The 54,408-nt window shown below is 68.6% G+C and carries 54 protein-coding genes (1 of these 54 cut by a window edge); 30 read left to right on the forward strand and 24 right to left on the reverse strand.

Annotated features, from left to right (window positions below):
- Positions 1 to 18 precede the first annotated feature (18 nt).
- Positions 19 to 1,179, reverse strand: coding sequence for a porin (locus AC07YS_RS08350; RefSeq protein ID WP_095949392.1), 1,161 nt, complete (start codon positions 1,177 to 1,179; stop codon positions 19 to 21).
- 158 nt (positions 1,180 to 1,337) lie between these two features.
- A complete protein-coding gene (locus tag AC07YS_RS08355; RefSeq protein WP_159278203.1) occupies positions 1,338 to 2,345 on the reverse strand; it encodes a bile acid:sodium symporter family protein in 1,008 nt (335 codons plus the stop codon).
- A 70-nt stretch (positions 2,346 to 2,415) separates the two neighbouring features.
- Between AC07YS_RS08355 and AC07YS_RS08360 the strand changes: the two genes are divergently transcribed.
- Positions 2,416 to 3,342 carry a LysR family transcriptional regulator gene (locus tag AC07YS_RS08360; protein WP_495268754.1) on the forward strand — a complete coding sequence of 309 codons (927 nt, stop codon included), beginning with the start codon at positions 2,416 to 2,418 and terminating at the stop codon, positions 3,340 to 3,342.
- Here AC07YS_RS08360 and AC07YS_RS08365 read toward each other — a convergent pair.
- Entirely contained in the window at positions 3,302 to 3,724 is a 423-nt protein-coding gene (locus AC07YS_RS08365) for a response regulator (RefSeq protein ID WP_095743895.1), read from the reverse strand. The two genes, AC07YS_RS08360 and AC07YS_RS08365, sit on opposite strands and share 41 nt — an antisense overlap.
- A 110-nt stretch (positions 3,725 to 3,834) precedes the next feature.
- Positions 3,835 to 4,821 carry a quinone oxidoreductase family protein gene (locus AC07YS_RS08370; RefSeq protein ID WP_492734135.1) on the reverse strand — a complete coding sequence of 329 codons (987 nt, stop codon included), beginning with the start codon at positions 4,819 to 4,821 and terminating at the stop codon, positions 3,835 to 3,837.
- Between the two features lie 109 nt (positions 4,822 to 4,930).
- On the opposite strand from AC07YS_RS08370, the gene AC07YS_RS08375 reads away from it, so the two are divergent.
- Positions 4,931 to 5,842, forward strand: coding sequence for a DMT family transporter (locus AC07YS_RS08375; protein ID WP_495268753.1), 912 nt, complete (start codon positions 4,931 to 4,933; stop codon positions 5,840 to 5,842).
- A 19-nt stretch (positions 5,843 to 5,861) separates the two neighbouring features.
- Here the strand turns inward: AC07YS_RS08375 and AC07YS_RS08380 are convergent, their stop codons facing one another.
- Genes AC07YS_RS08380 through AC07YS_RS08395 form a run of 4 tightly spaced genes read right to left on the reverse strand, consistent with a single transcriptional unit; the run spans position 5,862 to position 10,269 of the window.
- Positions 5,862 to 6,653 carry an SDR family oxidoreductase gene (locus tag AC07YS_RS08380; protein WP_159274987.1) on the reverse strand — a complete coding sequence of 264 codons (792 nt, stop codon included), beginning with the start codon at positions 6,651 to 6,653 and terminating at the stop codon, positions 5,862 to 5,864.
- Between the two features lie 40 nt (positions 6,654 to 6,693).
- On the reverse strand, positions 6,694 to 7,647 hold the full coding sequence (locus tag AC07YS_RS08385; RefSeq protein ID WP_495268752.1) for a DMT family transporter: 954 nt from the start codon (positions 7,645 to 7,647) through the stop codon (positions 6,694 to 6,696).
- Between the two features lie 21 nt (positions 7,648 to 7,668).
- Positions 7,669 to 9,282 (reverse strand): gamma-glutamyltransferase family protein, encoded by a 1,614-nt coding sequence (locus tag AC07YS_RS08390; RefSeq protein ID WP_159274989.1) that lies wholly within the window; start codon positions 9,280 to 9,282, stop codon positions 7,669 to 7,671.
- Positions 9,283 to 9,297: 15 nt separating this feature from the next.
- Positions 9,298 to 10,269, reverse strand: a complete 972-nt coding sequence (locus AC07YS_RS08395; RefSeq protein WP_495268751.1) for a tripartite tricarboxylate transporter substrate binding protein — start codon at positions 10,267 to 10,269, stop codon at positions 9,298 to 9,300.
- Positions 10,270 to 10,632: 363 nt separating this feature from the next.
- Between AC07YS_RS08395 and AC07YS_RS08400 the strand changes: the two genes are divergently transcribed.
- Positions 10,633 to 11,910, forward strand: coding sequence for a porin (locus tag AC07YS_RS08400; protein WP_495268764.1), 1,278 nt, complete (start codon positions 10,633 to 10,635; stop codon positions 11,908 to 11,910).
- 32 nt (positions 11,911 to 11,942) lie between these two features.
- Positions 11,943 to 13,280 (forward strand): amidohydrolase, encoded by a 1,338-nt coding sequence (locus AC07YS_RS08405; protein ID WP_495268750.1) that lies wholly within the window; start codon positions 11,943 to 11,945, stop codon positions 13,278 to 13,280.
- A gap of 71 nt (positions 13,281 to 13,351) precedes the next feature.
- On the opposite strand, the gene AC07YS_RS08410 is transcribed toward AC07YS_RS08405, so the two are convergent.
- The 7 genes from AC07YS_RS08410 to AC07YS_RS08440 all read right to left on the reverse strand — a co-directional run bounded on the left by AC07YS_RS08410 (position 13,352) and on the right by AC07YS_RS08440 (position 20,287).
- A complete protein-coding gene (locus tag AC07YS_RS08410) occupies positions 13,352 to 14,863 on the reverse strand; it encodes a tripartite tricarboxylate transporter permease (RefSeq protein WP_062479412.1) in 1,512 nt (503 codons plus the stop codon).
- An 18-nt stretch (positions 14,864 to 14,881) separates the two neighbouring features.
- Positions 14,882 to 15,367 (reverse strand): tripartite tricarboxylate transporter TctB family protein, encoded by a 486-nt coding sequence (locus AC07YS_RS08415; protein WP_062479410.1) that lies wholly within the window; start codon positions 15,365 to 15,367, stop codon positions 14,882 to 14,884.
- Positions 15,368 to 15,582: 215 nt separating this feature from the next.
- Positions 15,583 to 17,370, reverse strand: a complete 1,788-nt coding sequence (gene tfpB / locus AC07YS_RS08420; RefSeq protein ID WP_495268749.1) for a type IV pilus assembly ATPase TfpB — start codon at positions 17,368 to 17,370, stop codon at positions 15,583 to 15,585.
- Positions 17,371 to 17,380: 10 nt separating this feature from the next.
- Entirely contained in the window at positions 17,381 to 18,163 is a 783-nt protein-coding gene (locus tag AC07YS_RS08425) for a class I SAM-dependent methyltransferase (RefSeq protein ID WP_062479405.1), read from the reverse strand.
- A complete protein-coding gene (locus AC07YS_RS08430; protein ID WP_495268748.1) occupies positions 18,163 to 18,705 on the reverse strand; it encodes a DNA-deoxyinosine glycosylase in 543 nt (180 codons plus the stop codon). Before AC07YS_RS08430 ends, AC07YS_RS08425 begins: the two co-directional genes overlap by 1 nt.
- Positions 18,706 to 18,810: 105 nt before the next feature.
- Positions 18,811 to 19,296, reverse strand: a complete 486-nt coding sequence (locus AC07YS_RS08435) for a hypothetical protein (RefSeq protein ID WP_062479399.1) — start codon at positions 19,294 to 19,296, stop codon at positions 18,811 to 18,813.
- Positions 19,297 to 19,426: 130 nt separating this feature from the next.
- Complete coding sequence (locus AC07YS_RS08440) at positions 19,427 to 20,287, reverse strand: TatD family hydrolase (RefSeq protein WP_495268747.1); 861 nt, start codon at positions 20,285 to 20,287, stop codon at positions 19,427 to 19,429.
- An 89-nt stretch (positions 20,288 to 20,376) separates the two neighbouring features.
- On the opposite strand from AC07YS_RS08440, the gene AC07YS_RS08445 reads away from it, so the two are divergent.
- Genes AC07YS_RS08445 through AC07YS_RS08460 form a run of 4 tightly spaced genes read left to right on the forward strand, consistent with a single transcriptional unit; the run spans position 20,377 to position 24,431 of the window.
- Positions 20,377 to 21,375, forward strand: a complete 999-nt coding sequence (locus tag AC07YS_RS08445) for a S1C family serine protease (protein WP_491513710.1) — start codon at positions 20,377 to 20,379, stop codon at positions 21,373 to 21,375.
- A gap of 20 nt (positions 21,376 to 21,395) precedes the next feature.
- Positions 21,396 to 22,421, forward strand: coding sequence for an AAA family ATPase (locus AC07YS_RS08450; protein ID WP_062478613.1), 1,026 nt, complete (start codon positions 21,396 to 21,398; stop codon positions 22,419 to 22,421).
- Positions 22,402 to 23,397, forward strand: a complete 996-nt coding sequence (locus AC07YS_RS08455) for a DUF58 domain-containing protein (RefSeq protein ID WP_159278217.1) — start codon at positions 22,402 to 22,404, stop codon at positions 23,395 to 23,397. Before AC07YS_RS08450 ends, AC07YS_RS08455 begins: the two co-directional genes overlap by 20 nt.
- On the forward strand, positions 23,394 to 24,431 hold the full coding sequence (locus AC07YS_RS08460) for a VWA domain-containing protein (RefSeq protein ID WP_062478619.1): 1,038 nt from the start codon (positions 23,394 to 23,396) through the stop codon (positions 24,429 to 24,431). The genes AC07YS_RS08455 and AC07YS_RS08460 overlap by 4 nt, the downstream gene beginning before the upstream one ends.
- Here AC07YS_RS08460 and AC07YS_RS08465 read toward each other — a convergent pair.
- Together AC07YS_RS08465 and AC07YS_RS08470 are read right to left on the reverse strand one after the other, a co-directional pair.
- Positions 24,415 to 25,050 (reverse strand): TetR/AcrR family transcriptional regulator, encoded by a 636-nt coding sequence (locus AC07YS_RS08465; protein WP_495268746.1) that lies wholly within the window; start codon positions 25,048 to 25,050, stop codon positions 24,415 to 24,417. The genes AC07YS_RS08460 and AC07YS_RS08465 overlap by 17 nt on opposite strands.
- Before the next feature lie 71 nt (positions 25,051 to 25,121).
- The gene (locus tag AC07YS_RS08470; protein ID WP_095743881.1) at positions 25,122 to 25,724 is read right to left on the reverse strand and encodes a phenylacetic acid degradation protein PaaY; all 603 of its coding nucleotides are present in this window, start codon (positions 25,722 to 25,724) and stop codon (positions 25,122 to 25,124) included.
- A gap of 181 nt (positions 25,725 to 25,905) precedes the next feature.
- Here AC07YS_RS08470 and AC07YS_RS08475 point away from each other — a divergent pair, with 181 nt between their 5' ends.
- From AC07YS_RS08475 to AC07YS_RS08545, 15 genes are all read left to right on the forward strand, one after another.
- Complete coding sequence (locus AC07YS_RS08475; protein ID WP_495265682.1) at positions 25,906 to 26,709, forward strand: enoyl-CoA hydratase-related protein; 804 nt, start codon at positions 25,906 to 25,908, stop codon at positions 26,707 to 26,709.
- 1 nt (position 26,710) lies between these two features.
- Entirely contained in the window at positions 26,711 to 27,157 is a 447-nt protein-coding gene (paaI, locus tag AC07YS_RS08480; RefSeq protein WP_056578139.1) for a hydroxyphenylacetyl-CoA thioesterase PaaI, read from the forward strand.
- A 14-nt stretch (positions 27,158 to 27,171) separates the two neighbouring features.
- Positions 27,172 to 28,482: a phenylacetate--CoA ligase PaaK gene (gene paaK / locus AC07YS_RS08485; RefSeq protein WP_495268745.1), complete on the forward strand. Its 1,311-nt coding sequence runs from the start codon at positions 27,172 to 27,174 to the stop codon at positions 28,480 to 28,482.
- Positions 28,483 to 28,524: 42 nt separating this feature from the next.
- Positions 28,525 to 29,535, forward strand: a complete 1,011-nt coding sequence (gene paaA / locus AC07YS_RS08490; RefSeq protein ID WP_070063651.1) for a 1,2-phenylacetyl-CoA epoxidase subunit PaaA — start codon at positions 28,525 to 28,527, stop codon at positions 29,533 to 29,535.
- Positions 29,532 to 29,828, forward strand: a complete 297-nt coding sequence (gene paaB, locus AC07YS_RS08495; protein WP_062478634.1) for a 1,2-phenylacetyl-CoA epoxidase subunit PaaB — start codon at positions 29,532 to 29,534, stop codon at positions 29,826 to 29,828. The genes paaA and paaB overlap by 4 nt, the downstream gene beginning before the upstream one ends.
- A 14-nt stretch (positions 29,829 to 29,842) precedes the next feature.
- Complete coding sequence (paaC, locus tag AC07YS_RS08500; protein ID WP_095949436.1) at positions 29,843 to 30,622, forward strand: 1,2-phenylacetyl-CoA epoxidase subunit PaaC; 780 nt, start codon at positions 29,843 to 29,845, stop codon at positions 30,620 to 30,622.
- Positions 30,622 to 31,146 (forward strand): 1,2-phenylacetyl-CoA epoxidase subunit PaaD, encoded by a 525-nt coding sequence (gene paaD / locus AC07YS_RS08505; RefSeq protein ID WP_495268744.1) that lies wholly within the window; start codon positions 30,622 to 30,624, stop codon positions 31,144 to 31,146. The genes paaC and paaD overlap by 1 nt, the downstream gene beginning before the upstream one ends.
- 12 nt (positions 31,147 to 31,158) lie before the next feature.
- Positions 31,159 to 32,244 (forward strand): 1,2-phenylacetyl-CoA epoxidase subunit PaaE, encoded by a 1,086-nt coding sequence (gene paaE, locus AC07YS_RS08510; RefSeq protein ID WP_062478643.1) that lies wholly within the window; start codon positions 31,159 to 31,161, stop codon positions 32,242 to 32,244.
- 53 nt (positions 32,245 to 32,297) lie between these two features.
- Positions 32,298 to 33,443: an ABC transporter substrate-binding protein gene (locus tag AC07YS_RS08515; protein ID WP_070063655.1), complete on the forward strand. Its 1,146-nt coding sequence runs from the start codon at positions 32,298 to 32,300 to the stop codon at positions 33,441 to 33,443.
- A gap of 139 nt (positions 33,444 to 33,582) precedes the next feature.
- Positions 33,583 to 34,611 (forward strand): branched-chain amino acid ABC transporter permease, encoded by a 1,029-nt coding sequence (locus AC07YS_RS08520; RefSeq protein ID WP_062478648.1) that lies wholly within the window; start codon positions 33,583 to 33,585, stop codon positions 34,609 to 34,611.
- The gene (locus AC07YS_RS08525) at positions 34,608 to 36,506 is read left to right on the forward strand and encodes a branched-chain amino acid ABC transporter ATP-binding protein/permease (protein ID WP_495268743.1); all 1,899 of its coding nucleotides are present in this window, start codon (positions 34,608 to 34,610) and stop codon (positions 36,504 to 36,506) included. Before AC07YS_RS08520 ends, AC07YS_RS08525 begins: the two co-directional genes overlap by 4 nt.
- Positions 36,503 to 37,234, forward strand: coding sequence for an ABC transporter ATP-binding protein (locus AC07YS_RS08530; RefSeq protein WP_307584167.1), 732 nt, complete (start codon positions 36,503 to 36,505; stop codon positions 37,232 to 37,234). The genes AC07YS_RS08525 and AC07YS_RS08530 overlap by 4 nt, the downstream gene beginning before the upstream one ends.
- Positions 37,235 to 37,292: 58 nt before the next feature.
- Positions 37,293 to 39,353 (forward strand): phenylacetic acid degradation bifunctional protein PaaZ, encoded by a 2,061-nt coding sequence (paaZ, locus tag AC07YS_RS08535; RefSeq protein ID WP_495268742.1) that lies wholly within the window; start codon positions 37,293 to 37,295, stop codon positions 39,351 to 39,353.
- Positions 39,353 to 40,111, forward strand: a complete 759-nt coding sequence (locus AC07YS_RS08540) for an SDR family NAD(P)-dependent oxidoreductase (protein ID WP_369631625.1) — start codon at positions 39,353 to 39,355, stop codon at positions 40,109 to 40,111. The genes paaZ and AC07YS_RS08540 overlap by 1 nt, the downstream gene beginning before the upstream one ends.
- 29 nt (positions 40,112 to 40,140) lie before the next feature.
- Positions 40,141 to 40,701, forward strand: a complete 561-nt coding sequence (locus tag AC07YS_RS08545; protein ID WP_495268741.1) for a methyltransferase family protein — start codon at positions 40,141 to 40,143, stop codon at positions 40,699 to 40,701.
- On the opposite strand, the gene AC07YS_RS08550 is transcribed toward AC07YS_RS08545, so the two are convergent.
- From AC07YS_RS08550 to AC07YS_RS08570, 5 genes are all read right to left on the reverse strand, one after another.
- Positions 40,682 to 41,101, reverse strand: coding sequence for a hypothetical protein (locus AC07YS_RS08550; protein ID WP_495268740.1), 420 nt, complete (start codon positions 41,099 to 41,101; stop codon positions 40,682 to 40,684). The two genes, AC07YS_RS08545 and AC07YS_RS08550, sit on opposite strands and share 20 nt — an antisense overlap.
- Before the next feature lie 5 nt (positions 41,102 to 41,106).
- Positions 41,107 to 41,715, reverse strand: coding sequence for a flavin reductase family protein (locus AC07YS_RS08555; protein ID WP_495268739.1), 609 nt, complete (start codon positions 41,713 to 41,715; stop codon positions 41,107 to 41,109).
- Positions 41,716 to 41,808: 93 nt separating this feature from the next.
- The gene (locus AC07YS_RS08560) at positions 41,809 to 42,285 is read right to left on the reverse strand and encodes a hypothetical protein (RefSeq protein ID WP_062478668.1); all 477 of its coding nucleotides are present in this window, start codon (positions 42,283 to 42,285) and stop codon (positions 41,809 to 41,811) included.
- Positions 42,286 to 42,337: 52 nt separating this feature from the next.
- The gene (locus tag AC07YS_RS08565; RefSeq protein ID WP_095949419.1) at positions 42,338 to 43,063 is read right to left on the reverse strand and encodes a hypothetical protein; all 726 of its coding nucleotides are present in this window, start codon (positions 43,061 to 43,063) and stop codon (positions 42,338 to 42,340) included.
- 207 nt (positions 43,064 to 43,270) lie between these two features.
- Positions 43,271 to 44,257, reverse strand: coding sequence for a LysR family transcriptional regulator (locus AC07YS_RS08570; protein WP_495268738.1), 987 nt, complete (start codon positions 44,255 to 44,257; stop codon positions 43,271 to 43,273).
- A 90-nt stretch (positions 44,258 to 44,347) separates the two neighbouring features.
- Here AC07YS_RS08570 and AC07YS_RS08575 point away from each other — a divergent pair, with 90 nt between their 5' ends.
- Positions 44,348 to 45,277, forward strand: a complete 930-nt coding sequence (locus tag AC07YS_RS08575; RefSeq protein WP_495268737.1) for a class I SAM-dependent methyltransferase — start codon at positions 44,348 to 44,350, stop codon at positions 45,275 to 45,277.
- Here AC07YS_RS08575 and AC07YS_RS08580 read toward each other — a convergent pair.
- Positions 45,249 to 46,208, reverse strand: a complete 960-nt coding sequence (locus AC07YS_RS08580; protein ID WP_495268736.1) for an AraC-like ligand-binding domain-containing protein — start codon at positions 46,206 to 46,208, stop codon at positions 45,249 to 45,251. The genes AC07YS_RS08575 and AC07YS_RS08580 overlap by 29 nt on opposite strands.
- A 212-nt stretch (positions 46,209 to 46,420) precedes the next feature.
- On the opposite strand from AC07YS_RS08580, the gene AC07YS_RS08585 reads away from it, so the two are divergent.
- From AC07YS_RS08585 to AC07YS_RS08610, 6 genes are read left to right on the forward strand one after another with little or no spacing between them, the layout of a single operon-like run.
- Complete coding sequence (locus AC07YS_RS08585; protein ID WP_495268735.1) at positions 46,421 to 47,611, forward strand: amino acid ABC transporter substrate-binding protein; 1,191 nt, start codon at positions 46,421 to 46,423, stop codon at positions 47,609 to 47,611.
- Between the two features lie 4 nt (positions 47,612 to 47,615).
- Entirely contained in the window at positions 47,616 to 48,494 is an 879-nt protein-coding gene (locus AC07YS_RS08590; protein WP_495268734.1) for a branched-chain amino acid ABC transporter permease, read from the forward strand.
- Positions 48,491 to 49,423 carry a branched-chain amino acid ABC transporter permease gene (locus AC07YS_RS08595; RefSeq protein ID WP_495268733.1) on the forward strand — a complete coding sequence of 311 codons (933 nt, stop codon included), beginning with the start codon at positions 48,491 to 48,493 and terminating at the stop codon, positions 49,421 to 49,423. The genes AC07YS_RS08590 and AC07YS_RS08595 overlap by 4 nt, the downstream gene beginning before the upstream one ends.
- Entirely contained in the window at positions 49,420 to 50,169 is a 750-nt protein-coding gene (locus AC07YS_RS08600; RefSeq protein WP_495268732.1) for an ABC transporter ATP-binding protein, read from the forward strand. The genes AC07YS_RS08595 and AC07YS_RS08600 overlap by 4 nt, the downstream gene beginning before the upstream one ends.
- Positions 50,166 to 50,876, forward strand: coding sequence for an ABC transporter ATP-binding protein (locus tag AC07YS_RS08605; RefSeq protein WP_495268731.1), 711 nt, complete (start codon positions 50,166 to 50,168; stop codon positions 50,874 to 50,876). The genes AC07YS_RS08600 and AC07YS_RS08605 overlap by 4 nt, the downstream gene beginning before the upstream one ends.
- Positions 50,877 to 50,914: 38 nt before the next feature.
- A complete protein-coding gene (locus AC07YS_RS08610) occupies positions 50,915 to 52,366 on the forward strand; it encodes an aldehyde dehydrogenase (RefSeq protein ID WP_495268730.1) in 1,452 nt (483 codons plus the stop codon).
- A 36-nt stretch (positions 52,367 to 52,402) separates the two neighbouring features.
- Here the strand turns inward: AC07YS_RS08610 and AC07YS_RS08615 are convergent, their stop codons facing one another.
- Positions 52,403 to 54,408, reverse strand: the 3' portion of a protein-coding gene (locus AC07YS_RS08615; RefSeq protein ID WP_495268729.1) for a T6SS phospholipase effector Tle1-like catalytic domain-containing protein. It continues 46 nt past the right edge of the window; the window shows 2,006 of its 2,052 coding nt (coding positions 47-2,052); the start codon falls outside the window, past its right edge — the gene reads right to left on this strand; the stop codon is at positions 52,403 to 52,405.

The following is a 54,408-nucleotide window of genomic DNA, read 5'->3' on the forward strand; positions in this document are numbered from 1 at the left end:
CACGCGAACGGAAGCCGATCAGAACGCGTGGCGGATGCCGAAGTCGTAGCCCGTCGACGAACGCGGCAGGCCCGTGTAGCCCACGCCCGTGCTGCCGTAGCCCGTGGTGCTGGCGGCCGTGAGGCTGCCCGTGTAGTTCGCGTCGTTGCGGTTGCTCACGCGCGCCACGGTGGCGTACAGCGCGGTGCGCTTGGACAGGTTGTGCACATAGCCGATCGCGAGCTTGTTCGCGCGCGGGTCGTCGCCCGTGACGCCGACCGCGCCTTCGTTGTAGCGCACCGTCGAGTACGACGCGCGGATCAGGCCCGCGCCCACCGGCATGCTCGCGCCGATCAGGTAGCCGTTGTAACTGTCATGGCTGTTGCCCAGCGCCGCGAGGTCGAACTTGTTCTTCACGTTCGACAGCTCGCCGAACAGCTTGACCGGTCCGAAGTCGTACGACGCGCCGAGGTTGATGGTCTGCACCTTGCGCGTGAGCGTGGTGGTGTCGACCGCCACGTTCTGGCCCACCGCCAGCGCGATGTCCAGCGGCCCGTTCGCATAGCCGAAACGCCCGCCGACATAACGCCCGGCACTGCTGCTGGTGGCGGCCGTGGTGTCGGTCGCACTGGTCTTCGTGTTCTCGTTCAGGCTGTACTGCAGCTGGCCGTAGAAGCCGCCGAGGTTGGGCGGCAGGAAGTAGCCGACCATGTTGCTGGCGCGCACGTAGTTCGTGTTGCCCAGCGCGGTGCTGCCGCTCACCGTGTTAATCACGCTCGAGCCCGAGCCGTTGGTGCCGAACGGGTCGAACACCGTGTCGTTCCAGAACGTGGCCGTGTAGTCGCGGCCCAGCCGCACTTCGCCGAAGCCGCCCGACAGGCTGACGGTGGAACGGCGGTTGAAATTGGCGATGCCGGTGGCGCCGTCGTCGTTGCTGATCGGCGCCTCGAGCCAGAAGCTGGCCGCGAGCCCGCCACCCAGGTCTTCCGTGCCGCGAAAGCCGATGCGGCTGGAGTTGTAGCCCGAGTTGGCCAGGCTCCATTGGCTCTGCTTGCTGGTGGTGCCCGTGACGGGGTTGCGCGAGGTGGCGCTCTGGTAGCTCACGCCGGCATCGACGACGCCGAACAGGGTGACCGACGATTGGGCAGAGGCCAGGCCGGTGACGGCCAGCGCGGCGAGTGCCGTGAGGGATTTCTTCATTCAGGTTTCTCCGGGGTTTTCAGCTGCTCTTCATCGAGCCGCTGACCGGATGGTCCTGTTCAAAATTGGAGGAATCTGGTGGACGCCAGCCCTCCCCTCGCGGGTGTTGTTTTGCGTTCACGCGCCGGCCGGTGCGTGAACGCCCTGCGCCGGGCAGGCTACTCGGCCGTGCGAAGCGCAGGCGCCGGGGCTGGCGCCGCGCGCCGCGCATAGCGCTGCGCCAGCACCGCACACACCATCAGCTGCATCTGGTGGAACAGCATCAGCGGCAGCACGATCGCGCCGACGGCGTGCGAGGCGAACAGCACCTTCGCCATCGGAATCCCGCTCGCCAGGCTCTTCTTCGAGCCGCAGAAGACGATGGTGATCTCGTCCTCGACGCTGAAGCCGAAGCGCCGCGCCATGAACGTCGTGAGACCCAGCGCCAGCGCCAGCAGCACGCCGCACACCAGCAGCAGCCCCAGCAGCGCGCTCACGGGAATCTGCTTCCAGAGCCCTTCGATCACCGCCGCGCTGAAGGCCGTGTAGACCACCAGCAGGATCGAGCCCTGGTCCACGAACTTCAGCACCGCGGCGCGCTTCTGGATCCACTTGCCGATCAACGGACGCGACAGGTGACCGATGACGAACGGCACCAGCAGCTGCAGCAGGATGCGCCCGATCGCGTCGAGCGACGACGACGACGCCACCGCGCCGCCTTCAGGCAGCACCACCAGGCTCACCAGCACCGGCGTGATGAACACGCCCAACAGGGTCGAGGCCGAGGCGCTGCAGATGGCGGCCGGCATGTTGCCGCGCGCCATGGCCGTGAAGGCGATGGCCGACTGCACCGTGGCCGGCAGCACGCACAGGAACAGCACGCCCGTGTACAGCTGCGGCGTCACCAGCGGCCCCAGCACAGGCCGCAGCGCGAGCCCCAGCACCGGGAACAGGATGAAGGTGCAGGCGAACACCAGCAGGTGCAGCCGCCAATGCGTGATGCCCGCAAGGATCGCCTCGCGCGACAGCTTGGCGCCGTGCAGGAAGAACAGCAGCCCGATCGCGACCGTGGTCAGGCCCTCGAAGAAATGCGCCACGCGGCCGCTGGCGGGCAGCAGGCTGGCCAGGGTGACGACCGCGACGAGCGTGAGCGTGAAGTTGTCAGGAAGAAAGCGTGAACGTGCCATGGCCTGCATTGGACCTTTCGCCCATTCAAAAGAGAAATGGATTTATCGGATGGATATATGATTTGAGCGCATGAACGTCACGCTGCGCCAACTCCGCGTCTTTCGCTCGGTGGCCGAGGGCCGCAACTTCAGCCGCGCCGGCGACCAGGTCGGCCTGAGCCAGCCGGCAGTGAGCCGGTCGATCTCGGAACTCGAGGCCCAGCTCGGCCTCAAGCTGCTGGACCGCACCACGCGCGAGGTGGTGCTGACCGAAGCCGGCCACTCGTTCGCGGCCCGGCTCGACCGCGTGCTCGACGAACTCGACCAGACCCTGCAGGACGTGGCCGGCCTGGCCAGCGCGCGCGGCGGCAAGGTGCGCGTGGCCAGCAGCCCCACGCTCTCGGCCAACCTCATGCCCGACTGCATCGCGGCCTGCGCGGTGCAGGCGCCGGGCATCCAGTTTTTGCTGCTCGACCGCATCCAGCAGGACGTGCTGGACAGCGTGCGCAGCGGCGAGGTCGACTTCGGCGTGGTGATCGAGCCTTCCGAGGCCGACGACCTGCACTGCGAGTCGATCCTCAACGACCCCTTCATGGTGGTCACGCTGCCCGGCCACCGGCTGACGGAAAAGAAGGCCTCGGTGAACTGGTCGGCGCTCGACGGCCAGCCGCTGGTACTGCTCGACCACGCCTCGGGCAGCCGGCGCCTCATCGACCAGGCGCTGGAGCGGCACGGCGCGCGCTGCGACGTGAAGCAGCAGCTGGGCCATGCGACCACCGTGTTCCGCATGGTCGAGGCGGGCATCGGCATCAGCGTGATGCCGGGCCTGTCGTTGCCGCCCGAAGGGCTGGCGCGGCTGGTGGTGCGCCCGCTGGTGCCGAACGTGCAGCGCGCGATCATGCTGATCCGGCGCCGCAACCGCGAGCTGTCGCCGCTGGCGCAGCGGGTCTGGCGCATGGTGCGCGAGACGGCGGCGCTCAGTGAGGCGCCCGCGGCCCCGCAGACGAAGGCGCGCTGAAGAAGCGCTCCTGTCGCTGGCGCACACAGAAGTCGATCAGCTCCTCGACCTCGGTGGCCTTGTCGAACACCGCGTCGGCGCCGAGCTGCGCGCACTTGCGGCGCGTCTCGGGCGTGGCGTGGTTGCTGAGCACCACCATCTTCTGCCTCGGGTCGCGGTTGCGGCAGGCCTCGAGCACGCTGAAGCCGGTGCCGTCGCCCAGAAACAGGTCGACGATGGCCAGGTCCCACAGCGCCGGGTTGCGCGTGAGCCAACGCGTGCCCTCCGCCTCCGACTCGGCCTGGCCGACCGGATCGATGCGCGCCATCTCGCGCAACGTGCCCGCCAGGCTGGCACGCTGGGCGGGGTTGTCTTCGACGATGAAGGCGCGGACGGTGGTCATGGCGGACTCTGCAAAGGGACAAGTGCAGGCTACAAATTGCGCCCGCCACAAGTCGAAGGTGTGACACCCCACCGCGCGTAGGACATCACCCGCCGGCCACCCGCCCGGACTCAGAGCGTGAGGATCGTGCAGCCCGTGGTCTTGCGCGCCTCGAGGTCGCGGTGCGCCTGCTGCACGTCGGCCAGGGCGTAGCGCTGGTCGATCGGGATCTTCACCGCGCCGCTTTGCACCACGGCGAACAGGTCGTCGGCCATGGCCTGCGTGCGCTCGCGCGTGGCGATGTGCGTGAACAGCGTCGGGCGCGTCACGTAGAGCGAGCCCTTCGAGGCCAGCAGGCCGAGGTTGACCGGCGGCACCGGGCCCGAGCCGTTGCCGAAGATCGCCAGCAGGCCGAAGGGGCGCAGGCTGTCGACGGAGCCTTCGAAGGTGTCCTTGCCCACCGAGTCGTACACCACCTTCACGCCCTGGCCACCGGTGATCTCCTTCACGCGTGCCGCGAAGTTCTCGGTGCTGTAGTTGATGGCGTGCGCCGCGCCGTGCGCCAGCGCGAGCTGGCACTTGGCGTCGCTGCCGGCCGTGCCGATGAGCTGCAGGCCGAGCGCCTTGGCCCACTGGCAGGCGATGAGGCCGACACCGCCGGCCGCGGCATGGAACAGCACGAAGTCGCCGGGCTGCAGGCCTTCAGCGGGCAGCGTCTTCTTCAGCAGGTACTGGGCCGTGAGGCCCTTGAGCATCATGGCCGCGCCGGTCTCGAAGGAGATGTCGTCGGGCAGTTTGCACACGCATTTGGCGGGCATCACGCGCAGCTCGCAGTAGGCGCCGGGCGGCTGGCTCGCGTAGGCGGCGCGGTCGCCCGCCTTCAGGTGCGTCACGCCCTCGCCCACCGCCTCGACGATGCCCGAGGCTTCCATGCCCAGCTGCAGCGGCATCTGGAACGGGTACAGGCCGGTGCGCTGGTAGGTATCGATGAAGTTCAGGCCCACGGCCTTGTGGCGGATGCGGATCTCGCCGGGGCCGGGCTCGCCCACCTCGACCTCGACGACCTTCAATTCCTCGGGACCGCCGTGGCGGTCGATACGGACGGCTTTGCTCAACATCGTTGCTGTCTCCACGCAGGGGAAAAAAGAATGGGACGGGCATCGTGCCACGTTTGACCATTTCTCGACGGGCCACGGACACTGCGCGGGCCCGGTAGAGTCGGCGGCCATGTCTTCCGCATCGCACCACCGCCTCACGCCCCTCACCGCCCTGCTCCTCACCGTGCCGCCGCTGCTGTGGGCCGGCAATGCGGTGGTCGGCCGGCTGGTGCGTGCGCTGGTGTCGCCGCTGACGCTGAACTTCGTGCGCTGGGTGATCGCGTTCGTGCTGCTGCTGCCGCTGGCGGCCTGGGTGCTGCGCCGCGACAGCCCGCTGTGGGCGCACTGGCAGCGTTATGCGCTGCTGGGCCTGCTGGGCATCGGCCTGTACAACGCTTTTCAATACCTGGCGCTGCAGACCTCCACGCCGATCAACGTCACGCTGGTGGGCTCCAGCCTGCCGCTGTGGATGCTGGCCGTGGGCACGCTGTGCTTCGGCGCGCGCGTCAGCCGGCGCGCGCTGGGCGGCGCGCTGCTGTCGATGCTCGGCGTGCTGCTGGTGCTGAGCCGCGGCGAATGGCAGCAGCTGCTGGCGCTGCGGCTGGTGCCGGGCGACCTGTACATGATCGCGGGCACCATCGCCTGGGCTTTCTACAGCTGGCTGCTGGCGCGCACGCACGAGCCTGCCAACGTGCGCAGCGACTGGGCCGCCTTCCTCATGGCGCAGCTGGTGTTCGGCGTCGCGTGGTCGGGCGCGCTGGCCGCCGGCGAATGGACGCTGACCGACGCCCACCTCGACCTGGGCTGGCCGCTCATTGCGGCGATGCTGTTCATCGGCATCGGCCCCGCCGTGCTGGCCTACCGCTGCTGGGGCACCGGCGTGCAGCGCGCGGGCCCGCAGGCGGCGAGCATCTTCATGAACCTCACGCCGCTGTTCGCGGCCGTGCTGTCGGCGGCCTTCCTCGGCGAGGCGCCGTACTGGTACCACGGCGCCGCCTTCGTGCTGATCGTGGGCGGGATCGTGGTGTCGTCGCGGCGCTGAACGCGCGCCGCGGCGTCGGTCAGTAAGTGCCCGGGTAAGCGCCGCCGTCCGCCAGCACGTTCTGGCCGGTCATGTAGCCAGCTTGCATGCTGCACAGGAACGCGCAGATCGCGCCGAACTCCGCCGGGTTGCCGAAGCGCTTGGCCGGAATGTTCTTCTTGCGTGCTTCCCACACGGTGTCGAAGTCCTGGCCCGACTTCTGCGCCGCGCCGGCCATCGTGCCCTTGAGACGGTCGGTCTCGAAGGAGCCCGGCAGCAGGTTGTTGATGGTCACGCCCTGCGCCGCCACCGACGTGCGCGCCACGCCGGCCACGAAGCCCGTGAGGCCGCTGCGCGCGCCGTTCGACAGGCCCAGGATGTCGATCGGCGACTTCACTGAGCTCGACGTGATGTTGACGATGCGACCGAAGCCGCGCTTGGCCATGCCGTCCACCGTGGCCTTGATGAGCTCGATGGGCGTGAGCATGTTGGCGTCCACCGCCTTGATCCACGCCTCGCGGTCCCAGTTGCGGAAGTCGCCGGGCGGCGGACCGCCGGCGTTGGTGACGACGATGTCGAAGTCGTGGCCCAGCGCGAACACGGCCGCGCGGCCGGCTTCGGTCGTGATGTCGGCCGCCACGTGCTTGACGAACGGACCCGACGGCCCGGCCGCAGCCACCAGCTGCTTGGCCGCAGCATCGAGCGCCTCGGCGCCACGCGCCACGATCACCACGTTGACGCCTTCGCGCACCAGCGCCTCGGCGCAGCCGTAGCCCAACCCCTTGCTCGCGCCGCACACCAGTGCGGTCCTGCCTGCAATGCCCAGATCCATGTGTTTGCTCCCGTCGATCGATTGATCGATGCTGCAGGGGCTAACGCCCCTTGCGTGTGAAAACGAAGATGCCCGCGATCACGAGCACCGTGCCGGCCGCGATCCACGCGGTGAACGGCTCACCCAGTATGACCACCCCCATGAGGATGGTCGACAGGGGCCCGATCATGCCGGTTTGTGCCGCAATGGCGGGGCCGATGCGTTCGATGGCCATCATCACCATGAGGACAGGCACAGCGGTGCAGAGCGTGGCGTTGAGCACCGACAGCCAGATCACCTCGGGCACCACCGCCATCGCCGCGCTCATCGGCCGCGTCAGCACGAACTGCAGGATGCACAGCACGCAGGCCACGGTGGTCGCCAGCCCCACCAGCCGCAGCGACCCGAGCCGCTTGACGAACTCGCCGCTGTACACGAGGTAGCCCGCATAGCTCACCGCGCTCAGGAACACGAGGAACGCGCCCCATGCGGCCGCGCCGCCGCCCTTGCCGTCGCCCCCGGTCCACAGCTCGTGGCCGAACACCAGCAGCACGCCGGCGTAGCTCACGACCATGCCGAACACCTGCGGGCGCGTCGGGCGGCGCCGGTACAGCAGCCAGCCGAAGAACAGCACCAGCGTGGGGTTGAGGTAAAGAATGAGCCGCTCGAAGCTGGCCGAGATGTAGGCCAGCCCGGCAAAGTCGAGAAAACTCGCGAGGTAGTAGCCCGAGAAGCCGAGCCCGAGGATGCCGAGCCAGTCGCGCGTCGTGAGCGCAGGCTTGCCGCGCCCGGCCCACCACGCCATCAGCGCGAACAGCGGCAGCGCGAAGAGCATGCGCAGCATGATGAGCGTGATGGCGTCGACGCCGTAGCGGTACGCCAGCTTGACGATGATGGCCTTGCCGCTGAACGCGATGGCGCCCAGCGTGGCAAGGACGAGGCCGGTGGCGTAGCCCTTGCGGGCGGCCTCGTGTCCGTGCGGGGGAATGCCGACCGATGCGGCTGTCTTGTTCATCCCCCGATCATCCCTTGATCCTCAGTAGCCTGCAGCGAGGCCGTCGCGGCGCGGGTCGCTCGCGGCCACGTAGCCTTCCACCGAAGGCTCGCCTGCGCGCCAGATGAACTGGCCGGCGCCGAAGTCCTGGTAGGAGTCGTTGATCACCTCGAGGTGGTGGCCCAGGTCGCGCAGCCCTTGCAAGGTGTTGGCATTCATCGCGGCCTCGACGTTGATCTCGAGCCCCGCGTTGAAGCGCCAGCGCGGCGCATCGCACGCGGCCTGCGGGTTCTGGCCGTAGTCGAGCATGCGCACCAGCGTCTGCATGTGGCCCTGCGGCTGCATGTTGCCGCCCATCACGCCGAAGCTCATCACCGGCTGGCCGTCCTTGGTGAGGAAGGCCGGGATGATGGTGTGGAACGGGCGCTTGCCCGGTGCCACCACGTTCGGGCTCTCGGCCTTGAGGCTGAAGCCGTGGCCGCGGTTCTGCAGGCTGATGCCGAACTCGGGCTCCACGCAGCCCGAGCCGAAGCCCATGTAGTTGCTCTGGATGAAGCTCACCATCATGCCGCTCTCGTCCGCGGCCGTGAGGTAGATGGTGCCGCCCTTGACGGGGTTGCCGGCCTTGAAGTCCTGCGCCTTGTTCACGTCGATGAGTCTCGCACGCGAAGCCAGGTAGGCGTCATCGAGCATCTGCGCGGGGGTCACCGTCATCGACGATGGCTCCGACACGTAGCGGTACACGTCGGCGAAGGCCAGCTTCATGGCTTCGATCTGCAGGTGCTGCGACTGCACCGAGTCGACCGGCAGCGAGGCGATGTCGAACTTCTCGAGGATGCCCAGCGCGATCAGCGCCGCGATGCCCTGGCCGTTCGGCGGAATCTCGTGCAGCGTGTGGCCGCGGTAGTCGCGCGAGATGGGCTTGACCCACTCGGGCTGGTAGGCCGCCATGTCGGCCACGGTGAGCGCGCCGCCCTGTTCTTGCGAGAACTTGGCGATGGCCTCGGCGATCTCGCCGTTGTAGTAGGCCTCGCCCTTGGTGCGGGCGATGGCCTTGAGCGCGCGGGCCGCCGCGGTGAAGCGGAACAGCTCGCCGACCTCGGGCGCGCGGCCCCAGGGCAGGAAGGCCTGCGCAAAGCCGGGCTGCGACTGCAGGATCGGCGTGGCCGCCGCCCACTTGCCCTGCACCACCGGCGGCACGAGGTAGCCGCGCTCGGCGATGTCGATGGCGGGCGCCATCAGGTCGGCGAACGGCAGCTTGCCGAAGCGCTCGCTCATCGCGACCCAGCCGCGCACCGCGCCCGGCACCGTGACCGAGTCGATGCCGCGCATCGGCGGCGTGGCGGCGTCGGCGCCGTACTTGGCCTTGAAGTACTCGGGCGTCCAGGCCTTCGGCGCAGGGCCCGAGGCGTTCAGGCCGTGCAGTTCCTTGCCGTCCCACAGGATGCAGAAGGCGTCGCTGCCCAGGCCGTTGCTCACGGGCTCGACCAGGGTCATCACGGCGGCCGTGGCAATGGCCGCATCGACCGCGTTGCCGCCCTGCTGCAGGATGCGCAGGCCCGCCTGCGCGGCCAGCGGGTGCGAGGTCGCGACCACGTTGCGCGCGAAGACCGGCAGGCGGGTCGAGAGGTAGGGGTTGTTGAAGTCGAAGTTCATGTCGGCGTGCTCTCGTTAGTCATTCGTGATCTTGCGATCGACGACGATCTTTTTCCACTTGGCGGCATCAACCGCCACCATCTTTGCGAACTGCTCGGGCGTGCCCGCATTCGCCGGCTCGATGCCCAGGCGGGCGAGCTTGTCCTTCAGCTCCGGATCGGCCAGCGCCTCGTTGGCGGCCTTGTTCACGCGCGCCACGATGTCGGCCGGCAGCCCCTTCGGGCCGTAGAAGCCGAACCAGGTGGTCGACTCGAAGCCGGGCAGCGTGTCGGCGATGGGCGGCAGCTCGGGGGCGAGCAGGCTGCGCTTGAGCGAGGTCACGCCCAGTGCGCGCAGGCGGCCGTCGCGCACGTGCGGCATGCCGGTGGGCAGCGAGTCGAACAGCACGTCGACCTTGCCGCTGATGAGGTCGGGCACCGCCAGCGCCGTGCCGCGGTAGGGGATGTGCGTGACGAACACGCCGGCCTGCGCCTTGAACAGCTCCGCCGTGAGCTGCACGATGGTGCCGTTGCCGCTCGATGCGTAATTGAGCTTGCCGGGGTTCTTCTTGGCGTTGTCGATCCATTCGCGCACCGTCTTGGCGGGCGTGTTGACCGGCACCAGCATGATGCTCGGCGCGTCGCCCACGTGGGCGATGGGCGTGAAGTCGCGCACCGTGTCGTAGGGCAGCTTCGGCGTGATGGCCGGGCCGATGGCGTGCGTGCTCGTGGTCGCGAGCAGCAGCGTGTAGCCGTCGGGCGGCGCCTTGGCGGCCTGGTCGGAACCGATCGCACCGCCGGCGCCAGGCTTGTTGTCGACCACCAGCGTGGCGCCGAGCTTCTCGCCCATCTTCTGGCCCAGCGTGCGGGCGAAGAGGTCGGTGGCGCCGGCCGCCGGGAACGGCACGATCAGACGGATGGGCCGGTTCGGGTAGTTCTGGGCCAGTGCGGGCACCGCGGCCAGCACCAGCGCAGCCGCGGCAAGCGCGGCGCGGGTGGTTCGTTTCATGGAATTCATTGTGTCCGAGGTGGTGTGTCGGGAGCGCGCCTTGTCCGACGTGGCCGCAGGATTGGACACGCGGGGCATTGAAAAGGGAAATGGATTTATCGGATAGATATATGAATCTGGCGCATCAATGTGGCCACGACCATTCCCTCGGCCATCACGCGGCGCGCGGCCTTGCGCCCGACCATCAGAAATAGCGATGGGGTCGCATCAGCAAACGGTATTTCCTCCCGGGCGCCCTGCCGTCCGATAGTCGCGCCAGTCCACTCGACACAGAAGTGGCGCACAGGAGACCTCCCCTTGAACTTTCCTTCCTTCGAGGGCGCCGATGCCGGCGCCCTCTGCTTCAGCTCGCGCGTTCTTCGCGTGAAGCGGCACCCGCTCGGCCTGGCCCTGCTGGCGCTGGCCGGCGCGGCCTCGGCGCAGTCCTCGGTGACGCTGTTCGGCGTCATGGATGCGGGCGTCAGCCATTTCGAGACCGTCAGCGAGTACCGCCCGGCGTTCGATCCGAGGCGCCCTGCCGCGGCCCTGCTGGCGGCGGGCGTGCCGCGGGTGACGCAAAGCCAGACCACGCTGTCGCGCGGCGGCTACCGCGGCAGCAGCCTGGGTTTTCGGGGCACGGAAGACCTGGGCGGCGGCCTGGCGGCGAGCTTCTGGCTGGAGTCGAACATCGCCAACGACGACGGCAAGACGGGCCTGGCCTCGTTCGCCAAGCGTTCGACGCTGAGCCTGTCGGGCGGCTTCGGCGAGCTGCGGCTGGGCCGCGACTACACGCCGATCTTCCGCAACGACTCGCTGGCCGACCCCTTCGCCGTGCAGGGCGCAGGCCTGTCGGTGATCGCGCGCGTCAACAGCGCCTCGTCCACGCTCCTGGGCGGCGCACCGGCCGGCGTGGCGGCCGGCGACAACTACGCGCGCGCCAGCAACAGCATCGGCTACTTCCTGCCGCCGGACCTCGGCGGCTTCCACGGGCAACTCCAGTACGCCTTGCCCGAGAACGTCCGCTACAGCCCGGACGTGACGCCGACGAACGCGCGCGGGCGCTACCTGGGCGGGCGCTTCGGCTATGCCAAGGGGCCGCTCAACGTGGCGCTGGCGTTCGGTGAAGACAACAAGGACCGCCTGCCCTCGGGCGCCGCGGCCCGGCCGCCCGTCGACGCCGGCGGCGAGGACCGGCTGAAGACCCTCAGCCTGAGCGCCACCTACGACTTCGGCCCCGTCAAGCTGCTGGGCGAACTGTCGCAGCTGCGGCACCGTCGCGCGCAGGCACAGCCCTGGATGCAGGATCGCACCGACACATACAACGGCTACCTGGTGGGCGCCACGGTGCCCGTGGGCCCCGGACTCGTCCGCGCGTCGTTCGGTCGCGTCAGCTACAAGCCCGGCGCCACCGGCCTGCCGGGAGACACCGCGCAAGGCGCCAGCGCCAGCCAATGGGCGCTGGGCTACGTGCACCACCTGTCCCGCCGCACGGCGCTGTACGCCACGTTCGCGCGCGTTCGCATCCGGGACGGCCAGAACGACAAGGCGATCGGCGCCGTGACGAGCGCCAGCGACGCGCCCTATCCGGGCTACCTGGCCGCCAGCGGCTGGCGCCCGCGCAGCGCCACGGGCTACGACTTCGGCATCCGCCACATCTTCTGATCTTCATCTTCATGCGCCCCTGCATTCATTCCATGTCGACCCACACCTCCACCTTTGCGCTTCGTTCCCTGGCCATGGCCGCGCTCCTCGCCTTCGGCGCGGGCGCGCAGGCCCAGCCCGCCCCATCACCACAGGCGTCGGCGATCCCGCCGCTCGTCGATGCGATGTACCCCCGGCTCGACGCCCTCTACAAGGACCTGCACGCCCACCCCGAGCTTGCTTTCAAGGAAACGCGCACCGCCGCCCTGCTCGCCGCCGAGATGCGCGCCATCGGCTTCGAGGTGACCGAGAAGGTCGGCGGCACCGGTGTCGTGGCGCTGTACCGCAACGGCCCCGGGCCGGTCGTGATGGTGCGCACTGACATGGACGGCCTGCCGATGGAAGAGAAGACCGGCCTGCCCTACGCCAGCCAGGCCCGCACCGACTGGGGCGGGCGCGACAGCTTCGTGGCCCACAGCTGCGGCCACGACATCCACATGGCCAGCTGGCTCGGCACCGCGCGCGCGCTGGTCGCGCTCAAGGACCAATGGAAAGGCACGCTGATGTTCATCGGCCAGCCCGCCGAAGAAATCGTCTCGGGCGCCAAGGCGATGCTCGCGGACGGCCTGTTCACGCGCTTTCCCAAGCCCGACGCCGCGTTCGCGCTGCACACGGCGCCCACGCCCCATGGCGCCATCGGCTATGGCGTCGGCATCAGCAGTTCCAACTCCGACGCGCTGGAAATCGTCTTCAAGGGACGCGGCGGCCACGGCTCGCGGCCGCACACCACCATCGACCCGATCATGATCGCCGCGCGCTTCGTGACCGACGTTCAGGCCGTGGTGAGCCGCGAGAAAGACCCGGCCGAATTCGGTGTCGTGACGATTGGCGCCATCCAGGGCGGCACCGCCGGCAACATCATTCCCGACACGGTCACGCTACGCGGCACCATCCGCTCCTACAAGCCGCAGGTGCGCGAGCAGCTGCTGGCCGGCGTGCGCCGCATGGCCATGGCCGCCGCCGCGACGAGCGGCGCGCCCGACCCCGTGGTCAAGCTGGTGCCGGGCGGAGAAGCGCTGGTCAACGACGAAGCGGTCGTGACCCGCGCGGCCGCCGCGCTCAAGCAGGCGCTGGGCGCGGCGCAGGTCGTTCAATCCACAGTGCCCTCGACGGGCAGCGAAGACTTCTCGGCCTTCATCAACGCCGGCGTGCCGTCGATGTACTTCACGATCGGCGTGCTCGATGCGCGGGACATCGCGGCCTCCGCCCAACCCGGCGGCAAGCCGCTGGCCCGCAACCATTCGCCCTTCTTCGCACCGGTGCCCGAGCCGTCGATCAAGACCGGCGTGCACGCGATGACCGTGGCGGTGCTCAGCGCGCTGGGCAGGTAGGGACGACGGCATCCCAAAAAGAAAAACGGCGCCCGAGGGCGCCGTTTGTGCGTTCAGAGAAAGCCCGTCGATCAGTCTTCGACGAAGGCCTCTTCGCGCTTCGATTTCACGGCCGGCAGCAGCACGATGATGAGCAACAAGGCCGCGGCCGCCAGCAGGCTGGCCGAGATCGGACGCGTGACGAACACGCTCCAGTCGCCACGCGACAGCAGCAGCGAACGGCGCAGGTTCTCTTCCATCATCGGGCCCAGGATGAAGCCCAGCAGCAGCGGCGCAGGCTCGCAACCCAGCTTGAAGAAGGTGTAGCCCACCAGACCGAAGATGCCCACCATCCAGATGTCGAAGGTGTTGTTGTTGGTCGAGTACACGCCGATCGCGCAGAACAGAACGATCGCCGGGAACAGGAACTTGTAGGGCACCGACAGCAGCTTGATCCACATGCCGATCAGCGGCAGGTTCAGCACGATCAGCATCGCGTTGCCCAGCCACATCGAGGCGATCAGGCCCCAGAACAGCTCGGGGTTGCTGGTCATCACCTGCGGGCCCGGCTGGATGTTGTGGATGGTCATCGCGCCCACCATCAGCGCCATCACGGCGTTGGGCGGAATGCCCAGCGTCAGGAGCGGAATGAAGGAGGTCTGCGCGCCGGCGTTGTTGGCCGACTCGGGAGCCGCCACGCCGCGGATGTTGCCCTTGCCGAAGGGCACTTCGCCCGGCTTCAGCTTGGTCTTCTTCTCGATCGTGTAGGCCGCGAAAGCCGCCAGCAGTGCACCGCCGCCGGGCAGGATGCCCAGGGCAGAACCCAGCGCCGTGCCGCGCAGCACGGCAGGCACCATGCGCTTGAAGTCTTCCTTGGTCGGGAACAGGCCCGAGACCTTGGCGGTGAACACTTCGCGCTCGTCGTCCGGACGCGAGAGGTTGGCAATGATTTCGCCGTAGCCGAACACGCCCATGGCGATGGCCACGAAGCCGATGCCGTCGGTGAGTTCAGGAATGTCGAAGCTGTAGCGTGCGACACCCGAGTTCACGTCGGTACCGACCAGGCCCATCAGCAGGCCCAGCACGATCATCGCGATCGCCTTGAGCAGCGAGCCCGAGGCCAGCACCACGGCGCCGATCAGGCCCAGGATCATCAGCGAGAAGTATTCGGCCGGGCCGAACTTGAAGGCCAGCTCGGTCAGCGGCGGTGCGAAGGCGGCAAGAATCAGCGTGCCGACGCAACCCGCGAAGAACGAGCCCAGACCGGCCGCAGCGAGCGCCGGACCTGCACGGCCCTTGCGCGCCATCTGGTAGCCGTCGATCACGGTCACCACCGACGACGATTCGCCCGGCAGGTTCACCAGAATCGCGGTGGTCGAGCCACCGTACTGTGCGCCGTAATAAATACCGGCCAGCATGATCAGCGCCGACACAGGCGGCAGCGCATACGTGGCGGGCAGCAGCATCGCAATCGTCGCGACCGGGCCGATGCCCGGGAGCACGCCGATCAGCGTGCCCAGAATGCAGCCGACCAGGCAGTACAGCAGGTTGGTGAAGGTAAAGGCAACGCCAAAACCCATTGAGAGGTGTTCAAACAGTTCCATGTGAGCAGCTTTCTTCTCTCAACCGATGAAGGTCGGCCAGACCTGGATCTGCAGCTTCAGCGCCCAGATGAATGCAACGTAGCTGCCGATGGCCAGAACGGTGGCCAGGATCAGCACGGTGGGCAGCTTGAACTCGTGGCCCGCGAGGCTGGCGATGATCACGAGCGCGTAGATCGCGATGATCATGCCCATGGCCGGCACGCCGATGCTCGGCAGGCCGCCGAGCAGCACGCCGAAGGCGAGGTTGGCGCCCAGGATGAACACCACTTGCTTCCAGGCCCACTTGCCGATTTTTTCGCCATCGGTCGTTTCAACGGTGAGCCCGCTGAACATGATGCCCAGGCCGATCAGCGCCATCAGGATGCCCAGCATGAGCGGGAAGTAACCCGGACCCATGCGGGCGCCGCTGCCCACGCTGTAGGTGGTGGCGCCCCATGCGAACGCCACGCCCACGACGGTGAACATCAGTCCCGAGAAAAAGTCTTTCTGACTTTTGATTTTCACGAACAGTCTCCTCGAACAATTTCGATGCGGGATTGTCGAGTCAGCCTCCGGTCAGGCCGATGTGGATTCCACTAACCGAGGGACTAGGGATAACCCGAAATGACTCATGGGATCCCTTCAAGAAACACCGCGGAACCGGCTTTGCCGGGCCGCTGGTGTTGCCCCGCGAGGGGGTTGGCGTAGCGACACGAAGTGCGCGAAGCCTGGGGGAGGACCTATTCCAGAGGAGGCGTGGCGCTGAGCACTTCCTCGATGGTCGTCACGCCCTCGGCCACGCGCAGCGCACCGGCCAGGCGCAGCGGCCGCATGCCGTCGATCACGGCCTGGCGCCGCAGGCCCGTGAGGTTGGGTTCCTTGGTGACCTGGTCCTTGAACGGCTCGGTCACGCTCAGCAGTTCGTACAGGCCCATGCGGCCCATGTAGCCGGTCATGCGGCAATCGACGCAGCCCACGGGCTTGTAGGCGCGCACGGGGCCGGTGATCTGCCACGGCTTGACGATGGCCTCGAGGCTCTCGCGCGTGACCGCGTCGTCGGGCTGCTTGCAATGCGGGCACAGCGTGCGCACGAGGCGCTGCGCGAGCACGCCCAGCATCACGGCGGTGATGAGGTACGAGGGCACGCCCAGTTCCATCATCCGCGTGATGGCGCTGGGCGCATCGTTGGTGTGCAGCGTGCTGAACACGAGGTGGCCGGTGAGCGCGGCCTGCACCGCCATCTCGGCGGTGGCGAGGTCGCGGATTTCGCCGACCATGATGATGTCCGGGTCCTGCCGCATCAGCGCGCGCAGGCCCTCGGTGAAACCGAAGTCGAGCTGCGGCTGCACCTGTGTCTGGTTGAACGAGGGCTCGATCATTTCGATCGGGTCTTCGACCGTGCTCACGTTGACCTCTTCGGTCGCCACGCGCTTGAGCGTGGAGTACAGCGTGGTGGTCTTGCCCGAGCCCGTGGGCCCGGTCACCAGGATGATGCCGTTGGGCCGCGTGACGAGCTGTTCCCAGCGCTGCGCGTCGTGCTGCGCGAAGCCCAGCGCGTCGAGGTCCTTCACCGCAGTGTCGGGGTCGAAGATCCGCATCACCATCTTCTCGCCGAAGGCGGTCGGCAAGGTGGACAGACGCATTTCGACTTCGTCGCCGCGCATGTTGCGGGTCTTGATGCGGCCGTCGAGCGGGCGGCGCTTCTCGACCACGTCCATGCGGCCCAGGAGCTTGATGCGCGCGACCATCGCGTTCATCACGCCCATGGGCATCTGGTAGGCCGGGTGCAGGATGCCGTCGATGCGAAAACGGATCACGCCCTGCTCGCGGCGCGGCTCCAGGTGGATGTCGCTGGCGCGCTGGTCGAAGGCGTACTGCCACAGCCAGTCGACCACCTGCACCACACTCTGGTCGTTGGCGTCGAGCTGCTTCGTGCTCTTGCCCAGCTCGACCAGCTGCTCGAAGCTCGCACCGCCGGTGTTGCCGCCGGCCTTCTGCGCGGCGCGCACCGACTTGGCGAGCGCGAAGAACTCGGCCGTGTAGCGCTGGATATCCGACGGGTTGGCCACCACGCGGCGCACGGTGCGCTTGGACTGGCGCTCGACCTCGGCGATCCAGTCGATGAGGAACGGTTCGGCCGTGGCCACCACCACCTCGTTCGGCAGCACCTGCACGGGCAGCACCTTGTGGCGCTCGGCGTAGCCGGCGCTCATGGTGTCGGCCACCTTGCCCACGTCGACCTTGAGCGGATCGATGCGCAGGTAGGCCAGGCCGGCGCGGCCGGCGAGCCACTGCGTGAGGGCTTCGAGGTCGAGCGGCTTGCCGTCGGCCTCGCGCGTCATGGCCACGTTGGCCAGGCGCACCAGCGGCGCCTGCCGGCTCTCGGCCTGGGCGCAGCGCGCGATGGTGCGCTTGGCCTCCATCGGCGAGATCACGCCGTCGGTGGCGAGCCATTCGATCAGGCGACGCAGGTCGAGCGGACCTTCGTGGCGGACAGCAGCGGAAGCGGCGGCGGGTACAGCGCTCATGAACCGGGAATCACGTGGTGAGGGAAAGCGTCATCGGCTTGAACACCCGCAGCCATTTCGGCGCGGGCAGGCCCCAGCGAGTCTGGATGGTTTGGGCGCGCTCGGCAAGCACCTCGCGCTTCGGGCGCGACGCCGTGCGCTGGGCCAGCACCACCGTGTTGCCTTCGCGCGTCGGCTTGAAGGCCCAGACCGCGTCGGCGCCGAAAGCGGCGGCGATTTTCTCGAGGCTGCGCTCGTAGCTCGACGAGCGGCCGAAGAGGTTGACCGTCATGCAGCCGTCGTCGGTGAGCAGCGCGCGGCAGTCGGCATAGAAGGCTTCGCTGTCGAGCACCGGCGCGGCGGCCTCGTGGTCGTACAGGTCGACCTGCAGCGCGTCGACCGTGCCCTGCCATTCGGGCTTGCGGATTTCCTCGGCCGCATCGGCGATCACCACGCGCAGCTTCAGGTCGTCGGCCGGCAGCTTGAACCAGCCGCGGCAGGCCGACACCACCTGCGGGTTCAGCTCGACCGCGGTGGTGCGCATGCGCAGCGTCTTGCGGCTGAACTTGGTGAGTGTGGCCGCGCCCAGGCCCAGCTGCATCGCGTGGCGGTTGCCCACGCCCTTGCTGTCGACGAACAGCAGCCAGGCCATCATGCGCTGCACGTACTCGAGCTCGATCTCGAAGGGGGCGTCGAGCTTCATCGAACCCTGGACCCATTCGGTGCCCAGGTGCAGGTAGCGGATGTCGCCCCAGTCGGAAAAATTGACTTCGGGCAGGACGAGGGTTTTCTTGGAAGAAGCGGAAGAAGCCATCAGAGAAGGTGGTGGGCAACGAAGACCTCGCGCCAGGCCGCGAGCTTGCGCTCGAAGGACCACGACGCGTTGGCGGGGCTGGTGGAGGGCAGCGAATACACCGGCACCCCGAGGGTGCGCGTGTGGCGTGCGTGCTTGAAGCTCTCGCCGCCGTTGTGGGCGATGGCGGCGAGCTTCGGCAGTTGCAGGCCGGCGATGTCGTTCACGACCGGCGAGCGGATCGCGGTGTCGAGGCTGCCCTCGCGCTCGCAGGCGCCGTACACGTCCCACACGCCGAGGCCGCGATCGAGCAGCCAGTCGCAGCGCGCGCGGTAGCTGTCTGCGCCCGTCGGAAGCGGGGGGTCGGGCCAGAGGGCTTGCAAGATCTTCCAGAACTGATTTTGGGGATGCGCATAGTACTGCTGCCGCTCGAGCGACTTAACGCCCGGGAAGCTGCCGAGGATGAGCACACGTGTGTGGGGCGAGACGATGGGCGCAAGGCCGGTCAGCACCATGCCGGCGCTATCGGCAACGGTCGGGGACGGGACGGCGGTCGGTTTCATGGGCGGTATCTTGGCATTGCCACGCGGCGTGCCTGAACGCCCATGAAAAAACCCGCCGAAGCGGGTTCTTTCGTCAAGCACGGGCCGAAGCCCGGTGCATGGAAGTTATGGCTTCTTGGCCGCTTCGTTCTCGGCCGTGCCCGGCACCTTCTCGCCGATCGCCTTGCCGGCGCTGCGCATGCCGTCGGCCGTCTTGTGGCCGGCCGTTTCCACCGCGTCGCCGGTCTTCACGGCTGCCTTCTTGGTGGCGGTGGTGGCCTTCTTGGTGGTGTTCTTGGTCGCGTTCCAGGCCTTCTTGGTGCCGCGCTCGGTGGCGTTGGCTGCCTTCTTGGTGCCGCTCTTGGTGGCATCCCAGGCCTTCTCGGCGCCGCTTTCGGTCGCATTCACGGCCTTCTTGGTCGTGCTCTTGGTGGCGTCCCAGGCCTTTTCGGTGCCGCGTGCGGTCGCATCGACGGCGTCCTTGCCGGCTTCCTTCACCTTCTCGGTGGTCGTGGGCTCGGCCGCGGTGGTCTGCGCGATGGCCGACACACCGATGGAGGCCAGCGCCAGTGCGAGCGCGACGGGCAGGGTACGAACAAAAGATGTGGTCATGAAAGACTCCTTTTTTGAGTGAAGTGCGGAGTGACGACAGTGCCACTGGACAACCAACGTCACTTCGAACTTCAAGGATGACAGCAAAAAGGGCCCGATGACCTGCGCTGGCGCAACTCGGGAACTTGGCCTACGCGCTGGGCGGACGCCCCTCCGACACGTTCAGCAGACTTTGGAGCTTCGGCAGGGCTGCCACCGCATTGCGCGTGGTGTTTTCGGCCAGCGACGCGATGTCGATGCCCCGCAGCTGCGCGACCACTTCGGCGATGCGCGGCAGCTCGCCGGGCTCGTTGCGGCCCTGCGCCTGGCCCGCGTCGCGCTGCGCCTGCGTGCGGTACAGCCAGTGCGGCTGGATGTCGGGCGCGTCGGTTTCCATCACCAGCGCGTCCATCGGCAAGGTGGCCGCGAGGCGGCGCAGCTGCAGCGCGCGCTCGAAGGTCACGGCGCCGCCGAAGCCCAGCTTCAGGCCGATCTCGATGCAGGCCTGCGCCTGCTGCTCGCTGCCGTTGAACGCGTGGGCGATGCCCTGCCACGGCCGCCCACCCGCGGTCTGGCGCAGGTGCTTGAGCACCTTGTCGACCGAGCGCCGCACATGGATGAGCACGGGCAGCCCGTGCTTGCGCGCCAGTTGCAACTGAGTGTGAAAGAAGCGTTCCTGTCTATCGGCGTCCAGGCCTTCCACGAAGTAGTCGAGCCCGATCTCGCCGACCGCCACCAGGCGCGGGTCGTCGCGCCGCGCGTGCAGCTCGTCGTCGAGCGTCTGCAGGTCGGCGTCGCTCGCCTGCCCCGTGCACAGCGGGTGGATGCCCAGCGCGTAGGCGTCGCCCTGCGCGTGGGCCAGCTCGCGCACGGTGGCGAAGTTGAAGGCCGCCACCGCCGGAATGACGCACAGCACCACGCCCTGCGCCGCCGCGCGGGCGCGGATGACGGGCATCTCGGCACCGAATTCGGGCGCATCAAGGTGACAGTGGGTATCGACAAACGCAGCCATCGCGCGATGATGCCCGAAGGGATGCACAGGCGCGGAAAGCGTGCTACTGTGAACTCCTTCACGCGTCCTTTTTTGCCGGAGGTGCTCCGATGCGCAGGCCCGCTTTCTACAGCCGCTCGCCCCGCACGCTGCCGCCGGCCGCAGCACCGGCGGCCGGGTCGCCGGCGGATGCCGCGGCTGTGGCCGAGGCCGACGCCGTGCAAGCCCCACCCCCTCGCGCACGCTGGCAGCCGGGCCGCCGCGCCTTCGCCCTGCTCACCGTCAGCTGCATCGCCATCGCCGCCGGCGGCGCCTTCTGGGCACCGCGCCCGGGCGCCAAGGCGCTCACGCAGAAAGACATCGACGCCGCCGTGCTGCGCACGCTGCAGACCGCCACCCTGCCCTCGCCCGCGGCCAAGGCCGCCGACATCGTGCGGCCCTCGGTCGTGCGCGTGGTCGGCTACGGCCCCGAGAAGGCCACGCCCGAAGCCAAGACCCAGAAGCGCGGCCGCAACATGGCCAAGGGCAAGCCGCCCGAGGCGCCCGCCGACGGCGGCACGCCGGGCGAGGTCGAGCGCGGCGTCGGTACCGGCGTGGTGATCGTCGACAAGGGCGTGATCCTCACCAACCTGCACGTGGTCGCCGGCGCCGAGAAGATCAAGGTCACCTTCGCCGACGGCCTGGAGGCCATCGCCGTCATCACCGGCGTGCAGCCCGAGAACGACCTGGCCGTGCTGCAGGCGCAGAAGATCCCCGACGACCTGATTCCCGCCGTGATGCGCTCCACCGCCGACCTGCGCTCCGGCGACCAGGTGGCGGCCGTTGGCTTTCCGTTCGGCATCGGGCCGTCGGTGTCGGCCGGCGTGGTGTCGGGCCTGAAGCGCTCCTTCCGTTCGCCCGAGGGCAAGCAGGAGCTGGGTAACCTGATCCAGTTCGACGCCGCCGCCAACCCCGGCAATTCGGGCGGCCCGCTCATCAACATGGACGGCGAGGTGCTGGGCATCGTCACCGCCATCCTCAACCCGACGCAGCAGCGCACCTTCATCGGCATCGGCTTCGCGGTGCCGATCGAGAACGCCGCTTCGGCGGCCGGCTCGCCGCCTTTCTGATTTCTTCGAAAGCCCTTCGCATGAGCACAGAAAACCCGACCTCGTCGACCTTTGCAACCGCCCCCGCCACCGCCGAGCTGATGGAGCAGATCCTCTACGAGGTCAAGCGCGTGGTCGTGGGGCAGGACCGCTTTCTCGAGCGCGTGATGGTCGCGATGCTCGCGGGCGGCCACCTGCTGGTCGAGGGCGTGCCGGGGCTGGCCAAGACGCTCACCATCAAGACGCTGGCCGACACCGTGCGCGGCCAGTTCAAGCGCATCCAGTTCACGCCCGACCTGGTGCCGGCCGACCTGGTGGGCACGCGCATCTACAACCAGAAGACGGGCGAGTTCAGCACCTCGCTGGGCCCGGTGTTCGCCAACCTGCTCCTGGCCGACGAAATCAACCGCGCGCCGGCCAAGGTGCAAAGCGCGCTGCTCGAAGTGATGCAGGAGCGCCAAGTCACCATCGCCGGCGAAACGCACAAGGTGCCACGCCCCTTTCTCGTGATGGCCACGCAGAACCCGATCGAGACCGAGGGCACCTACCCGCTGCCCGAGGCGCAGGTCGACCGCTTCATGATGAAGGTGATGGTCGACTACCCGAGCGACGAGGAAGAGTTCGTGATCGTGCAGCGCGTGATCGGCCCGGTGGTCTCGGCCACGCCGGTCGCCACCACCGAACAGCTAGCCGAGCTGCAGGCCGAGGCGCGGCGCGTGTACGTCGACCCTTCGCTGATCCAGTACGCCGTGAAGCTCGTGTCGGCCACGCGCACGCCCGAGAAGCACGGCCTGAAGGACCTGCGCCGCTTCATCACCTTCGGCGCCAGCCCGCGGGCCAGCATCAGCCTGACCGAAGGCGCGCGCGCCCTGGCGCTGCTGCGCGGGCGCAGCTACGCGCTGCCCGAAGACATGAGCGCGCTGGTGCCCGACGTGCTGCGCCACCGCGTGACGCTGTCCTACGAAGGCCTGTCCGAAGGGCTCACGCCCGACGGGCTGATCGAGAAGATCATGAAGGCCGTCCCCGCCCCTCCCAAGCCCCTCGAACATGAAAAGCTGGTGGCGTAAGGCCCCCGAGGCCGCGAACGACGACCGGCTCGCGATCGAAGCCGGCGGGGCCGAACGCGCGCTGCGCCGGCTCGAGTGGACCGTGATCCGCCGCCTCGACGGCCTGCTGCAGGGCGACTACCGCACGCTCATGCGCGGCACCGGCCTGGACCTGGCCGACCTGCGCGAGTACCAGCACCACGACGACGTGCGCCACATCGACTGGAACGTCACCGCGCGGCTGCAGACGCCGCACGTGCGCGTGTTCACCGAAGACCGCGAGATGGCCGCGTGGTTCGTGCTCGACCTGAGCCGCTCGGTCGATTTCGGCTCGGGCCTGAAGGCCAAGCGCGAGATCTCGGCCGGCTTCGTCGGCGTGCTCGCGCGGCTGCTCACGCGGCACGGCAACCGGGTCGGCGCGCTGGTCTACGGCCGCGACCTCGAGGCCGTGATCCCGCCGCGCACCGGCCGCCGCCATGTGCTGCACCTGCTGCACGCGATGGAAAAGCGCGCGAACCAGGCCGAGGCCGCGCCCGCGCAGAAGGGCATGACGCGCCTGGCCGACCTGCTGACCTCCGCCGCCGCGCTCATGCCGCGCCGCTCCACCGTGTTCGTGGTGTCCGACTTTCTCAGCGAGCCCGGCTGGGAGCGCCCGCTGGGCCAGCTGGTGCAGCGGCACGAAGTGATCGCTGTGCGCCTGTTCGATCCGCTCGAGCTCGAGCTGCCCGACCTCGGCCTGGTGCCGCTGCGCGACGCCGAGACCGGCGAGCAGCTGTGGGTCGACACCCATGACGCGGGGTTCCGCAAACGCTTCGCGCGGCTGGCCGCCGAGCGCGAGACCACCCTGCGCGAGTCGCTGGCCCGGGCCGGCGTCGACGCCCTCGAACTCTCGACCAACGACGATCTGGTCGAAGCCATCGTGCGATTCGCGGACCTGCGCAAGCGCCGGGTCCGCGGCGTCGCGGCGGGTGGCGGGAAGGCGGTGGTGGCGGCATGACATTCCTCTGGCCTCAATTCCTCTGGCTGCTGGCGGCCTTGCCGCTGCTGGTGCTCCTGTATGTCTGGCTGATCCGCCGCAAGAAGAAGATGGCGGTGCGCTACGCCAGCCTGTCGATCGTGCGCGAGGCCATGGGCCCGGGCCAGAGCCTGCGGCGCCACATCCCGCCGCTGCTGTTCCTGGTGGCCATCACCGCGATGCTCGTGGCGGCGGCGCGGCCGATGGCGGTGGTGGTGCTGCCGTCGAACCAGCAGACCATCATCCTGGCGATGGACGTGTCGGGAAGCATGCGCGCGGCCGACGTGCAGCCCAACCGGCTGGTGGCGGCGCAGGAGGCGGCCAAGAGCTTCATCAAGGACCTGCCGCGCCACGTGAAGGTGGGCATCGTCGCCTTCGCGGGCAGCGCGCAGGTGGCGCAGCTACCCACCACCAACCACGACGACCTCGTGACGGCCATCGACAGCTTCCAGCTGCAGCGCGCCACGGCCACGGGCAACGCCATCGTGGTGTCGCTGGCCACGCTGTTTCCCGACGCGGGCATCGACATCTCGCAGTTCAGCGCCCCCAGCCGCCAGCGCGGCATCCCGATCGACCAGAACGAGAAGCAGCTCAAGGAATTCACGCCCGTGGCGCCCGGCTCGTTCACCTCGGCCGCGATCATCATGCTGACCGACGGCCAGCGCACCACCGGCGTCGACCCGCTGGACGCCGCCAAGGCCGCGGCCGACCGCGGCGTGCGCATCTACACGGTGGGCGTGGGCACGGTCGACGGCGAAACCATCGGCTTCGAAGGCTGGTCGATGCGCGTGCGGCTGGACGAAGAAACCCTCAAGGCCATTGCCAACAAGACCAGCGCCGAATATTTCTACGCCGGCACCGCGAGCGATCTGAAGAAGGTCTACGAGACGCTGAGCTCCAAGCTCACCGTCGAGAAGAAGGAAACCGAGATCTCGGCGCTGTTCGCGCTGGGCGCGGCGGTGCTCACGCTGCTGTCGGCGGGGCTGTCGCTGCTCTGGTTCAACCGGATTCTTTAGCGGCGTTTTCTGCCACGGCGGGCGGCAGCTTCACCGCCCCCACCCCGCCCAGGAACAGGTCGGCCACGATCGGCGCGATGGCCGCGTGGTCGAGCCGGCCGCCGGGCTTCATCCAGGTGAACATCCAGTTGATCATGCCGAACAGCAGCATGGTCAGCGGCTTGGCGAGCTCGTCGCTCGGCGCGCCGGGGCGCAGCGCCGACACGGCGCGCGCAAAGCCGGCGACCACCGCGCGCTCCTGGTCGAGCACGCGCTCGCGGTCCTCGTCCTCGAGAAAGCGCACGTCGTCGGTCAGCACGCGGTGCGCGTCCTGCGCGCCGGCGTACTCCTCGACGATGCGGTAGATGAAGCGGCGCAGGCGCTCCTCGTCGGTAGAGGGCTGGGCCTCTTCCTCGGCCACCAGCGCCGCCAGCTTCGAGACGTGCGTCTCGGCGATGCTGATGAGCAGGCTGCTCTTGTCCTTGTAGTAGTGGTACAGCGTGGCCTTCGACAGGTTGCAGGCCTCGGCGACCTGGTTCATCGAGGTCGCGGGGTAGCCGCGGCGGGCGAACAGCTGGGCGGCCTGCGCGAGGATCAGTTCGCGCTGGTCGTCGTAGGTGGCGGATCTTCCACGCGGCATCGGGTCTTCTTCCTGGGTTGTCTGTCGGTTGCTGGCGTGCAGCAGGCTCGATCTTGCATGAAGCCGCAGGGCTATCCGCGGCGGGTGGCGATCAGGGATTTCACGTCGGTGGCGGGCAGGCGCGGCCGGTCTTTTTCCACCTCGGCGAGCGGCGCCACCTCGTGCAGGCTGGCCAGGCTGCGCACCGTCAGCGCCTGGTAGGTCTGCGTGCCTTCGAGCTTCCAGGCGATCTCTTCGTCGCTGAGCTCGCGCCGCACCTTGGCCGGGATGCCCGCCGCGAGCGAACGCGCGGGCACCTTCATGCCGGCGGGCACGAAGGCGCAGGCCGCGACGATAGCTTTCTCGCCCACCTCGGCCTCGTCCATCACCACCGCGTTCATGCCCACCAGCGCATCGCGCCGCACGATGCAGCTGTGCAGGATTGCGCCGTGGCCGATGTGGCCGTTGACCTCCACCACCGTGTCGTTGTCGGGAAAGCCGTGGATGCAGCAGTGGTCCTGCACGTTCGAGCCCTCCTGCAAGACGATGCGGCCGAAGTCGCCGCGCAGGCTGGCGCAGGGGCCGACGTAGCAGTTCGGGCCGACGATCACATCGCCGATCAGCACGGCCGTGGGATGCACGTAGGCGCTCGGGTCGACGACAGGAATCACGCCGTCGATGGAATAGCTGGGCATTCGGTCTCCTTGTTTTTTCGCGGGCTGCTCGGCCACGCCGGATTCATTCACACCTTCCTAGGGTTTGCCCTGAATGCACCCCGCTTGTGCCGGAATCGAGGTCGATCCTAAAATCAACCGAACGGTCGGTCAATAGTGTTTACGCACCGAGCCGTCCCCACAAAGGATGAAAGAGACACGCATGACTGAGCCTTTGGTACTCATCAGCAACGCCGGCGCCGTCCGCACGCTGAGCCTGAACCGCCCTGCGGCGCTCAACAGCTTCACGACCGGGTTGCACGCCGAGTTGCTGGCCGCACTCGAAGCCGCGGCCGCCGACAGCAGCGTGCGCTGCGTGGTGCTCACCGGTGCCGGCCGTGCCTTCTGCGCGGGGCAGGACCTGGCCGACCCGTCGGTCGCGCCCGACCCGACGCCCGGCGCCGCGCCCAAGGACCTGGGCCACGTCATCTCCACTTATTACGGTCCGCTGGTCGCACGCCTGCGCTCGATGCCGGTGCCGGTGGTTGCCGCCGTCAACGGCGTGGCGGCCGGCGCGGGCGCCAACCTCGCGCTGTGCTGCGACCTCGTCGTGGCCGGCCGCTCGGCCAGCTTCATCCAGGCCTTCACCAAGATCGGCCTCGTGCCCGACACCGGCGGCACCTGGCTGCTGCCGCGCCTCGTGGGCCCGGCGCGCGCGCTGGGCATCGCGATGCTGGGCGACAAGCTCCCCGCCGAAGAAGCCGCGCGCATCGGCCTGATCTGGCAGTGCGTGGACGACGCGGCACTGGCCGACACCGCCGCCGCGCTGGCGGCGCGCCTGGCCGGCATGCCCACGCGCGCACTCGTGGCCACCCGCGAAGCGATGGCCGCCGCGCAAAACCTCGACCTGGGCGCGGCACTTGCCGAAGAAGCGCGCATCCAACGCGAGATGGGCAATGCCGACGACTACCGCGAAGGTGTCGAGGCTTTTCGCGCCAAGCGCGCCCCGGTGTTCAAGGACCGCTGAGATGACCGACGCTTCCCGCACCCCGCAACAGACCGCCGAGTTCGTGCGCGACGGCATGTTCGCGAACGACAACGCCAGCAAGGGCCTGGGCATGCGCATCGTGGAGGTCGGCCCCGGCCAGGCCACGCTCGAGATGCGCGTGCGCCCCGACATGCTCAACGGCCACGCCATCTGCCACGGCGGCTTCATGGCCACGCTGGCCGACTCCACCTTCGCCTTCGCCTGCAACTCGTACAACGAGCTGACCGTGGCCTCGGGCTTCGCCATCGACTTCCTCGCGCCGGCGCGCGAAGGCGACGTGCTCACCGCGCGCTGCTTCGAAGTCTCCAAGGCCGGGCGCACCGGCGTGTACGACACCGAAATCACCAACCAGCGCGGCGAGCGCATCGCGATGTTCCGCGGTCGCTCCTACACCGCCAAGGGCCGGCCGGCCGTCCCGGCCGCTTGAGGAGACACCCCACCATGACCGTGAAACGCCCCACCCCCGGCGACCTCGACCCGATCGAAACCGCCAGCCGCGACGAGATCGCCGCACTGCAGCTCACGCGCCTGCGCGCCACGCTGCGCAACGCCTACGACCACGTGCCGCACTACCGCCAGGCCTTCGATGCCAAGGGCGTGCACCCCGACGACCTGAAGTCGCTGGCCGACCTGTCGAAATTCCCGTTCACGGTGAAGACTGACCTGCGCGACAACTACCCCTTCGGCATGTTCGCCGTGCCGCGCACGCAGGTGGCGCGCATCCACGCGTCGTCGGGCACCACCGGCAAGCCGACCGTGGTGGGCTACACCAAGAACGACATCGACACCTGGGCCGACCTGGTCGCGCGCTCGATCCGCGCCGCGGGCGGACGGCCCGGCGACATCATCCACGTCGCCTACGGCTACGGCCTCTTCACCGGCGGCCTGGGCGCGCACTACGGCGCCGAGCGCGCCGGCTGCACCGTCATCCCGATGTCGGGCGGCCAGACCGAGAAGCAGGTGCAGCTCATCCAGGACTTCAAGCCCGACATCATCATGGTCACGCCCAGCTACATGCAGGTGATCATCGAGCAGTTCGAGCGCCAGGGCCTCGATGCGAAAGACAGCTCGCTCAAGGTCGGCATCTTCGGTGCCGAGCCGTGGACCGAAGCCATGCGCCGCGACATCGAGACCCGCGCCGGCATCGACGCCGTCGACATCTACGGCCTCTCCGAAGTGATGGGCCCGGGCGTGGCCAGCGAATGCGTCGAGAGCAAGGACGGCCCGGTGATCTGGGAAGACCACTTCTACCCCGAGATCATCGACCCCGAAACGGGCGAGCTGAAGGCCGACGGCGAAGAAGGCGAACTCGTCTTCACCTCGCTGAGCAAGGAAGCGATGCCCATCGTGCGCTACCGCACGCGCGACCTCACGCGCCTGCTGCCGCCCACCTCGCGGTCGTTCCGCCGCATGGGCAAGATCGTCGGGCGCAGCGACGACATGATGATCATCCGCGGCGTGAACGTCTTCCCCACGCAGGTGGAAGAGATCGTGCTCGCGCACAGCGCCCTCACCGGCCTGTACCAGGTGCGCGTGAGCCGCGAAGGCCTGCTCGACCAGGTCGAGGTGCACTGCGAACTCACGCCGCACGAAGCCGCCGCGGCCGACCGCAACGCCATCTCCGAGTGGGTGCAGCACCGCGTGAAGACGCTCATCGGCATCTCCACCCGCGTGGTCGTGCACGGCCCCGACGAAATGGAACGCACGCAGACCGGCAAGGCCCGGCGCGTCGTCGACACGCGCCCGCGCTGAGCGCCCGCGCGCCCCCACACACCGCACCGAAAGGACACGCACATGTACACCCAGGCCATGGACACGATGGGCAAGGACGCAGGCGACGGCAAGCAGAAGGCCGTGCGCTCCGCCGACGAGCTGCGTCTCGAGGAACGCTTCGACGCGCGCATCGACGCCGGCGACTTCATCGAGGCGAAAGACTGGATGCCCGAGCACTACCGCAAGACGCTGGTGCGCCAGATCAGCCAGCACGCGCATTCGGAAATCGTCGGCATGCTGCCCGAGGGCAACTGGATCAGCCGCGCGCCCACGCTCAAGCGCAAGGCCATCCTCTTGGCCAAGGTGCAGGACGAAGGCGGCCACGGCCTGTACCTGTACGCCGCCGCCGAAACGCTGGGCACCTCGCGCGACCAGATGTTCGACGCGCTGCACACGGGCAAGGCCAAGTACAGCTCGATCTTCAACTACCCCACGCTCAGCTGGGCCGACATGGGCACCATCGGCTGGCTGGTCGACGGCGCGGCCATCATGAACCAGGTGCCGATCTGCCGCTGCTCGTACGCACCGTACGCGCGCGCCATGATCCGCATCTGCCGCGAAGAGAGCTTTCACCAGCGCCAGGGCTACGAAGCACTGCTGACGATGATGAAGCAGGGCACCGACGCGCAGAAGGCGATGGTGCAGGACGCGGTCAACCGCTGGTGGTGGCCCTCGATCATGATGTTCGGCCCGCCGGACGACCAGTCGCCCAACTCGGCGCAGTCGATGCGCTGGGGCATCAAGCGCTTCAGCAACGACGAGCTGCGCCAGAAGTTCATCGACGCCACCGTCGAGCAGGCCGCGATCCTCGGCGTGACGCTGCCCGACCCCGACCTCAAGTGGAACGAGGAACGCCAGGCGCACGACTTCGGCGTCATCGACTGGAGCGAGTTCTGGCGCGTGATCGCCGGCGACGGCCCCTGCAACCGCGAACGCCTGCAGGCCCGGGTCGATGCCTGGGACGACGGCGCCTGGGTGCGCGAAGCCGCAATGGCCCACGCCAACAAACAACCTTTGAAGGAAGCAGCATGAGCACCGAAGTGAAGCAAGAGTGGCCCCTGTGGGAAGTGTTCGTGCGCAGCAAGGCCGGCCTGGACCACAAGCACTGCGGCAGCCTGCACGCGGCCGATCCGAAGATGGCGATCCAGATGGCGCGCGACGTCTACACGCGCCGCCAGGAAGGCAGCAGCATCTGGGTGGTGCGCTCCGACCAGATCGTGGCCAGCGACCCGGGCGACAAGGACATGTTCTTCGACCCGGCCGAAGACAAGGTGTACCGCCACCCCACCTTCTACGCGCTGCCCAAGTCCGTGGACCACATGTGAGCGAGCGGCACGCCATGCAAGCCTCGATCGAACTGAACCGCACGCCCGCCGTGCACTACCTGCTGCGCATCGGCGACACCTGCCTGGTGCTCGCGCAGCGCCTGGGCGAATGGTGCGGCCACGCACCGGTGCTCGAAGAAGACATCGCGATGGCCAACATCGCGCTCGACCTCGTCGGCCAGGCCCGCGCCGTGCTCACGCACGCCGGCCAGCTCGAAGGCGCCGGCCGCGCGCACGACGAAGACCAGCTCGCCTACCTGCGCGACGAACGCGATTACTTCAACCTCACGCTGGTCGAGCTGCCGCGCGGCGACTTCGCCTTTGCCGTGCTGCGCAACACCATGGTCGCCACGCTGCTCAAGCTGCTGTGGCAGCGCCTGGCCGCGTCGAGCGACGCCGAGGTGGCCGCCATCGCCGGCAAGGCGCTGAAGGAAGCGCGCTACCACCAGCAGCACTCGGCCGACTGGGTTGTGCGCCTGGGCGACGGCACCGACGAATCGCGCCGCCGCACCGAGAAGGCGCTCAAGCAGCTGTGGCTCTACGTGCCCGAGCTGTTCGACAGCGACGACGTCGATGCGCAGGCCAGTGCCAGCGGCCTCGGCCCGGCCTGGAGCGAACTGCGCGAGCCGTGGCTGGCCGAGATGCAGCAGGTGCTCGACGCCGCCGGCCTCGCCATGCCGAAGGAAGCCGCCTTCCGCAGCACCGGCAAGCATGGCGTGCACAGCGAGCACATGGGCTACATCCTGGCCGAGATGCAGCACCTGCAGCGCAGCTTCCCCGGAGGCGTGTGGTGATGAACGCCGTGGCGTCGCGTGTCGATGCGGCGTGGGCCGTGCTCCATTCGGTGCCCGACCCCGAGGTGCCGGCCGTGTCGGTCTGCGACCTGGGCATCGTGCGCGAGGTGATCGAGCACGACGACGGCCTGGAGATCGTGCTCACGCCGACCTACTCCGGCTGCCCCGCCACCGAAGCCATCGAGCACGACGTGCTGGCCGCCATCGAGAACGCAGGCCTCGGCCGCGCGCGCGCCACGCTGCGCCGCGCACCCGCCTGGACCAGCGACTGGATCAGCGACGAAGGCCGCGACAAGCTCAAGGCCTACGGCATCGCGCCGCCCGCGCACCTCACGCCCGAGCAGGCCTCCAACACCGCCGTGCCGATCAAGCTCTTCGGTCGCATGGCCGGCGAGCGCATCGCCTGCCCGCGCTGCGCGAGCGAGCGCACCGAGCGCCTGTCGGCTTTCGGCTCCACCGCCTGCAAGGCCCTGTACCGCTGCATGGCCTGCCGCGAACCCTTCGAACATTTCAAGCCTATCTGAGGCACGCCCACGATGAGCACCCTCTTCCACCCCCTGCGCGTGAAGGCCATCGAGCCCGACACGCACGAGGCCGTCATCGTCTCGTTCGAGGTGCCGCCCGCGCTGCGCGAAGTCTTCGGCTTCACGCAGGGCCAGTACCTCACGCTGCGCCATGACATCGACGGCCAGGACCTGCGCCGTTCCTATTCGATCTGCGCCGGCCTCGACGACGGCGAGCTGCGCGTCGGCGTGCGCAAGGTGCGCGGCGGCGTGTTCTCCAACTGGATCAACGCCCACCTGCAACCCGGCGACAGCCTGCAGGTGATGGCGCCGCAAGGCCGCTTCTTCGTGCCCATCGAGCCCGAGGCCGCGCGCCACCACGTCGGCATCGCCGGCGGCAGCGGCATCACGCCGATCCTGTCGATCATGAAGACCGTGCTGGCGCGCGAGCCCAAGAGCCGCTTCACGCTGATCTACGGCAACCGCCAGCTGCAGTCCACGATGTTCAAGGAAGAGATCGAGGACCTGAAGAATCGCTACATGACGCGGCTCGTGCTGCAGCACGTGTTCTCCGACGAGCACACCGATTCGCCGCTGGGCTTCGGCGTGATGAACCGCGAGAAGATCGGCGAGTTCCTGGCCTCGGTGGTGCCCGCCGCACAGATCGACCACGTGTACGTGTGCGGCCCGTTCCAGATGAACGACGAGGCCGAGGCCGCGCTGCTCGCCGCGGGCGTGCCCGAGGACCGCATCCACATCGAGCGCTTCGGCGTCGCGCTGCCTTCGGCCAGCCAGGTCGGCGCGGTGGTGCACGAGGCGCAGCCGGGCGACGCCAAGCAGGCGCGCGTGACCATCGTGCGCGACGGCCTGCAGCGCGAGATCACCTACACCGAGGGCCAGCCCAGCATCCTCGATGCGGCGTCGGCGGCCGGGCTCGAGGTGCCGTTCTCGTGCACCTCGGGCGTGTGCGGCACCTGCCGCGCGAAGTGCGTGGACGGGGAAGTCCGCATGGAAAGAAACTTCGCACTCGACAAGAATGAGGTGGCCGCGGGATTCGTGCTGACCTGCCAGGCCCACCCCCTGACCGAACGCGTCACGCTGTCCTTCGACGAGCGTTGAACGCACGGCTTTTTCCTCGGCCTTTCCCCTTTCAACCCGGAGACAAACCAACCATGAAATTCTTCAAGCCCCTGCTGATCGCCGCCCTGTGCGCCACGGCCCTCTCGGCCTGGGCCGACGTCAATGTCGGCGTGACCATCTCGGCCACCGGGCCGGCGGCGTCGCTCGGCATTCCCGAGAAGAACACCATCGCGCTGATGCCCAAGACGATCGGCGGGCAGAAGATCAACTACATCGTGCTGGACGATGCCTCCGACACCACGGCCGCCGTGAACAACACGCGCAAGCTGATCGCCGAGAACAAGGTCGACGTGATCCTGGGCTCGACCACCACGCCGGCCTCGCTCGCGATGATCGACGTGGCCAGCGAGGCACAGACGCCGATGATCTCGGTGGCCGCCTCGGCCCGCATCATCGAGCCGATGGACGCCAAGAAGAAGTGGGTCTTCAAGACGCCGCAGAACGACATCATGATGTCGCTGGCCATCGCCGAGCACATGGCCGCCAACGGCGTGAAGACCGTCGGCTTCATCGGTTTCTCCGACGCGTACGGCGAAGGCTGGTCGCAGGAGTTCGCCAAAGCCGCCGACCTGAAGAAGATCAAGATCGTGGCCAACGAACGCTATGCGCGCTCCGACACCTCGGTCACCGGCCAGGCGCTGAAGCTCATGTCGGCCAAGCCCGACGCGGTGCTGGTGGCCGGCTCCGGCACGCCGGCCGCGCTGCCGCAGAAGACGCTCAAGGAGCGTGGCTACACCGGCAAGATGTACCAGACGCACGGCGTGGCCAACGCCGACTTCCTGCGCGTGGGCGGCAAGGACGTGGACGGCACCTTCCTGCCGGCCGGCCCGGTGCTCGTGGCCGACCAGCTGCCCGCCAGCAACCCGGTGAAGAAGTCTGCGCTCGCCTACGTCGCCGCCTATGAAGCCGCCTACGGCAAGGGCACGGTCTCGACCTTCGGCGCGCACGCCTGGGACGCGGGCCTGCTGATGAGCTCGGCCGTGCCGGTCGCGCTGAAGAAGGCCCAGCCGGGCACGCCCGAGTTCCGCGCCGCCCTGCGCGATGCGCTCGAGCAGACCAAGGACGTGTCGGGCGCGCACGGCGTGTTCAACATGACCGCGGCCGACCACCTGGGCCTGGACCAACGCGCGCGCGTGATGGTGAAGATCGAAAACGGCGCCTGGAAATTCCAGCCCTGAAGCACTGAACTCGCCCCCAGGCTTCGCGCACTTCGTGTCGCTTCTCCAACCCCCTACCGGGGGCAACACCTGAGGCCCGGCAAAGCCGGTTCCTCGGTGTTCCTGATCTGAATCACGGGCGACGCCCGAAGGTTGTTTTATGGACTTGCAGATTGCCCTGTTGCTGGGGCAGGACGGCATCGTGAACGGCGCGGTCTACGGACTGATGGCGCTCGCGCTGGTGCTGGTGTTTTCGGTCACGCGCGTGATCTTCATTCCGCAGGGCGAGTTCGTCGCCTTCGGTGCGCTCTCGATGGCGGCGCTGCAGGGCGGGCGCACGCCGGCCACGCTGTGGCTGCTGGTGGCGTTGGGCGTCATGGCGCTGGCCGTGGAGGTGTGGCGCTGGAAGCGCGGCGCGACCATCGACTGGCGCTCGGCCTTCACCTGGTGCGTCGCCTTCCCGGCGATCGCCGCGGTGCTGGTGCTGGGCCTCAAGCCCACGTCGATGACGATGCAGGCGGTGACCACGCTGGTGCTGATCGCGCCGCTGGGGCCGCTGCTCTATCGCCTGGCCTACCGCCCGCTGGCCGACGCCACGGTGCTGATGCTGCTGATCGTCTCGGTCGCGCTGCACGGCGTGCTGGTCGGCCTGGGCCTGTTCTTCTTCGGTGCCGAAGGTTCGCGCACCACGCCGTTCTCCGACGTGCGCTTCGACATCGGCGGCATCCCCGTGAGCGGCCAGTCGCTCGTCGTGGTGGGCGTCACGCTGCTGCTGGTGATCGCGATGTTCTGGTTCTTCGGCCGCTCCATGGTCGGCAAGGCGCTGCGCGCCACCGCCATCAACCGCGTGGGCGCGCGGCTCTCGGGCATTCCCACCGAGCTGTCGGGCGACCTGAGCTTTGCGCTCGCGGCACTCATCGGCGCGGTGTCGGGGCTGCTGATCGCACCGATCACCACGGTCTATTACGACACCGGTTTTCTCATCGGACTGAAGGGCTTCGTGGCCGCCATCGTCGGCGGGCTCGCGAGCTACCCGCTGGCGCTCGCGGGCGCGTTGCTGGTCGGCCTGCTGGAGGCTTTCTCTTCATTCTGGGCCAGCGCCTACAAGGAAGTGCTGGTGTTCACTTTGATCATTCCGGTGCTGTGGTGGCGTTCGCTGCGCAGCCATCATGTGGAGGACGAGGAATGAGCGCGTCGCCCACCACTTCTTCCACCACGGCTGCACACGCGGGCCGTCCGCTGGTCACGCCGCGCACCCTCACGTTGGCGTGCATCGTGGCGCTCGCGCTGGCCTGGGGCTGGCTGCCCGACTTCACGGTCGCAGTGCTCAGCAACATCGGCCTGTACGCGCTGGTAGCCGCCGGGCTGGTCATGCTGACCGGCGTGGGCGGCATGACCTCCTTCGGCCAGGCCGCGTTCGTCGGCATGGGCGCCTATGCCACCGCGTGGATCTGCACCTCGCCCACGGCCGCGGGCTGGCTGGGCGGCATCGCCGGTTCGGCGCTGGTGCCGTGGCTCGGCCTGCTGCTCGGGCTGGTGCTGACCTTCGCGCTGGCCTGGGCGCTCGGCGCGGTCACGCTCAAGCTGTCGGGCCACTACCTGCCGCTGTGCACCATCGCCTGGGGCCTGAGCCTGTACTTCCTGCTCGGCAACATGGAGTTCCTGGGCGGCCAGACCGGCATCACGGGCGTGCCGCCGCTGGTGGTGGCGGGCATCTCGCTGGCCTCGCCGCGCGCGCTCGGCGTGGTGATCTGGGCCGTGCTGCTGCTGGCGCTGTGTGCGCTGCACAACCTGCTCGACTCGCGCGAGGGCCGCGCCATCCGCGCACTCAAGGGCGGCCGGCTCATGGCCGAGTCGATGGGCGTCGACACGGCGCGCCACCGCATCAAGCTGTTCGTGCTGGCCGCGCTGCTGGCGGCGGTGTCGGGCTGGCTCTACGCGCACATGCAGCGCTTCGTGAACCCGACGCCCTTCAACCTCAACATCGGCATCGAGATGCTGTTCATGGCGGTGGTCGGCGGCGCGGGCCACCTGTGGGGCGCGGTGCTCGGCGCCACGCTGATCACGCTGCTGAAGGAGAAGCTGCAGGACATCCTGCCCGCGCTGCTGGGCACCAGCGGCAACTTCGAAGTGGTGGTGTTCGGCCTCTTGATGCTGTTCGTGCTGCAGCGCTTTGCGGACGGCCTGTGGCCCACGCTGGCGCGGCTCGTGAGCCGCTGGGTGCGGCCGGTGGCCAAGGTGCCCGCCGCCAACGCGGCAGCACCGGTGGCGCAGCTCGCGCAGCGCGTGCTGCCGGCGGCGGGCACGATGCTGTTGCAGGCCGACGCGGTCAGCAAGCGCTTCGGCGGCCTCATCGCCAACAACGACATCTCGATGACGCTGAAGGCCGGCGAGATCCACGCGCTGATCGGCCCCAATGGCGCAGGCAAGAGCACCTTCTTCAACATGATCTCGGGCGTGGACGACCCCAGCTCGGGCGAGGTGCGGCTCGAAGGCGACGCCATGTCGGGCCGCCCCTCGCGCGCCTTCGCGGCGCGCGGCCTGGGCCGCACCTTCCAGCACGTGCGCCTGCTGGGTCAGCGCAGCGTGGTCGAGAACGTGGCGCTCGGCGCGCACCTGCGCGCGAAACGCGGCTGGCTCGCCGCGATGCTGCGGCTGGACCGCGCCGAAGAGGCTGCGCTGATGGCCGAAGCCCGCAAGCAGATCGAGCGTTGCGGCCTCGGCGCGCATGCCGACACGCCGGCCGCCTCGCTCTCGCTGGGGCAGCAGCGCGTGGTCGAGATCGCACGCGCGCTCGCCGGCCAGCCCTCGGTGCTGCTGCTGGACGAACCCGCCGCCGGCCTGCGCCACCTTGAAAAGCGCGCGCTCTCCGAGCTGCTGGGCCAGCTGCGCGCCGAAGGCCTGGGCATCCTCGTGGTGGAGCACGACATGGAGTTCGTGATGAACCTCGCCGACCGCATCACCGTGCTCGAGTTCGGCACCGTGATCGCCACCGGCACGCCGGCCGAAGTGCAGGCCAACCCGCGCGTGCTCGAGGCCTACCTCGGTGGCGCCGACGACGAACTGCTGGAAGACGCCCGATGAGCCATCCTATTCTTCAACTGGAAGACTTCTGCGTCGCCTACCGCACCGTCGAAGCGGTGCACAGCGTGCGCCTGCACGTGAACGAGGGCGAGATCGTCACCGTGATCGGCCCCAACGGCGCCGGCAAGACCACGCTGCTGTGCGCGGCCATGGGCCTGCTGGTGTCGAGCGGCAAGCTGTCGCTCGACGGCGAGCGCATCGCGCGCCCCGGCGTCGAGACCATGGTGGCGCGCGGCGTGGCGCTGGTGCCCGAACGGCGCGAGCTGTTCGGCGAAATGTCGGTCGAAGACAACCTGCTGCTCGGCGGCTTCTACCAGTGGCGCAAGGGCCAGCGCGACCAGCGTGCGCGCATGGACGAGATCTTCGAGATCTTTCCGCGCCTGAAGGAGCGCCGCCCGCAGATGGCCTCCACGCTTTCGGGCGGCGAGCGCCAGATGCTGGCCATCGGCCGCGCGCTCATGGCGCGCCCGCGCCTGCTGATGCTCGACGAGCCCTCGCTGGGCCTGGCCCCGCTGGTGGTGCGCGAGGTGCTGCGTGTGGTGTCGCAGCTGCGCAAGCACGGCGTGTCGGTGCTGCTGGTGGAACAGAACGCCCGCGCCGCGCTGCAGGTGGCCGACCGTGCCTATGTGCTCGAAATGGGCGCGGTGGCGCTCGAAGGCAACGCCGGCGATCTGCTGCACGACCAGCGAATCATCGATACCTACCTGGGCATCGGCAACAAGAAATGACCCCCGCGCAGCGCGCGCACCGCGCCGCTGCGCCTTCCCTCTTCAAAGGACACGCGCCATGACCACCCTTCAAAGCTACATCGCCGGCCGCTGGATCGGCCAGCAAGCCGCCCAATCGCTGCGCAGCGCCGTCAACGGCCAGGCCGTTGCGAGCACGCACGCCGAGGCCATCGACTTCGCCGAGGCGCTGGCGCATGCGCGCCGCGTCGGCATCCCCGCGCTCATGAAGCTCGACTTCCAGCAGCGCGCCGAGCGCCTGAAGGCGCTGGCCAAGTACCTGGCCGCGAACAAGGAAGCGCTGTATGCCGTGTCGGCCCACACGGGTGCCACGCGCGCCGACGGCTGGATCGACATCGAAGGCGGCGCCGGCACGCTCAGCGCCTACGCCAGCATCGGCACCAACGAGCTGCCCTCGGGCAACCTCGTGCACGAAGGCCCGGCCTTCCCGCTCGGCAAGAAGGGCGGCTTCGCGGGCACGCACATCCTGGTGCCGCGCGGCGGCGTGGCGGTGCACATCAACGCCTTCAACTTCCCGGTATGGGGCCTGCTCGAGAAGTTCGCGCCCAGCTTCCTGGCGGGCATGCCCTGCATCGGCAAGCCGGCCACGGCCACCAGCTACCTCACCGAGGCGCTGATGAAGCTCATCGTGCAGTCGGGCATCCTGCCCGAAGGCAGCCTGCAGCTCGTGATCGGCAGCACGGGCGACCTGCTCGACCGCCTCGAAGGGCCCGACGTGGTCACCTTCACCGGCTCGGCCGACACGGCCGCCAAGCTGCGCGTGAACGCGAACCTGGTGCGCCAGTCGATCCCGTTCAATGCCGAGGCCGACTCGCTGAACTGCGCGATCCTCGCGCCCGACGTGACGCCCGACGACGAGGAGTTCGATCTCTTCGTGAAGGAAGTGGCGCGCGAGATGACCATCAAGGCCGGCCAGAAGTGCACGGCCATCCGCCGCGCGATCGTGCCGCGCCAGCATCTCGATGCGGTGGCCGAGAAGCTGCGCGCCCGCCTGGCCAAGACCGTCATCGGCGACCCCTCGCGCGAAGACGTGCGCATGGGCGCCCTCGCCTCGCGCGACCAGCAGGCCGACGTGGCCGAGCGCGTCGCCACGCTGCTGCAGGGGGCGGAGCTGGTGTACGGCGAGCGCGACGGCTTCGCGCCCGTGGGCGACGGTGTGGGCGAAGGCGCGTTCTTCGCGCCCACGCTGCTCTTGAGCCGCAAGCCGCTCGAACACGATGCGGCGCACGACGTCGAGGCCTTCGGCCCCGTCAGCACGCTCATGCCCTACGACGGCATCGACGAAGCACTGGCGCTGGCCGCGCGCGGCAAGGGCAGCCTCGTGGGCACGCTGGTCACGCGCGACCCGGCCATCGCCGCCAAGGCGATTCCGGTCGCTGCCGCCTGGCACGGCCGCCTGCTGGTGCTCGACCGCGAGGCCGCCGCCGAATCGACCGGCCACGGCTCGCCGCTGCCGGTGCTGAAGCACGGCGGCCCGGGCCGCGCGGGCGGCGGCGAAGAGCTCGGCGGCCTGCGCGCCGTGAAGCACTACCTGCAGCGCGCCGCGCTGCAGGGCTCGCCCACCATGCTCGCGGCCGTGACCGGCGAGCACGTGCGCGGCGCCGCGCTGCGCGAGAGCGAGGTGCACCCCTTCCGCCGCTACTTCGAAGAACTGCGCATCGGCGACTCGCTGCTCACGCACCGCCGCACGGTGGGTGAGGCCGACATCGTCGCCTTCGGCGGCATCTCGGGCGACTACTTCTACATGCACTTCGACGAAGAGGCGGCCAAGGCTTCGCCCTTCGGCAAGCGCATCGCGCACGGCTACTTCGTGCTGTCGGCGGCCGCGGGCCTGTTCGTCTCGCCTTCGCCCGGCCCCGTGCTGGCCAACTACGGCCTGGACACGCTGCGCTTCGTCAAGCCCGTGGGCATCGGCGACACCATCCAGGCGCGCCTGACCTGCAAGCGCAAGATCGACCGCAACAAGAAGGACGCCAGCGGCCAGGGCCAGGGCGTGGTGGCCTGGGACGTGGAGGTGACCAACCAGCTCGGCGAGTTGGTCGCGAGCTACGATATCCTGACGCTCGTCTCCAAGAAACCCACCACCCAAAGCTCCACCTGATGTTCGATCTCACAGGAAAAGTCGCGCTCGTCACCGGCGGCAACGGCGGCATCGGCCTCGGCATGGCGCAGGGCCTCGCCAAAGCCGGCGCCCGCGTCATCATCGCGGCGCGCAATGCGCAGAAGTCGGCCGCCGCGGTCGAATCGCTGAAGGCATTGGGCAGCGACAGCTTCGCGCTCGCGCTCGACGTGACCGACGAAGCCTCGGTGCAGAAGGCCTTCGACGAGGTCGCCGCGCGCTGCGGCCGCCTCGACATCCTCGTCAACAACGCCGGCACCACGGTGCGCAAGCCCGTCGACCAGCTCGCGCTGGCCGAGTGGCACCAGGTGATGGACACCAACCTCACCAGCGCCTTCCTGTGCAGCCGCGCCGCGCACCCGCACCTCAAGAAGGCAGGCGGCGGCAAGATCATCAACATCGGCTCGATGATGTCGATCTTCGGCGCGCCCTACGCGCCGGCCTACGCCGCAAGCAAGGCCGGCATCGTGCAGCTCACCAAGTCGACCGCGCTCTCGTGGGCGGCCGACCAGATCCAGGTCAACGCCATCCTTCCGGGCTGGTTCGAGACCGAGCTGACCGACGGTGCGCGCACCCAGATCCCGGGCCTGTACGAGCGCGTGAAGACGCGCGCCGCCGCCGGCCGCTGGGGCCAGCCTTCGGACATCGCGGGCACGGCCGTGTTCCTGGCCAGCGCCGCCTCCGACTACGTGACCGGCACCGCCATCCCGGTCGACGGCGGGTTTTCGATCTCCGGCTGAGCCATGCGGGCCGTGTAAATTCGGCCGCCATGCTCTTCTGGTTCCAGCTTTTCCTTTTCGTCGCCGGCACGGCCGCGCTGCTGTACGTGTCGCGCGGGCCGCTGAGCCAGCCCGGCTCGCACGGCTTCTACCGCTTCTTCGCGTGGGAATGCATGCTGGTGCTGATCGTGCTGAACCTGCCGGTGTGGCATGTCGATCCGCTCTCGTTCACGCAGCTGCTCTCGTGCGTGCTGCTGGCGCTGTCGATCTGGCTGCCGATCCACGCGGTGCGGCTGCTCAAGGCGCAGGGCAAGCCGAGCGAGGCGCGCAACGACGACCCGGCCCTGTACGGCTTTGAAAAGACCTCGGCGCTGGTGACCACCGGCGCCTTCCGCTACATCCGCCACCCGATGTACACGGCGTTGATGCTGCTGGCCTGGGGCGCGTTCCTCAAGCAGTTCACCTGGCTCACGCTGGCGCTGGTGCTGATGGCCACGCTGTTCCTGTTCCTGACGGCGCTGCGCGACGAAAAGGAATGCCTCGCGCATTTCGGCGACGACTACCGCGCGTACATGCGCGGCACGCGGCGCTTCATTCCTTTCGTGCTGTAGCGCCGGGCGCTTCGGACGCGCCCTCTTCTTTCCTCGCGCCCCACCAGGCCGCGAGCACCAGCCCGCCCTTGCGCACCAGCAGCACCGCCATGACCACGAGCACGGCCCGCGAGGCCACGTAGCCCGCAACACCGAGCACCGTCGACGGCAGTGGCTTGGACGCCCAGAAAATCACCCAGGCCGCCAGCCCGGCCATCGCCAGCCCGCCGACGAGCAGCATCACGCCACCGACCATCCACGTGAGGATCGCCAGCCGCGCGGCCAGGCCGGTCAGGCGGTCGGCACCGGGCCAGTCGCGCCAGGTCCACAGCGCGGCCAGGCCCAGCGAACCCATCATGGCCGCCAGCAGGCCCATGAGGCTGTAGCCGACGACGGTGATGATCTGGTTCAGGTCCGGCATGCAGGCTACGGTGTCAAACGCGGCAGCGCCTTCGCATCGACCGCCTCGCCGTCGACGATGAAGTGCCCGCCCGCCACGTGGTGCAGGGTGCGCAGCTCGTCGTGTCCTTCGAAATGCCAGCGCCCTTCGGAGAACACGCGCGCATCGGCCTGCGCCGCGATCACCTCGCCCAGGAACAGGTCGTAGCGCTGCTGGATAGGCGGCTCGGGCAGCAGCCGGCATTCGAGCCAGGCCGCGCAGCCTTCGAGCAGCGGCACGCCGGTGGCCTCGCCCGCGAAGGTCGAGAGGCCGTAGGCGGCGAACTTGTCGCTGCCGTCGCGCTCGGCGATCTCGCGGCCCGAGCTGTTGCCCAGGGCCTCGGTCAGGTCGAGCTGCGCGCGCGTGGGCACCTGCAGTGCAAAGGTGCCCGCGCCTTCGAGCAGCACGCGCGTCCAGGTGCTCTTGTCGAGCACCACCGCCACCTTGGGCGGATCGAAGTCCAGCGGCATCGCCCAGGCCGCGGCCATGATGTTGCGCCGCCCGTCGTGCGCGGCGCTCACGAGGACGGTGGGTCCGTGGTTCAGGAGACGGTAGGCCTTGTTCAGCGGAACCGGCCGGCGGTGAGAGGCGTTCATGCGCGTGGGGCCCGCGAAAGCGAGCCCGGAGGATGGCGGCCCGCCAGCCTACCAGCAGGCGCCGGGCTGCTCAAACGCCCCGGTTGTTGCCCGTCACGCCGCGTAAGCGTCGCACAAGGCGAGGTACTCGTCGCCCGAAATCTCCAGCGCGGTCGCGCGGCGCAGCACGCGGGCCTTCGGCTTGGGCAGGTCGGTCTTGATCTGGATCTGCTTGCCGATGGGAATGCCCATGTAGTCCTGGTTGACCCAGGTGTTCTCGACGATGTTGTGCCACGGCAGCAGCAGGCCGTTCTCGAAGGTCAGGCCCTGGCGGCCGATGACGAAGGCGGGCGTTGCGATGTTGGCCAGCGTACGGATGCACTTGACGGCCAGCCACGCGGCCAGCAGGCCGAAGCCCGCTGCGATGAGGATGCCGATGTTCTTGTCCTGCGCGCGGATGCACAGCACGGCCAGCACGACCGCGACCACCACCCAGAGCGTGGCACCGGCGATCAGCCGTGTGCGGGAGTAGAAGACGGGGCGGTCCTGGCGGGTCTTTTCCTGTTGGCTGGCGGAGCTGTAGATTTCCATTTTGGAGTCGCTGTACTTTGGAGATTGAAAAAAGAAAAAGAAGAAGAGGAGCTCAAGCCGACGGCAGGCGTTGCATGAGGCAGCTCATCAGCACCGGCTCGTTGTCGATCTTCGAGCGATCGATCTTGCGGGTCTTGCCGTTGGCAACGATGAGCAGGTGCTCGTCGACGTCCATCGCTTCGGCGTCCGACTGCGTGCGGATGGTGTCGATGCTCGACCACGCGATGAGCTGGCCCTTGTGCACCAGCCCTTCGGCATTCAGTGCCAGTGCGCCGAAGGGCACGGTGTCGCCCGCATGCAGGCGCCGCTCGACGTCGTGCCGCAGCACCTCGCCCACGGCTTCTTCCACCTCAGCGACCAGTGCGTACGGGTCGTCCCACAGGTCGAGCCGCAGGCGCAGCGTCTGGCCGTCGCGGGTGGTGAGCAGCAGGTGGTTGCGGTTGTGGCGATGGCGCAGCCGCGTCACGTCGGCGAAGGCAACCGTCTGCGTGCCCAGCTGCAGGCCGTGCGCGGTCAGCGTCAGCACCTGCGGGGTGCGCAGCCACGCGAAGAAGTCGCTGCCCTTCCAGCAGATCAGGTAGATCGCGGCCGGGATCGCCAGCACCAGCACGAAGAAGGCGCCCTTGTAGCGCACGAAGTCCGGCGTGATGAGGTACGGAAGGATGTAGATCTTGGCCGGCACCAGCACCATGGCGCAGAAGACATAGATCGCGGCCAGGCCGGCCAGCACACAGTAGAACGCGTAGCGCGGAAAGATGCGGTCGTGACGAAGGGGCATGTGAAGCAAGTACCCAATGCGTCGACAACGGGCGTGATGGCGTGGAGCTGAATTGCGCGCACGACCATACCAGCGGGAAGCGTCGCTCTCGAGGCTTCGCATGCGTTAACGCATCTTTTTTTTGAGCCGGCAACGCTCGTTGCAAAACCAGTTAACCAAGAAGATTTAAGTTTGATGCCCGCTTCTACACAAGCGCTGCTTAAGCATTCATGGCAACTCTGCAAGCAGCGCGCGGTGTGCGGCCAGTGCGCGCCCGCGCATCGGGGCCTGCGCGTCGCGGCCCGTGAGCGGACCGAAGCGCGCGTCTCTCGACACGGCCGCCACCGCATCGCGAAGACAACGGTGCGCCGGGTCCACCTCATCGCGCGGATGCCAGGCCTGCAGCACCTGCTCGGGCGGCACGGCCACCGGCAGCTTGAACATCGCCAGGCCGAGGCTCGCGGCCACGGTGCGTGCCAGCGGCTCGGGCACGCAGGCCACCAGCGACGAGCGCGCGGCGGCCATCAGCGCGCCATAGGCGCTGGGCACGGTCAATGCAATCTGCCGCGCGCAGCCTTGTGCCGCGAGCAGGCTGTCGAGGGGCTCGACCGACCTGGCACGCCGCGTGACCGCGACATGCTGCTGGGCCGCCAGGCGCTTGGGCGTGACGCGCGCCTTGAGCAGTTCGTGCCCCGCCCCGACCACGCCGACGATGCGTTGCTCGTACAGCAACGCGGTCTGCGTCTCCGGCCCTCGGTCGGGCAGCGTGCCCACGTCGAGATCGATGCGCCCTTCGCGCAGGGCCATCGCATCGCTGTCGCTTTCGGGCACGAAGCGCAGGCGCGCCAACGGCATGTCGCGCCGCAGCGCGGCCAGCAAGGTCGCGCCGTAGACGATGCCCATGCCTTCGGGCGCGCGCACCGTGAACTCGCGCGTCACACGCGACAGCGGCACGCCGCCGTCGGGCTGCATCAGCAGGCGCGCGTCGGCGATCAGGCGGCGCACCGGATCGCGCAGCGCCACCGCGCGCGGCGTCGGCACCAGCTTGCGGCCAGCCCGCACGAGGATCGGATCGCCCAGCGCCTCGCGGATGCGCGCGAGCGTGTGGCTCATGGCCGGCGCGCTCAGATGCATGCGCTCGGCCGCCGCGCTCACGCTGCCGGTGCTCAGCAGCGCGTCGAGTGCGGCCAGCAGGTTCAGGTCCATGGAATTCATTTCGTGCAGGTCATTGCTTTGAACAATGCACTGTACAGACGCCTCGTGCGGGTTGAAACTTCGCGCCCTCGCACCACTGGAGCCCCGCCCTTGAATCCTTCTTCGCAAGCCAGCCGCACCGCCCTCGCCACCGCGCTCATGCGCTCCATCCATTCGCGCAGCGCGCCTGCGCCGCTGCTGGACGACCCGTGGGGCGAGCGCCTGGTGCCCGACAGCGTGCGCGTCGCGTTCCTGGAACGCGCGCTGGCACGGCGCGACGCCACCTCGACGGACTCACCCGACACAGCGCTCGACGACGCGATGCGCGCCAACGCTGCCTACCCCGACGTGATCCTGCGTTCGCGCTACACGGAAGACGCGCTGAAGGACGCAGTCGCGCGCGGCGTCGCCCAGTACGTGCTGATCGGCGCCGGCTTCGACAGCTTCGTGTGCCGCATCCCCGAGTGGGCGCAGGGCCTGGCCATCTACGAGGTCGATCACCCGGCCACGCAGCCGTTGAAGCGCCAGCGCCTCGCGGCCTGCGGCGTGGCACCGTCCGCATCGGTGTATTTCGTCGAAGCGGACCTGTCGGCCGAGAGCCTCGGCGCGGCGCTCGCGCGTTCGCCCTTCAACGCCGCGCAGCCGACCTTCTTCTCGTGGCTCGGCGTGACGGTGTACCTGACGCGCGAGGCCAACCTTGCCGCGCTGCGCGACATCGCCACCTGCGCGGCGCCCGGCAGCGAACTGGTCTTCACCTACATCGACGAGGCCACGCTGCACGCGGGCCCCTCCGGCACCGAGGCCTTCCAGAAGCTGCGCAGCGACGTGGCCTCGGTCGGCGAAGAGTTCCTGTCGGGCTTCGATCCGAAGACGCTGGCGGCGCTGCTGCGCGGCACCGGACTCGATCTGCTCGAAGACATCGACGGCCACGCAGCACTGGCGCGCTACGACCCGACCGGGCGCAACGGCCTGCAGCCGGCCGGCGCGGCGCACATCGCGCACGCGCGCATCGTCAGCGCGGCACCATCGCCTGCCGCCTGAACTCGCTCGGGCTGCCGCCCGTGTGCGCGCGGAACACGCGGCTGAAGTGCGAGAGGTTGCCGAAGCCCGCGCCCAGCGCGATGTCGGTGATGGAGCGTGAGGCGTTCGCGGGGTCGATCAGGTCGCGGATGCTGGCGGCCAGCCGCTGGTGCTGGATGTAGCCGGTGAGCGTGTCGTCGTCGCCCGCGAAGGCCTGGTGCAACAGGCGCTTGCTGCAACGCAGGGCCAGCGCCATGCCGTCGATCGACAGCGCCGGGTCGCGCAGGTTCTGCGCCACGTGGCGGTGGATGCGGTCTTTCAGCGCCTCGCGCTGGGTCTGGGCGGTGCTGCGGCCCGCGAGCTCCATGAGCGACAGGCGCACCAACTGGATCAGCAGCTCGCCCGCGCCGCGCGCGGCGGCCTCGCTCATGTGGGGCAGCTCCAGGTAGGTGTTGCGCATGGTCTCCAGCGCCACGCGCGAGATGCCGCTGTCGCCGCCGATGCGCCGCGCCACGAGGTCGCCCAGCGGCAGCGCGGGCGAGGCGATCTGGTCTTTCGGCAGCATCACGATGAGGTGGTCGCTGCGCTCGGGGTTGGCCACGGTGTAGTCGAGCGTGGTGTCGTACAGCGTCCAGCCGCCCGCGCGCACCGCCGCCGCGCGCCCGCGCTGCGTGACCTCGGCCGAGCCCTGCCAGGGCGCGACGATCTTCAGGTAGGGCGCATCGCTCAGCCGCGCCATCTGCGGGGTGCGCAAGACGCGATGCCGGTTCGCTTCGAGCCGCGTGAGGATCACGTCGCCCGCGTGCGAGGACGCGAGGTGGCCGTCGAAATCGCTGTCGCCGTACAGGTCGGAGCCGAGGCCGCCGAAGTGGCGCCACACCCACTCGCACCACAGCGGCCCGCGTTCCTTCGGCGGGATGGCGTCGGTGGACAGGAGCAGGGACGCGGTCATGGGGCGAAAGCAGTGAAGACGAAAGATTGCAACACGGCAGCAGGATGCCGCGCATTGTGGAGTGCCCGCAAAGCCCTCGCCTTTGCGGGTTAACCACTAGGCGCCTGCACGCTGCGTCAAGTGCTTTGTGCGCGGCGGGCACAGCGGCAAAGGGCGTGCGTTTCTACGATTCCGGTCAGCGGGCGCATACCGACGCCCGGAAGGAGACCCTCATGCTTCACCCCACCCGCCGCCACTGGATTCAGGGCACGGCCACCGCGCTGGGCGCGGCCGCCGTCGCGCCGCAGCTGTTCGCGCAGAGCGCGCCCGTTCGCATCGGCTACGCCATCGCCCGCACCGGCCCCTGGGCCGCGGGCGCGCAGGTGAGCCAGGAACCCAACTACCTGCTGTGGGCCGAGCAGGTCAACGCCGCGGGCGGCCTGCCGGTGGAGGGCACGAAGCGGCCTATCGAGCTGATCGGCTACGACGACCGCAGCGAGACCGAGACCTGCGTGCGCACCTTCGAGAAGCTCATGGGCAGCGACAAGGTCGATCTCGTGCTGCCGCCCTGGGGGTCGGGCGCCAACTTCGCGGTCGCGCCGCTGGCCAACCGCTTCGGCTACCCGCTGCTCGCGCCCACCGCCCTGTCGCGCAAGCTGATCGACATGCGCCTGCCCTTCTTCTTCTCGCTGCTGCAGCAGCCCGACAAGATGATGGGCGCGCTGGTCGACATGCTGGTGGCGCAGAACGTGAAGACCATCACCATCGTCTACATGGACGACCTGTTCGGCCTGGAGAACTTCGCGGCGCTGAACAACGCGCTGAAGAAGACGCAGATTCAGGTGCTCGACCGCAAGAGCTACCCGCTGGGCGTGAAAGACCTCGCGCCCGTGCTGCGCACCATGAAGGACCTGAACCCCGACGCCTTCATCGGCATCACCTACCCGCCGGACACCATCCTCGCGAGCCGGCAGGCGCGCGAAGTGGGCTTCAACCCGAAGTACTTCTACGCCTCGGTGGGCACTGCTTTCCAGCTCTACAAGAACGTGATGGCCGCCAACACCGAGGGCGTGATCGGCATGGGCTCGTGGAACGGCAAGACCAGCCCCGAGGCCAAGGCCTACTTCGACGCGCACACGAAGAAGTTCGGCAAGGAACCCGACCGCTGGGCCAGCGGCCACGCGTGGGCCGGCCTGCAGATCCTGCAGCAGGCGGTGGAGAAAGTGGGCCTCGATCGCAAGGCGCTGCGCGAGCAGATCGCGAAGAACGAGTTCAAGACCATCCTCGGGCCAATCCGCTTCGAGGGCAGCGAGAACGCGTCGATCCCCGGCACCGTGTCGCAGTGGCAGGGCGGCGACTTCGAAGTGGTGTGGCCCAAAGACCGCGCCACCGCGCAACTGATGCCGAAACCGGCCTGGAAATAACAGCGTGTCGTTCTCTGGATGGGCCGAGCTCCTGGCCGGCGGATTGATCACGGGCGGCATCTACGCGCTGGTGGCCATCGGACTGAACCTGCAGTACGGGCTGATGCGCATCATGAACATCTCGCACGGCGAGTTTTTGATGCTCGGTGCCTTTCTCACCTGGTGGGCGCACACGGCGCTGGGCATCTCGCCGCTGGTGTTCATGCCGGTGGCCTTCGTGCTGCTGATGGCATTGGGCATGGCGGTGCACTGGCTGTGCTTCCGGCAGGTGGCGGCGCGCGTGCCGAACGTCGACGTGTTCGAGGCGCGCAGCCTGATGGTCGGCTTCGGCCTGATGTTCTTCGTGCAGAACACCGCCCTGCTCGTGTGGGGCGGCGACCTGCGCGGCTACGACTACCTGGCCGAACCGGTACAGCTGGGCGAGATGCGCTTCACCGCCAACAAGCTGGTGCTGTTCGGCGTGGCGCTGGCGCTGAGCCTCGTGCTCATCGCGCTGCTCAAGCTCACGCTACTGGGCAAGGCGGTGCGCGCGCTGATGCAGTCGCCGACCGGCGCGCAGCTGGTGGGCATCAACACCAGGCGGCTGCACCCGCTGATGTTCGGCATCGGCCTGGGCCTGTCAGGCGTGGCCGGTGCGCTGCTGTCGATGACCTACGAGATCTCGCCCTCGATGGGCGAGCCCTACACCGTGACGGCGCTGATCGTCATAACCCTCGGCGGCTTCGGCAGCATCGCGGGCAGCCTCGTCGGCGGCCTGCTGCTGGGCGTGGTCGAAGCGCTGGGCATGCACTACACGAGCCCTTCGCTCAAGATGCTGCTGTCGTACGCCGTGTTCATCGGCGTGCTGATCTGGCGGCCCAACGGACTGTTCTCCAGAAGATGATTTCCCTCTTTCAAAACAAACCGTGGTGGGTGCTTTGCATCGGCCTCGTGCTGGCGGCCGCCGTGCCGTGGGTCGCGAGCGAGTTCATCGCGTCGGTGGCGCTCGGCTGCCTGATGTACATCGCGCTGGCCACGAGCTGGTCGCTGTTCTGCGGTGCCACGCGCTACCTGTCGCTGGCCACCTCGGCCTTCTTCGGCCTGGGCGCGTATGCGAGCGCCACGCTGCTCGAGGTGCTGCCCTGGCCATTGGTGATCCTGAGCGGCGCGGCCATCGCGAGCGCGGTGGCGGTGCTGATGGGTGCGGCCGTGCTGCACCTGCGCGGCACCTACTTCGCCGTGCTGACCTTCGGCATGACCGAGCTGATCCGCCATGCCGTCACCTTCGTCGAGAAGCAGGTCTCTGGCACCGTGGGCCGCGTGCTCACGGTGGTGCCGTCGAACGAGACGGTGTACCTCACGGTGCTGGCGATTGCGGGCGCGGCCATTGCCACCGCGCTGCTCGTGAAGCGCAGCCGCTTCGGCCTGGCGCTGGCCGGCATCGGCGCCGACGAGCAGCGGGCGCAGACGCTGGGCGTGGACACGCGCCGCGTGAAGATCGCCGGCTTTGCGCTCACCGCCGCCTTCGCCGGCGCGGTGGGCGCTGCGATGGCCGTGCGCTGGACCTACATCGAACCGGCCGCCGTGTTCAGCCCCTTCATCGGCTTCCAGACCGTGCTGATCGCGATGATCGGCGGGGCCGCCAGCATCGGCGGACCGGTGGCCGCGGCCATCGTGTTCAGCCTGCTCTCGGAGACGCTGCGGCTGCAGCTGCCCTACGGCTACATGATGGTGCTGGGGCTGCTGCTGATCCTGTGCGTGATGTACCTTCCCAACGGCCTCGCGTCGCTGTGGCAACGCAAGGCGGCAGCGTTGCGGAGGCACGCACCATGAAGGCCACGCCACTTCTCGAAGCCCGCGACCTCACGGTGCGCTTCGGCGGGCTCACCGCCGTCGACGCGGTGAGCGCCACGCTGCATGCGGGCGAGCTGGTCGGCATCATCGGCCCCAACGGCGCGGGCAAGACGACCTTCTTCAATGCGATCTCGGGCGTGGTCATGCCGACCTCGGGCCGGCTGCTGGTGGAAGGCGATATCGACCTCACACGGCGCGGTCCGCACCTGTACGCCGCGCACGGCATCGCGCGCACCTTCCAGACCCCGCGCGTGATGGCCGACATGACGCTCGAAGACAACGTGCGCTTCGGCATGCAGTTCGCGGGGCGCCGCCGCGCGCCCATCGCAGGGCTGGGCAGCACCGGCGAGATTCTCGACATGCTGGGCCTAAGCGGCCTCGCCACGCAGATCGCGGCCGACGTCACGCCCTCGCAACAGCGGCTGCTCGAGATCGGCATGGCGCTCGGCACCCGGCCGCGCGTGCTGCTGCTCGACGAAGTGGCGGCCGGCCTCACCGAGGCGGAGGTCGATGCCATGGCACGGCGCATCCGCCGCCTGCGCGACGACCACGGCCTCGCCGTCGTGTGGATCGAACATGCGGTGACCACGCTGCTGAAGTACGTCGAGCGCGTGCTGGTGCTGCACCAGGGCCGCAAGATCGCCGACGGCACGCCGGCCGAGGTCGTGCGCAATGCCGAGGTGGTCGAGGCCTACCTGGGCGACGAGATGGAGGCCACGGCATGAGCGGCACGCAACTCACTGTGCGCAGGCTTGCGGCCGGCTACCACGGCTTCCGGGTCATCCAGGGCCTGGACCTCGACGTGACGCCCGGCGTCACCGTCGTGCTCGGGCCCAACGGCGCGGGCAAGACCACGCTGCTCAAGGCCCTCGCGGGGCTGCTGCCGCGCACGGGCGATGCGGTGCTCGACGGTGCGGCGCTGCCGTCCGCCGATGCCACCGCCTGCGTGCGGCGCGGCCTGGCACTGGTGGCCGAGGGCCGCCAGCTGTTCCCGCAGATGACCGTCACCGAGAACCTCGAACTCGGCGGCTGGCTCATTCCCGCGCGGCTGCGCGCCGAGCGCCTCGCGCGCGCCTTCGACGACTTTCCGCGCCTGAAGGAACGCGCCACGCAGCTCGCCGGCACCATGAGCGGCGGCGAGCAGCAGATGGTCGCCGTGGCACGCGCCTTGATGAGCGGGCCGCGCCTGCTGATGCTCGACGAGCCCTCGCTCGGCCTGGCGCCGCGCATGGTCGACGAGCTGCTCGCCATCGTGCGCCGCATCGCCGACCAGGGCGTGACCGTGCTCATGGTCGAGCAGAACGTGCGCAAGGCCTTGCAGGCCGCCGACCGCGGCTACGTGCTCGAGCGCGGGCGCGTCGTCGCCTCGGGCAAAGCGCAGGCGCTGCTGCATTCCGACGCCGTGCGCCAGGCCTACCTGGGCGTGGCCTGAACACCCCTCTTCCTCTTTCTTTCTTGCAAAGGACACCCATGACCGACATCTCCATGCTCATCGACGGCGAACGCCGCGCGGCCACCGGCGGCGCCACCTTCGAGCGCCGCAACCCGCTGGACGGCGGCATCGCCACGCGCGCCCCCGCCGCCACGCCCGCCGACGCGGTCGCCGCCATCGACGCCGCGCAACGCGCCTTCGCCACCTGGTCGCAGACCGGCCCCAACGAACGCCGCGCCCTGCTGCTCAAGGCCGCGCACGCGCTCGAAGCGCGCGCCGACGCCTTCGTGCAGGCCATGGCGCGTGAAACCGGTGCCTCGGCGCTGTGGGCCGGCTTCAACGTGCACCTGGCGGCCGGCATCCTCACCGAGGCCGCATCGCTCACCACGCAGATCGCGGGCGAAGTCATTCCGTCCGACGTGCCCGGCAGCCTCGCCATGGGCGTGCGGCAGGCGGCCGGCGTGGTGCTGGGCATCGCGCCATGGAACGCCCCCGTGATCCTGGCCACGCGCGCCATCGCCACGCCGCTGGCCTGCGGCAACACCGTCGTGCTCAAGGGCTCCGAGCTGTGCCCCGAGACCCATGCGCTCATCATCGAAGCGCTGGCCGAGGCCGGCCTGCCCAAGGGCACCGTCAACTTCGTGACCAACGCGCCCGCCGACGCGGGCGCCGTGGTCGAAGCGATGGTCGCGCACCCCGCGGTGCGGCGCGTCAACTTCACCGGCTCCACGCGCGTGGGTCGCCTCATCGCGCAGACCTGCGCCACGTACCTGAAACCCGCCGTGCTCGAACTCGGCGGCAAGGCGCCCTTCGTGGTGCTGGACGACGCAGACGTCGACGCGGCGGTGAACGCTGCCATCTTCGGCTCGTTCGCCAACTCGGGGCAGATCTGCATGTCGACCGAACGCATCGTGGTCGACAACGCGGTGGCCGACGAGTTCGTCTCGAAGTTCGCCGCCCGCGCACAGGCGTTGCCGCTCGGCGACCCACGCGAAGGCCCCGTCGTGCTGGGCTCGGTCGTCGACATGAGCACCGTGACACGCTGCAACGCCCTGATCGACGATGCCCTCGCCAAGGGCGCCGTGCTCGTGTGCGGCGGCAAGGCGCAGAACACGCTGATGCCCGCCACCGTGCTCGACCACGTCACGCCCGCGATGGCCATCTACCGCGAAGAATCCTTCGGGCCGGTGAAGGCGGTCGTGCGCGTGAACGGCGTGGAAGAGGCCGTGGCGGTGGCCAACGACAACGAGTTCGGTTTGTCCTCAGCGGTGTTCGGCCGCGACGTGGCGCGCGCATGGAACGTGGCGCAGCGCATCGAGGCGGGGATCTGCCATGTCAACGGGCCGACGGTGCATGACGAGGCGCAGATGCCGTTTGGCGGTGTCAAGTCGTCAGGGTACGGGCGGTTCGGTGGGCGAGCCGGCGTCGAAGCGTTCACGGAGCTGCGGTGGATTACGGTGCAGACGACGCCTCGGCACTATCCGTTCTGAACAAGGGAGCGGCAGGGCGCCGCCCCGCCGTTCCGATCAAGCCGTCATCGGCTCCCGCGATTCCCTTTCGGCGGGCCGACGGTTCTGGGTCAACCGTGTCTCGTCCGCGCCCGCATACACACGGCGGTAGCGCAGGTAGCCGGCCCCCCATGCATACCATTCGCGCCCTTCCGTGAACTCGGGTGCGTACTCGCCCTTGGTCAGGTACAGGTTCACCCACTGCTCCTGCCGGCGCGTCAGCCCGGCGGGCGCTCCGCCTCTGGGTGGATCGATCTGCCCGCGCGCCTCATCCGCTCTTTTCTTCCGGGCCACCAGTTTTTCGAGCTGCTCCTTGAACTCGGCCGCTTCGGGCCCGGTGAGCTTGAACCATGCGTGCGAATCGTGCACGCGGTCTTCGAACAGCTTGCTGGTGAGCACAGGCTCGTTCCAGTACGGCTCGATGCGGCCCCACTCGCCGACCCGCTCCGAATCGATGCCGGGCACGTTGTCGACTTCGTGCGGTGTGCCGTCCGGGCTGTTGCGGCCGCTGATCCGTTTCTTTTTCTTGAGCCAGGCTTCGAAGTCCTTCACTTCCTTGACGAACTGCTCGTCGGCCGACAAGAGATCCGCCCGGTCTGGGGCCGGAGCACGCAGGACAAAATCCATCTCCAACGGGCGACCGGCCCATGATTTGCGCCACAGGATGAACAGCTTGCGCTGTTCCGCCATGATGTCGCGCAGCACCCCTTCCTTGACCCGGCATACGGCAAGGTAAGCGTTGAAGTCCCGGATCAGGTCCTTGGCGACCATGAACTGCTTCTGGATGACTGGGCGTGCCAGTTCCAGTTTCAGGGGCACGCCCAAGATTCGTGCTTCGCGGTACATCAGGGCCAAAGGAATGCGCGAAAGCATGTCCTCGCCCGCCTCATCGATCCCCTTGCCCTGCTCCTTCGGCATGTAGCCTCCGCCGACGTCCGAGTGCATGCCGGGGCACACCCACTCCCGAGAATTTTCAGGCAACGTATTGCCGACATGAACGGAATCCGATGGAAAGCTGCGACGGAACTCATGCGCGGCCACGATGTGCAGGCAGGGCACGTCGGCCGGGATGCGCATCGACGTGTCAGCATCAGCCCAGCCGCCATGGCCGTCGGCGAAAAGGGACGAGGCCGCCACACCGACCGACGCGACGGTATCGAACAGTCCCAAAAAGTCGAAGGTCACCGGAAACGAGGCCAGCGTCGGCCCGGTCTGCCCACGGAGTTCGGCATCGATCTCGCACATCGCGAGAAACCAGTTGACGAAGACCCGTGCCTCCGCCGCACCTCGCGAAAAGCCGAATGCGCTGACGAAGATGCGCTGCACGCGCCCAGGATCAACCTTGCTGCACTGGCCCGTTGCGGGATCGATCATGTGCGGCTTGACTGACTCGTGCAGCTTGTTGAGCATCGCTTCGAGCGTGCGACGATTCTTGTTCTCGCGTTGGCGCTTGTCGGCGGGCCCTTTGCCCGCTTCCAGCAGTTCCTCCCGCCCGAGGTCGAAGGCCTTGCAAAACTTCAGCACTTCTTCGCTGGAGAACAGCCCTGGCCCGTTGCCGCTTCGGGTGAGGTAGCGGTAGACGCAGTTGAGCGCTTGCGCCAACGCCCACAGGATGCGGCGCTCGCCGTAGAGCGCCGTGGCGTTGCCCAGCAGCGCGTCCTTGCCGGCGCCGCTGTCGTCCACCTGCGTGAAGGGCGTCCCCACGCCCGGCACATACACCTTGAAGAACTGCTGGTAGTTGTCGGGGTTCGTGGTCCACTGCGCATCGGGGTCGGCTGGCACCCCGGGCACGTGCTGGCCCGGATAGGCACCGTACAGGCGCGCGACGTTGGAGTGCGTGTGATCCTTTTCTCTGGTGCTGCGGTCGTAGTTGTTGCGCGTGCCGTCGAAGAAGAAGCCCATGAAGAGGTTCACGTCACAAGACTTGCCGGGCTGACCCACAGGGCGCAGTTCGCGGCTCACCTCGTAGTCGACTCGAATCTTGTCGCTTGCTGGTCCAAAGAAAACTTCTCGATTTGAAGGAT

Source organism: Variovorax sp. GW458-11-26-14-LB1, from assembly GCF_059423965.1.

What these genes read in the sequence shown, in the direction of transcription:
- AC07YS_RS08545 (WP_495268741.1), top strand. Translation starts at nt 40,141, where the DNA reads ATGCTCTTCTGGTTCCAGCTTTTCCTTTTCGTCGCCGGCACGGCCGCG.
- AC07YS_RS08435 (WP_062479399.1), bottom strand. Translation starts at nt 19,296, where the DNA reads ATGACCACATCTTTTGTTCGTACCCTGCCCGTCGCGCTCGCACTGGCG.
- paaZ (WP_495268742.1), top strand. Translation starts at nt 37,293, where the DNA reads ATGACCACCCTTCAAAGCTACATCGCCGGCCGCTGGATCGGCCAGCAA.
- AC07YS_RS08355 (WP_159278203.1), bottom strand. Translation starts at nt 2,345, where the DNA reads ATGGCACGTTCACGCTTTCTTCCTGACAACTTCACGCTCACGCTCGTC.
- paaE (WP_062478643.1), top strand. Translation starts at nt 31,159, where the DNA reads ATGAGCACCCTCTTCCACCCCCTGCGCGTGAAGGCCATCGAGCCCGAC.
- AC07YS_RS08475 (WP_495265682.1), top strand. Translation starts at nt 25,906, where the DNA reads ATGACTGAGCCTTTGGTACTCATCAGCAACGCCGGCGCCGTCCGCACG.
- AC07YS_RS08605 (WP_495268731.1), top strand. Translation starts at nt 50,166, where the DNA reads ATGAGCGGCACGCAACTCACTGTGCGCAGGCTTGCGGCCGGCTACCAC.
- AC07YS_RS08395 (WP_495268751.1), bottom strand. Translation starts at nt 10,269, where the DNA reads ATGAAACGAACCACCCGCGCCGCGCTTGCCGCGGCTGCGCTGGTGCTG.
- AC07YS_RS08365 (WP_095743895.1), bottom strand. Translation starts at nt 3,724, where the DNA reads ATGACCACCGTCCGCGCCTTCATCGTCGAAGACAACCCCGCCCAGCGT.
- AC07YS_RS08580 (WP_495268736.1), bottom strand. Translation starts at nt 46,208, where the DNA reads ATGACCGCGTCCCTGCTCCTGTCCACCGACGCCATCCCGCCGAAGGAA.
- AC07YS_RS08465 (WP_495268746.1), bottom strand. Translation starts at nt 25,050, where the DNA reads ATGCCGCGTGGAAGATCCGCCACCTACGACGACCAGCGCGAACTGATC.
- AC07YS_RS08375 (WP_495268753.1), top strand. Translation starts at nt 4,931, where the DNA reads ATGTCTTCCGCATCGCACCACCGCCTCACGCCCCTCACCGCCCTGCTC.
- AC07YS_RS08555 (WP_495268739.1), bottom strand. Translation starts at nt 41,715, where the DNA reads ATGAACGCCTCTCACCGCCGGCCGGTTCCGCTGAACAAGGCCTACCGT.
- AC07YS_RS08430 (WP_495268748.1), bottom strand. Translation starts at nt 18,705, where the DNA reads ATGAAACCGACCGCCGTCCCGTCCCCGACCGTTGCCGATAGCGCCGGC.
- AC07YS_RS08360 (WP_495268754.1), top strand. Translation starts at nt 2,416, where the DNA reads ATGAACGTCACGCTGCGCCAACTCCGCGTCTTTCGCTCGGTGGCCGAG.
- AC07YS_RS08370 (WP_492734135.1), bottom strand. Translation starts at nt 4,821, where the DNA reads ATGTTGAGCAAAGCCGTCCGTATCGACCGCCACGGCGGTCCCGAGGAA.
- AC07YS_RS08410 (WP_062479412.1), bottom strand. Translation starts at nt 14,863, where the DNA reads ATGGAACTGTTTGAACACCTCTCAATGGGTTTTGGCGTTGCCTTTACC.
- paaK (WP_495268745.1), top strand. Translation starts at nt 27,172, where the DNA reads ATGACCGTGAAACGCCCCACCCCCGGCGACCTCGACCCGATCGAAACC.
- AC07YS_RS08440 (WP_495268747.1), bottom strand. Translation starts at nt 20,287, where the DNA reads ATGGCTGCGTTTGTCGATACCCACTGTCACCTTGATGCGCCCGAATTC.
- AC07YS_RS08585 (WP_495268735.1), top strand. Translation starts at nt 46,421, where the DNA reads ATGCTTCACCCCACCCGCCGCCACTGGATTCAGGGCACGGCCACCGCG.
- AC07YS_RS08350 (WP_095949392.1), bottom strand. Translation starts at nt 1,179, where the DNA reads ATGAAGAAATCCCTCACGGCACTCGCCGCGCTGGCCGTCACCGGCCTG.
- AC07YS_RS08425 (WP_062479405.1), bottom strand. Translation starts at nt 18,163, where the DNA reads ATGGCTTCTTCCGCTTCTTCCAAGAAAACCCTCGTCCTGCCCGAAGTC.
- AC07YS_RS08385 (WP_495268752.1), bottom strand. Translation starts at nt 7,647, where the DNA reads ATGAACAAGACAGCCGCATCGGTCGGCATTCCCCCGCACGGACACGAG.
- tfpB (WP_495268749.1), bottom strand. Translation starts at nt 17,370, where the DNA reads ATGAGCGCTGTACCCGCCGCCGCTTCCGCTGCTGTCCGCCACGAAGGT.
- AC07YS_RS08520 (WP_062478648.1), top strand. Translation starts at nt 33,583, where the DNA reads ATGGACTTGCAGATTGCCCTGTTGCTGGGGCAGGACGGCATCGTGAAC.
- paaA (WP_070063651.1), top strand. Translation starts at nt 28,525, where the DNA reads ATGTACACCCAGGCCATGGACACGATGGGCAAGGACGCAGGCGACGGC.
- paaD (WP_495268744.1), top strand. Translation starts at nt 30,622, where the DNA reads ATGAACGCCGTGGCGTCGCGTGTCGATGCGGCGTGGGCCGTGCTCCAT.
- AC07YS_RS08450 (WP_062478613.1), top strand. Translation starts at nt 21,396, where the DNA reads ATGAGCACAGAAAACCCGACCTCGTCGACCTTTGCAACCGCCCCCGCC.
- AC07YS_RS08525 (WP_495268743.1), top strand. Translation starts at nt 34,608, where the DNA reads ATGAGCGCGTCGCCCACCACTTCTTCCACCACGGCTGCACACGCGGGC.
- AC07YS_RS08570 (WP_495268738.1), bottom strand. Translation starts at nt 44,257, where the DNA reads ATGAATTCCATGGACCTGAACCTGCTGGCCGCACTCGACGCGCTGCTG.
- AC07YS_RS08405 (WP_495268750.1), top strand. Translation starts at nt 11,943, where the DNA reads ATGTCGACCCACACCTCCACCTTTGCGCTTCGTTCCCTGGCCATGGCC.
- AC07YS_RS08540 (WP_369631625.1), top strand. Translation starts at nt 39,353, where the DNA reads ATGTTCGATCTCACAGGAAAAGTCGCGCTCGTCACCGGCGGCAACGGC.
- AC07YS_RS08380 (WP_159274987.1), bottom strand. Translation starts at nt 6,653, where the DNA reads ATGGATCTGGGCATTGCAGGCAGGACCGCACTGGTGTGCGGCGCGAGC.
- AC07YS_RS08390 (WP_159274989.1), bottom strand. Translation starts at nt 9,282, where the DNA reads ATGAACTTCGACTTCAACAACCCCTACCTCTCGACCCGCCTGCCGGTC.
- AC07YS_RS08560 (WP_062478668.1), bottom strand. Translation starts at nt 42,285, where the DNA reads ATGGAAATCTACAGCTCCGCCAGCCAACAGGAAAAGACCCGCCAGGAC.
- AC07YS_RS08515 (WP_070063655.1), top strand. Translation starts at nt 32,298, where the DNA reads ATGAAATTCTTCAAGCCCCTGCTGATCGCCGCCCTGTGCGCCACGGCC.
- AC07YS_RS08470 (WP_095743881.1), bottom strand. Translation starts at nt 25,724, where the DNA reads ATGCCCAGCTATTCCATCGACGGCGTGATTCCTGTCGTCGACCCGAGC.
- AC07YS_RS08445 (WP_491513710.1), top strand. Translation starts at nt 20,377, where the DNA reads ATGCGCAGGCCCGCTTTCTACAGCCGCTCGCCCCGCACGCTGCCGCCG.
- AC07YS_RS08550 (WP_495268740.1), bottom strand. Translation starts at nt 41,101, where the DNA reads ATGCCGGACCTGAACCAGATCATCACCGTCGTCGGCTACAGCCTCATG.
- AC07YS_RS08565 (WP_095949419.1), bottom strand. Translation starts at nt 43,063, where the DNA reads ATGCCCCTTCGTCACGACCGCATCTTTCCGCGCTACGCGTTCTACTGT.
- paaB (WP_062478634.1), top strand. Translation starts at nt 29,532, where the DNA reads ATGAGCACCGAAGTGAAGCAAGAGTGGCCCCTGTGGGAAGTGTTCGTG.
- paaI (WP_056578139.1), top strand. Translation starts at nt 26,711, where the DNA reads ATGACCGACGCTTCCCGCACCCCGCAACAGACCGCCGAGTTCGTGCGC.
- AC07YS_RS08530 (WP_307584167.1), top strand. Translation starts at nt 36,503, where the DNA reads ATGAGCCATCCTATTCTTCAACTGGAAGACTTCTGCGTCGCCTACCGC.
- AC07YS_RS08610 (WP_495268730.1), top strand. Translation starts at nt 50,915, where the DNA reads ATGACCGACATCTCCATGCTCATCGACGGCGAACGCCGCGCGGCCACC.
- AC07YS_RS08460 (WP_062478619.1), top strand. Translation starts at nt 23,394, where the DNA reads ATGACATTCCTCTGGCCTCAATTCCTCTGGCTGCTGGCGGCCTTGCCG.
- AC07YS_RS08595 (WP_495268733.1), top strand. Translation starts at nt 48,491, where the DNA reads ATGATTTCCCTCTTTCAAAACAAACCGTGGTGGGTGCTTTGCATCGGC.
- AC07YS_RS08455 (WP_159278217.1), top strand. Translation starts at nt 22,402, where the DNA reads ATGAAAAGCTGGTGGCGTAAGGCCCCCGAGGCCGCGAACGACGACCGG.
- AC07YS_RS08600 (WP_495268732.1), top strand. Translation starts at nt 49,420, where the DNA reads ATGAAGGCCACGCCACTTCTCGAAGCCCGCGACCTCACGGTGCGCTTC.
- paaC (WP_095949436.1), top strand. Translation starts at nt 29,843, where the DNA reads ATGCAAGCCTCGATCGAACTGAACCGCACGCCCGCCGTGCACTACCTG.